Raw genomic sequence first — 57671 nt, 5'->3', positions numbered from 1 at the left:
TGACGGACCAGCCCGAAGCAGCCGCGTGCGCGACTGCCCGCGCCGCATCGTCCGGCGCCATCTCGGTGACGTTGCCTACGATATCGCGATGATCGGCGGGATTGAGCACCGGCCGCGTCGTGCCGCTCAAGCCCTCCGGCGCGGCGGTCCACGGCATTGCCACGCTTCGCGCCAGTGCATCGGACAGGCCCGCCAGCGCCGTCTCGTCGCTCAGATCCAGCCCGGCGCTGTTCTTCCGGTTCGGATAGAGCCCCGGCGGCAGCGCGATCTGCTCATGCTTGGCGCCCGGCACCGGCATCGCCGCCACCGCGTCGACCGGATCGGCGATCAGCGCCTCGATCGGCACCCTGGGATCGGCGATGCGATTGACGAAGCTGGAGTTGGCGCCATTCTCCAGCAACCGCCGCACCAGATAAGCGAGCAGCGTCTCATGCGTTCCCACCGGCGCATAGATGCGGCAGGGTCGACCGAGCTTCCCCGCGCCGACCACTTCCTCGTAGAGCGGCTCGCCCATCCCGTGGAGGCATTGAAATTCGTAGTCGCCCGGCGCGAAGTCCGGCCCGGCCATATGATAGATGGTCGCCAGTGACTGGGCATTGTGCGTCGCGAATTGCGGAAACACCGCATCCTTCGCCGCCAGCAGCCGCGCCGCGCAGGCGACATATGCGACATCGGTATGGATCTTGCGCGTATAGACCGGGAAGTCGGCGAGCCCGTCGACCTGCGCCCGCTTGATCTCCGCGTCCCAATAGGCGCCCTTGACCAGCCGCACCATGATCCGCCGGCCTGCGCGCCGTGCCAGCTCCACGATCCAGTCGATGACGAAGGGGCAGCGCTTGCCATAGGCCTGCACGACGAAGCCGAGCCCGTTCCAGCCCGCCAGCTCCGGATCGAGCGCCAGCGCCTCCAGCAGGTCGAGCGACAGTTCCAGCCGGTCCGCCTCCTCGGCATCGATATTGAAGCCGATGTCGTAGGACTTGGCCAGCGCCGCCAGCGCCTTCACGCGTGGCAGCAACTCGCCCATCACTCGGTCCGCCTGTGCCCGGCCGTAGCGCGGATGCAGCGCCGAGAGCTTGATCGAGATGCCGTTGCCCGCATAAGTCCCGCACCCCTTGGCGGCCTTGCCGATCGCATGGATCGCGCGCTCGTAGCTGTCATGGTAGCGCGCCGCGTCTCGCGCGGTCGCAGCCGCCTCGCCGAGCATGTCGAAGCTGTAGGTGAAGCCCTTCGCCTCCATTCCCCGCGCCCGCTTCAGCGCCTCGGCGATCGTCTCGCCGGTGACGAACTGCTCGCCCATCATCCGCATGGCGAGGTCGACGCCGCGCCGAACGACCGGTTCGCCCGCCCGCGCCAGCAGGCGCGTCAACGCCGCGCCCAGCCCCGTATCATTGACCGGATCGACCAGCTTGCCGGTGACGACCAGCCCCCAGGTCGCGGCATTGACGAACAGCGAGCGCCCGCCGCCCAGATGGGAAGCCCAGTCGCCCGGCGCGATCTTGTCGCGGATCAGCGCGTCGCGCGTCTCCGTGTCGGGAATGCGCAGCAGCGCCTCGGCAAGGCACATCAGCGCCACGCCCTCCTGACTCGAGAGCGCATATTCCTGCACCAGCCCCTCGACGCCGGTGCCCTTGGCCTTGGCGCGCAGCCGCGTGATCAGCGTCCGCGCCGTCTCGCGCGCGTCGGCGCGCAGCCCCTCGGGCAAGGTCGCGGTGGGGAGCAGGGCGGCGATGCACTCCGGCTCCGCCCGGCGATAGGCAGCGGTGATCGCCCGGCGCAGCGGCTTGGGCAGAGAGACGGGCGGGGCGAAGGCGACAAAGGCCGGGGGAGGGAGCGACATGCCCGCAATATGGCCGCGCTTTGCGCCCGCGCCAATCGCCGAGCGGGGCCTGCGCGATATTCGACACATTGCGCGAAAAGCGAAGGCTGGCGCGCTATTTTCGATCGGGAACAGGCGTCTTTACGTAATGAACCTGCCTCAGCACTCCACCACGTTCACCGCCCGCCCGCCCAGGCTCGTTTCCTTGTACTGCGATCGCATGTCCTGGCCGGTCTGGCGCATCGTCTCGATGACGGCGTCGAGGCTGACGACATGGCCGCCGTCGCCGCGCAGGGCGAGATAGGCCGCGTTGATCGCCTTGATCGCACCCATCGTGTTGCGCTCGATGCAGGGGATCTGGACGAGCCCGCCGACCGGATCGCAGGTGAGGCCGAGATTACGCTCCATGCCGATCTCGGCGGCATTCTCGATCTGTGCGTTGCTGCCGCCCAGCGCTGCGGCCAGCCCCGCTGCCGCCATCGAGCAGGCAACGCCGACTTCGCCCTGGCAGCCCATCTCCGCCGCCGAGATCGAGGCGCGCTTCTTGTAGAGCAGGCCGATCGCGGCGGCGGCACACGATCCTTGATCGCGCTCAGCCGACAAGACGCGGCGCACGGGTCGGCGGACGTGTATGTCGTCGAACTGTCATTATTTTGACGTCAAGAATTCACGTTCAAGCAGCAGCGATGCGTTCGCGAGGGCGTGTGACGTGCATTTCCTGATAGTCGAAGATGATCCCGTGATCGCCGAGCACATCGTTGCAGGCCTGCGCAACCGTGGCCACTGCACGACGCTTGCCCAGACGGGTTCGGAGGCGATCCGTTCGCTCGACCAGCGACAGCCAGACGCCGTGATTCTCGACCGACTGCTGCCCGACGTCAACGGCCTGACAGTGATTGGCCATTTGCGGAGCAGGGGCGACCAGGTGCCGTTGCTGATGCTGAGCGCGCTGGGCTCGGTCAAGGATCGCATCGAAGGCCTTCAGGTGGGAGCCGACGACTATCTGGCCAAGCCATTTGACATTGACGAGCTGGAGGCGCGCCTTTCCGCAATTGCCCGGCGAACAAGTGCGCGCTCCGATAGTGCGCATCTGGAGGTCGGCCGGCTCCGCCTCGACCCGAGCAGCCATTGCGCAGTCTATCGCGATGCCTCGGTCGCGCTGAACCGCAAGCAATATTCATTGCTCGCCCATCTGATCCGCAATGCCGATCGCCTTGTGACGCGCTCCATGCTCCTCGAAAGCGTGTGGTCCTATTCCTTCTCGCCCACGACCAACATCGTGGAAAGCAATATGAGCAGGTTGCGCACAGCCCTGCTCGATCTGGGCTGCGATCCCATCGAAACCCAGCGAGGCGCGGGTTACGTTCTCCGCTCCGAGCGCTGCACCTGATGACGGTTCAAACCCATCGCGTCGGACGCCTGGCCATCGAGGTCGGCTTCGCTTTCGCTGTCGCCATGCTGGGGGTGGGCATCATCGGGTTCGGCGTTGCCGATGCCTGGGTCTCTAACCGGATCGACGCTTCGCTACGCCACCACACGGCTAAATATCTCGGGTCCCTCGACGGATCCGGTGCAACCGATCGCGCTGTGGCAGCCAAGATCGTTGACTGGCAGCGCCGCAAAATTCTGAGCGAGCGAACCTACCTCCTTTTTCGCAAGGATGGCACGCCGGTCGCTGGCCGCCTCGATATAGCGCCGCCCGCGCCAGGCTTTTCCAACGTCGAATTCCTCGGAGGAGGCACAAAGTATCAATCCGGTCGAGCCCTTGCGACAAAACTGAGAAGTGGCAGTCTTTTCGTCATCGTCCAGCACAGCGAGGCTGCGGCGAGTCTCAACGCGCTCCTGCCCCAGGTCGTCCTGTCAATATCGATGGTCGCTCTCGTCATGGGTGTTGGGGCGACATTCCTGTTTGCTCATTTGACTGCGAGTCGCCTCGCGGAGACGCAAAGCACTGCCGACGCGATCGCCGCAGGCGACCTCAGTCACCGCATTCCGATGGACCGGTTGGACGGCATATTTGCCGTGCAGGCCGAGAGCCTCAATCGCATGCTTGACCGGATGGAGGAACTCGTGCGCGCGCAGCGCCTCTTTTCCAGCAATCTCGCGCACGATCTGCGCACACCGCTCACGCGCTTGCGGAGTCTGCTCGCGCGCGGTGTCGGCCATCACGATCAGAACTCGTCAAGCCTGTTCGAAAATGCTGATCGCGAATGCCTTGCCATCATCAACATTTTCGATGCCCTGCTGAGGCTCGCAGAGATTGAGACCGGTCGCCATCCTTCGAATATGGCCTCCTTGGCCTTGCGGCCGTTGATCGAAGATGTGGTCGATACCATGGAGCCGGTCATCGCGGACCATGGCAGCCGGCTCGAGCTTGGCAGGCTGGACGACGTGACGATCAGTGGCGACCCCGATCTCATCAATCAGCTGCTGGTCAATCTGCTGGAAAATGTGGCGACGCATACGCCTTCAGGCACGAGCGCTATGCTCTCATTGGCGCGAGATGCCGGAGACGCTGTGATCACCATTTGCGATAATGGGCCGGGCTTGCCCGCTGCCGACCTGGCTCGCGTTACGCAGGCTTTTCAGCGCGGCTCCGCGAGTGCGAAAGTGCGCGGCTCAGGCCTCGGCCTTGCCATCGCGCGCGCCATCGCCCGTTTCCATAAGGGAAGTTTGGATCTCTCGAACCGGTGGCCCGGATTGGAGGTGAGAGTTCACATCCCCGCCAATGACGGGATCATCCTACCCGTCGACGCCGATTCCGCCGCAGCTTGAGCCACATCGAGAGATACATCCAGAAGCCCGAGCCGGCGAAAAAGAGCAACGCCAGACCGCTGATGGCGTTCGCTGCAATGCCGATTGGTCCGAGAGCCTCGCCGGAATGCAGTTTCTTGAACCAATGGTTCCACTCACCGAGTGCGGAGCGCTTCTCACGCTCGACTTTCGAGCGCGTATGTTCCCCGATTCTGGGCGATGTCGCCTGTGTCGGGGGAGGTGTGTCGAGGGTTGAAGTCACCTGCGTCACGACACCCGTAAACGCGACTATGACGAGGATCAGGGCAAACCAGGGGGCGAGGATTTTGTGCCAACGGCGCATCGCTCAAGAGTCCATCAAGAAGGAGGCCGCCAAGGTTTTGGCGGTCACCGGCTTTCACACGCGAGGTGTGACGTGGAGATGATGGCAACATTCTAAGTTTGTAATGTTGGCCGGTGTCGCCAGCCGTAGGCCCCCAGAGTCACAGACCTGTCATAGCCCAGACCTAGCTCGCGGCGAGAAGGACGGGCCTGAGCGCCGCGATCCAAAAGAAGAGGGAACCACAGATGACCGCCATCTCCACGGCGGCACCCGCTTTGGCGGTGTGCCCCGCCTTGCCGTGTGCCGAAGCGATTGCATCGGTGATGTCAGCCGCTGGCGCAGCGCGCCCGTCCACCAGACTTCAGCCAATGAGGATGAATATGAAGACCACCGCTCTTCGCGCCGCGCTTCTTGCCGCGGCCGGTACAATCGCGTTCGCGATTCCTGCCGCCGCGTTCGCCGCCGCCACCGACTCTGTGCCCGACACGGCCGGTGACGAGCAGGCCACCAGCGCGAACCAAGCTGGCCAAGCGAATGACAGATTCTCGCTGACCAGCGCCGACATCATCGTGACGGGATCAAAGACGGCCCAGGACGCACCGATCACCAGCTCGCTGACCACAACGCAGCCGCAGTCCGCGGTCAGCCGAGACTATATCGACAACGCCAACGCCGGCGCGGACTTCTTCACGCTCATTGCGCTCACGCCCAGCGTCAATCTCACCGGCAACAGCAACGGCACCGGCTTCACCGAGACCAAGGCATCGATCCGCGGATTCCAGGACGGCGAATACAACGTCACGTACGATTCGATCCCCTTCTCCGACACGAACAATCCCACACACCACTCGACGGCCTTCTTCCCGTCGAACACGATTGAAACGGTCGTCGTCGACCGAGGTCCGGGCAACGCCAGCCAGCTTGGCCAGGCGACCTATGGCGGCAATATCAATCTCTACTCTCGTGCTGCGGGCGATACGCGCAGCGTCGAATTCCAGGGCCTTTATGGCAGCTTCAACAGCTTCATCGGCCGCGCGACCGTGCAAACCGGCAAGGTCGCGTCGCTGGACGACGCGAAGTTCGTCGTCAGCGCCGAGTATCTGAAATCCGACGGAGCGCAGACCTTTTCGCCCGTCGAGTCAAAGAATATCTATGCCAAGGGCGTGATCCCGATCGGGTCAAGCACGCTCACGGTCATGAGCACGCTCAATCGCAACCACTACTATCAGTCCGACACCCTCAAGGGTGCGACCTGCGGTGCTTATACGACCGCAAATCCCGCACCGGCCGGCACCACGCTGACGCTCGACAACTGCGCTCCAACGTCCAACATCGGGATGCACGGTATTGACTATGGATTGGGCGATGACCCGACCCAGGTCGATTATTGGAAGTACAACCGCACCGACAAGACAACCGACTTCTCCTATGTGCGCCTGCAGAGCGACCTGGGCTCAGGGTTCTCGATGGATAACCGGGTTTATATGTTCGGCTACACCAACCACACGCTGACCGGCAACGGCACCTTTGCGGCAGGCTACGATGCGATCAACAAGGTGACCGTCTTTGCTCAGAAGCCGGTGACGGTGATCACCGGTTTCAGTGGAGCGGGGACGGCTGCCTCGCCCTACAAGGCGATCGCCAAGACGGGCGACGTACCGGGCTATGACAAGCTCAATAAGTACCGCGCTTACGGCTATATCGGCCAACTCAACTACGACTTCAGCATCGGCAAGATCCGTCTGGGCGGCTGGTACGAGCATTCGGATTCCTGGCGCCACACTTACGACTTCGACTGGAACACCGGGCTGCCCAGCTACGATCAGAAGTTTGCCGATGGCACCGCCGCAAACAGCGCCCAGCCTTCGACCGCGCTTGCCAACATCGCGTACGATCAGAACTCGGGCTGGAACCAATTCGAACTCTTCGGCGAGTTCGAACTCCGCCCGACCGAGGGGCTGTCCATCACGCCGGGCGTCAAATACGTCCACTTCGAGCGCTCGATCGACGCGCTGGTCAACCAGAAGTCGCGCACGCCGATCCAGCTTTCGGCGACCTGGACCAAGACCCTGCCATTCCTGACCGCAAACTGGCAGGTCGCGTCGGGCTGGTCGTTCTACGGCGAGTATGCGCAGGGCATGTACATCCCTGACCTGTCGAGCTTCTACTCGCGACCGACAGCGGCACTCACCAACGCGCTGGCGGACCTCAAGCCGCAGACTTCAACCAACTATCAGATCGGCACGGTGTGGCATGGAGCACGCATCTCTATCGATGCCGACGCCTATCTGATCGACGTCAACAACAAGATCGGTACCTGCACCACCGTTGGCTGCGATACCACGCTCCTGATAAACATCGGTGCGGTCCACTACCGCGGCTTCGAGGGCTCGGTCGCCTATATGCCGATCGCCGGGCTGACGCTGTTCGCCAATGCTTCTTATAATTATGCCCAAAGCGTCTCGACTGGCGCTCAGGTCGCCAAGGCCCCATTCAGCACGGCAGCCGCCGGGTTCATCTACCACAAAGACGGTTTGCGGGTCTCCTACAACCAGAAGTTCACAGGCCCGGCCTACGCCACCCAGGCAACGGTTGGCGCCACGGACCCGCGCAACTATCGCATCGCTCCCTACAGCATCGGCGAGTTCGCGATCAGCCAGGAAATCGGCGAAGTCGCGCGCATCGGCCTGACCATATCGAACATATTCGACAAGCGGGTGATCTACGACATCTCGGCGGGCAAGGCCTATGGCGTTGACGATCAGTTCAGTATCATGGCGCCGAGGCAGGTCATGGCCGACCTGCGCGTCAAGTTCTGATCTATCGGGCGAGAACGCCGGTTCTGTGATCCGGAACCGGCGTGCTTTTCCAGCGCAGTCGCTCGCTTTCGCCCTGCACGAGAGAGGGGCGGTCATTTGCGGGCTTTGACGCTTCCTCAGAAACCGCCCCGATAGCTTTCCTTTGGAAGACCACCATCCGCACCGCTCCTGCCCGGCCTCGGGTGCAAACTTGTTCGTCATCTTGCTCATAACGGCCCCACTTGTTCAGAAGTTGGAGCCTCCAGAAAACCCCGGGCGGTTCAAGGTGACGGGACCACCCGATCCATCTCCCCGGCTTCGATCAAACGCTTAAGCGCATTCCATTCCCGCGCGATAACGCTCTCCCCGCCCTGGAAGGCGCGGGACATGAAGGCGCAGTCCGCTTCGCTCGGCCAGACCAACTCGCGCGCAGTGTCGCGACAGGCGGAGAGCGTGGCGATCTGGATCCGGCACGCCCGCTCAAGATAATAGAGTCGGGAGAAGCATTCGGCCACGCTCGCGCCGATCACCAGCGGACCGTGATTGCGCAGCATCAGCACGTCGCCGTCACCGAGCGCCTGCGGCAGGGCGTCGCGCTTGGCTTGGGTGTCGAAGGCGCCGCAATAATCGAGATAGCCCACGCGGCCATAGAAGCGCAGCGCATGCTGGCTGAGCGGCAGCAGCCCGTCGCGGTAATTGCTCACCGCGATGGTCGCCTCCGTGTGCGCATGCATGACGCATGCGGCGCGGGGCGTGCCCATGTGGATCGCGCTGTGGATGCAGAAGCCGCCCAGACTGATGCCGAGTCCGGTCGGGTCGGAGATGATCCCGCCCGCCACGTCGCACTTCACCATGTCGGAGGCACGGGCCTCGCCGAAGAGGTGGCCATAGGGAAGCTGGAGGAAATGGCCCTCCTCGTCCGGCACCCGTACCGAGATATGGGTGTGGATGAGGTCGGTCATGCCGAAATGATCGACCAGCCGGTAGGCGAGCGCGAGGTCTGCGCGGACCTGCCATTCGGCGTCCGAACAGGGGCCCGCCCCGGTCGGGCTCGAAGCCATGATGTTGGTCATAATTTCGGCTCCTCGCCCGCCTGTGTCCGCTTGAGGATCGCCATCGCCTGCAGCCCCTTGGGCAGACCCGCATAGGGAATGACCTGCAGGATGATCTCCTTGAGCTCTTCCGGCGTGAAGCCCAGCGCGTGCGCGTGTTTGAAGTGCAGGGCGACACCTTGGGCGCCGATGGCGATGAGCACCGAGAGGCAGATCAGCTCCCGCTCGCGCAGCGACAGGCCCGGCCGCGACCAGATCGTCCCGAAGTTGGTCTCCGTGATGATCCGCCAGAGATCCTCGTCCAGCTCCCGGACGCCCTCATTCTCGCCCCAGCCGAGCTTGGCCAGAATCGCGAGGCCGGCAGCCTCGCGGGAGTCCTGTTCCTGCGCCATCAGAACTTCACCTGCACGCGCAGGCCGTAGGTGCGGGGCGGCAGCAGACGCACACCGAAGGCCTGGTTGACCGGATAGCTCGTGCTCATCGTGGTCGCGGTGATGCTGGTCATGTCCGTCAGATTGTCGACATAGGCCCGCACGGAGAAAACGTCGTTGGCGGTGTCGTAGCCCAGGCTCAGATTGACCCGCGCCGTCGCATTGGCCAGCGCCTCGGGCAGGTAGGAGACGTCGGTCTGATAGTCGCTCTCGTAGCGGACGTTCACTTCCCCGCTGAGCCGGCTGCCATTGGCGAGCGGGACGGTCTGCTCCACATTGCCGACGAGCGTCCACTTGGGCGAGCGCAGCGTCGTCTGCCCCGAGCAATTGACGGCCGAGTTGGGCGGCGAGCCGGCCGAGACGATGCAGCTCGTGCGCGCAGCCGGGGGCGCGCCCAGGGTCAGGTAGGTGAAGTCGTCATATTTGGAGCGCAGATATTGCGCCTGCAGGCTGAGCCGGGTGGTCGGCGTCACCAGAAACTGACTGTCGAGATCCACGCCATAGGCATGCGACTTCGCCGCATTTTCGGTCACCAGCGTGGACGATCCGTTGATCAGCTTGACGAAGCTCACCTGCTGGTTGGCATAATCGAGATAGAACAGCTCCACGTTGAACTGCAGCCGGTTGTCGAGGAAGCGGTTCTTCGATCCGACGACATAGGAGGTGACCTCCTCTGGCTCGTAGGTGGTGAAGCCGGGCGGGCCGTAATAGAAGCCGCCGGCCTTGAAGCCGGTGCTGGCATTGGCATAGATCAGGCTGCGCGGCCCGGCATCGAGCTCGAAGCCGGCCTTCCAGTTCACCCTGTTCCATTCGCGCGAGCCGATGATGCTGTTGAGCACCGGACCGGTCGGCCCCGGCGGAATGACCGGGTCCGGCCCGACGACCGACAGGCGGTAGCGATTGCTGTTCGAGTTCTTCTTCTCGTAGGTGTAGCGCGCACCACCGACGAGCCGGAGACTGTCGGTCAGGCCGAAGCTCAGCTGCGTGAAGAGCGCGCCGGTCCAGCCGGAAAGATTGGTGAACTGGTCGCTGTAATTGCGTCCCGTCGCGCTCTCGCCATTTGCGCGGGCGTGCATCTCGGTGTCGAGATAATAAGCGCCGAGCACGTAGCCCAGGCGGCTGTTGTCCGGCGATGCGAGGCGCAGCTCCAGCGATTTCTGCTCGGGATGCTGATTCTCGAGGATCTGCCAGCTCGTCGCCGTGCTGTTGTAGCGCACGTCCGCCTTGCGGTAGCCGCCGACCAGTGAAACGGTGCCGATGGCGGTCGTCCAGTCGACGTTGAGCCCCGCGCCATAATAGTCGTTGTCGAGATAGGGATTGCGCGTCTGCACGGCGATGCCGGCCGATGTATAGAAGCTCGGCAGGTCGCCGACATCGGTCCAGGGGTCGGCGACGAAACAGCTCGTGCCTGCCCGCCCCAGCGCCGAGCAGGCCTTGCGCAGCGTCGCGCCCGGCCCTTTGCCGCCCTCATGCGCGAAATCGCCCCAGAGCAGGATGGAGAGATCGGCGCTCGGCTGGATCAGCAGCGATCCACGCACCGCGTCCAGCAGCTCGTCGTTCGTGCCGAGGCTCATATAGCCGCCATGCTCGGCATGCTGCCCGGCGATGCGGATGGCGACGGTCTGCGAGAGCGGAAGGTTGAGTGCTGCGTTGAAATCGACATGGCCGTAATTGCCGGCCGTCATGCCCATCGTGCCGCCGAAGGTGAATTTGGGTCTGGCGGCGATGAGGTTGATCGCGCCGCCGGTCGCGTTGCGGCCGTAGAGCGTGCCTTGTGGACCCTTGAGCACCTCGACCCGGTCGAGATCGTAGAACAGGCCGCGAAAGGTGGTCGGCGTCGCGAGATAGACCCCGTTGATGTTCACCGCGATCGACGGATCGGAGAAGGCGTTGCCGCTGAGGTTGCTGACCGAGCGCACGGTGAAGGTGGTGTAGGGGCCGCCGCTCGGCTGGATCTCGACGCCGGCGGTCTGCCGGGCCAGCGCGTCGATATTGTTGACGCCCCGCGCGCTCAGCGTGTCGCCGGACATGGCGACGATGGAAAGCGCGGCCTTCTGCAGATTTTCCGAGCGGCGCTGCGCGGTGACCACGATGTCGGCAAGACCGGCGTCCGCCCCCGCTGCGTCGCCTGACGGCGGGGCAGCGTCCTGTGCGATCGCCGGTACGGCGAGCAGCGCGGCGAGCGCCGCGACTGAAACGCTCTCAATCCATAGTCTCACGAAACCCTCCCGATATTCTTCTGCGTTGACGCAGCAGCTAGGGAGGGATTCGGCGCGGGTCTGTCCGTCAGCTAGAGGACAGGCGCGCACGGAAGCGCAGCGCCGGGCGCGCGCTCAGTGGCTCACCAGCGAGCAGAGCTGATAGGGGCTGGAGACGCGCAGGCGTTGATAGGCGCGCTGCCGATAGGTCAGCACGGAGGTCTTGGCGATGCCGAGGTCGAGCGCGGTCGCTTCCACCGTCATGCCGATCGCGGCACGGGCACAGACCTGGCGCTCGCGCGGGGTGAGGCTCCCATAGCGCGTAGCGAAGCGCTCCTCGATCTGGCCGACGTTGAGCTGGCGCACGGCGCCATCGGCCTTTTCGCGATTGACCGGCAGCATCGGCAGCGTGAGGCACGCAAGATCGATGAGCGAGCTCAACTCGCCTTCCGAGAAATAGCCGTCGCTGGCATGGCGGGCGATGTTCATGCCGCGCCAGCGCTCCGCGCCTCGCTGCACGATGGAGATGCGCTCGATGATGCCGGGCTCGTCGAAGAAGCGCCGGCGGAAGCCGGCCGAGGCGATATCGGAGGGCAGAATGCGCTGGAAGACGAGATCGCTGCAGGTCGGTGCCGCGCGATAGGCATCCTGTACCGGGTCGAGCGGCAGATAGTTCTTCTCGTAGAGCGGGAAAAGCTCGGCGAGGCCGGGTTCGCAGCAGCTGTAGACCAGACAGTTATCGATCCGGCCCGAGGCCTCGAACAAATAAAGCCGCCGTGCACCGGAGGTGACCGAGAACACCGAATCGCGCACCGTCGACCCGAATTCCTGCGTGCCGATAGCAGCCAGCAGCTTCTCATAGGTTGCGCACATCGTCGTGGGCGCCCGCCAGTCCCTGATCTGCTGGATAGTGGTCAAGATCCCTCCTTGGGCTCCGCGGTGCCCGCGCCAGTGGCCATATCATGCTTTGGTGCCGCGATCATCATCAGGGCGAGGGCCGCGAGCGCGGCCGGCAGCGCGAAGAGCGACATGACCTTGGTTTCCGCCACGCCGGCGGTAAGCGCCAGGCCGATCATGATCGGCGCCAGCACCGTGCCCACCCGTCCGACGCTCTTGGCGACGCCGATGCCGAGCGCCCGGACCGGCGGCGCATAGAAGCCCGCCAGCACCACGTTCACGCCGCCATAGGCACCGAGCGCGAAGAAGCCGCAGGTGACGAGCAGCGCGAGCAGCAGGCCGGTCGAGGCGGTGGCGAGCACCTGGCCGATGGCGAACAGCAACACGGCGGCGAGGGAGAGGAAGCTGCCCAGCACGGGCCGAGCGCCGAAGCGATCGATGAGCAGCCCGACGCCCAGGGCCGCGACGATCCCGCCGAACGAGAAGATGGAGACCGACATTGCGGCCAGCGCGGGATCGCGGCCGACTTGCACGAGCATGATGGGCAGCCAGCTGTTGAGGCAATAGCTCAGCGTCAGCATCGAGATGAACAGCACCCACAGCGCGATCGTGCCGAGGAGATAGGGCGGGCGGAAGATGGCGACCACGCTCTGCTTGGCGCCGCCGGGCGACCTCGCGCTCCCGGCCTGCTCGACGCGCGGTTCGCGCAGCCACACCCATGCCACGGCGGCGAATGCCAGGCACACAAATCCGACCCCCGCCATCGCGACGCGCCAGCCGCCCAGATTGACGAACAGGGCGGGGACGAGGCCCGCCGCCGTCGACCCGATGGCATAGCCGGTGAACAGGATGGTGATGGCGAGGCCGCGCCGGTGAGGGGGTGCGGCGGCCGTGGTCATGGCGAGACAGCTGGGCAGCGAGCCGCCGAGGAAGAATCCGGTCGCGAGCCGCAGCCAGAAGAGCTGGCCCGCGCTCGCCGCGAGCCCGCTCGCCGCCTGGAACAAGCCGAAGCCGATGAGCGTGCCGATAACGATCGGCCGATGCCCGGTGCGCTGGCTGACGAGCGGAAACAGGACGAGGCCGAGGCACTGGCCGATCAGATTGGCCGAGAAGATCGGGCCGAGCTGCGCATTGCTCAGCGACAGCGCCTGCGCGACTTCCGGCGCCATCGGGCCCATCACCGTGAAGACGATCCCGTCGAGCAGATAGGCGAGCGAACAGATGCCGATGACGGCCATGTCCATCGCGTCCTTTTGTTCAGGATCGCTTTTCGTCTGCGCCGCGCTGTGGGATGTTGTCATGGCCCGCCTCTCCGGGGCGAGGGTCTCGCATGTCCGCGCGGACGGCGTCGTCCTCTCGGCAGAGGACAGACAGCTGTCCGGTGTCCAGAGGACAGACGGGCCGGCAGCGAGCCGCCATCGGTCACGGCCACAGCGGAGGATGCGATGCTCGAAGGAAATAAGGTCATCATCACCGTCGCCATCAATGGCGGCATGCAGCAGGATCGCGAGGGCGCGATCGTGCCCAAGCAGCCCGATGAAATCGGCGAGGAAGCGGCGCGTTGCTGGGAGGCGGGCGCTGCGATGGTGCATGTCCATGCCCGCGACAAGGACGGCAAGAACAGCGGCGATCCGGAGATCTATGCGCAGATCATCCGGGAGATCCGCGCCCGCTCGCCAATCCTCGTGCAGACCACCAACGGCATCGGAGTGCGGCGCGATCCCAAGACCGGCCAGCTCTACTGGCCCGACGACCGGGAGCGACTCGGCCTCTTGTCCATCGAGCCGCAGCAGGACCTATTCGGCATTGCCGCCGGATCGGCCGACTTCCACAATCCCGAGGGCGGATATCCGGGCGAAACACCCTATGTGAACTCGCCCGAGTTGCTGCGCGAGACGATCAAGGCGGTCTACGCGAAGGGCTCGGCGCTCGAATATGAAGTGATCGAGACGAGCTCGCTGCACCGGCTGCTGCGCTATGCCGAGGAGGGCCTGTTCGACCGGCACCGCAAGAACATGTGGCTGCTGCATGGTGGCGGCTTCGGTTCGACCCCGCCTTACCCGCGCAACATCATCTTCTCCATCGACGAGGGACAGCGGCTGTTTCCACAGGCGATCGTAGGCGTCACCGGCACCGGGCGGCACATGTTCCCGCTCGTGACGCTCGGCCTGTCGATGAAATGCGATCTGGTGCGGGTCGGTTTCGAGGACGGCATTCACCTGCCCGATGGCAAGGTCGCGACCTATAATCGCGACATGGTCGGCGCCGCCGCGCAGATTGCCGCCTTCTATGGCCTGACCCCGGCGAGCGTCGAGGAAGCGCGCGCGCGCTTCGGCATCGCGCAGCCGGGCGAATGAGCGGGGGCGCCATCCTGATCCATAGCCGGTTCCTTGTGGACCGGCTCGGCCCCATCGACCTCCCGGCACCGGTCTTCACGCCTGATGACGTCGCGGACGGCATCCCGCCGGGCATCGCGGCGCAGGTCGAGGTGCTCGTGACCGGCGGGGCGGTGCCCAACGCGCTCATCGACGCACTGCCGTGCCTGCGTCTCGTCGCCTGTTTCTCGACAGGCTATGAGGGCATCGACCTTGCCCATCTGCACGCACGGGGCATCACACTCACTACGGCGGCAGGGGTCAACGCGCATGATGTAGCGGATCATGCGCTCGCGCTGCTGCTGGCGCTGTGGCACCGCATCCCGACGGCGGACCGTGATGTGCGCGACGGGCGCTGGCGCGAGTCACTGCCGCCGCGTCATTCGCTGCGCGGGCGGTCCGCGGGCGTGGTCGGGCTCGGGCGCATCGGCCTTGCCATCGCCCGGCGTCTCGCGGCGCACGAGCTGCAGGTCGGCTGGTACGGCCCGAGAGAGAAGGCCGGGGTCGAATTCGCGCGGGCGCCAAGCCTGCTGGCGCTGGCTGAGCGGAGCGACATCCTCATCGTCGCGAGCCGGGCCGTGCCGGAGAACATGGGGCAGATCGACGCGGATGTGCTCGCGGCGCTGGGGCCGCAAGGGGTGCTGGTCAATGTCTCGCGCGGCTTCCTGGTCGACGAGCCGGCCTTGCTCGCCGCCCTGCGCTCGGGCGGCATTGCTGGCGCGGCGGTGGACGTGTTCGCGCAAGAGCCGGTCGACGCGGCGATCTGGCGCGCCCTGCCCAATGTGGTCCTGACTCCGCATTTGGGCGGCTTCACGGTCGAAGCGGGCACCGACATGATCGGCCAGCTGCGCGAGAATGTCCGCCGGCATTTCCGCGGGGAGCCGCTTCTGACGCCGGAGGAAATCGACGACCGCACTGTCACGCCGAACGCTTCTGATCGTCAGTACGGCGGTGCCCATGATCGCTAGCGCGGACGGGGCCGAGGGGGCGGGGCCGCCGGCTTTCCGGACCCTGACCTACGCGGTGGAGGGGCCCGTCTGCGTCATCACGCTCAACCGGCCGGAGCGGGACAATCTGATCGACCAGGAGAGTCAGCGCGAGCTGGCCGCCGCCTGGCTCGCGTTCCGGGCCGACGACAGGCTGCGCGTCGCGATCTTCACCGCCACCGGCGACACGGTCTTCTGCGGCGGCGCGGACACGGCGAGCTACCGCCGCGAACCGCCCTCGGCCTATCTGCGACGCGATGAAGGCATCCGCACCTATACCGCCAAGCAGAACCGGTGCTGGAAACCCGTCATCGCCGCCATCAACGGCTTCGTCGTGGGTCCCGGCCTGCACTTCCTGCTTGATGCCGATATCTGCATCTCGGTTCCAGATGCGACCTTTTGCGACATGCACATGCATCGCAGCGGCGCGGTGCCCGTGATCGAGCCGATAGAGATGGCGCGCAAAGTCCCGCAAGAAGCGGTGTCGCGAATGTTCCTTCTTGGCCCGTATGAACCGATCACGGCGCAGCGCGCGCTTGATCTCGGTCTGATCTCCGAGATCATACCCCGAGGTCGCCTAATGGCGCGGGCGCTCGAGTTGGCGGATCACATTGCTCAGGCGGACATGCATCTGACTACGGCCTTCATAGAATCATTCTACAAGGCCCGCGAACTCGGCGTGTCCGAAGCTATCAACCGAGGCCTCATCATTCGCCAGGCTACCGGCTACCAACCCGCCCGGTTCGCAGGCCGGCCGATCCGAGACTTGCTGAAAGCCGGAGGCAAGGAATAAGGATTCTATGTCTGCGTCCTCCTAATTTCTCGCACGGCGCATTATCGCAAATGAGGCCTTGGCTCAGATCCGCCGGCATTGGCATCCTGGAGCCGCCAGCCCGACATGCCGGCCTCAGGCCAGTCGGATCTCCACCAAGGTCGGACCTTGCACTTGGAGCGACCAAAGCAAGGCAGAGTCGAGTTCGTCCGCTTGGACGACGCGACGCGCGGGGACGCCATGCGCAGCCGCGAGGGCGATGAAATCGAGGCCTTCCACCGCGGTTCCAGGGAGCTGATCGAGCCCGAAACGGCGGGCGAAGTTGTTGAGCGCGGCATAGCCGCCATTGTTGAGGATGACGAAGCTCACATTGGCGTGCTGATCGGCGGCGCTCCACAAACCCTGACTCGTGTACATGGATGAACCATCACCGAGAAGGCAGATGACTTTTCGATCGGGCTGGGCGCGCGCGATTCCCACGGCGGCGGGGAGTCCATAGCCGAGCCCGCCAGCGGGCGTCGTGTAGAAACCGCCGGCGTCGGTGATCGGGAGGTGGTCGTGCATGGCCTCTCGCGCAGTCGGGGCCTCTTCGATGACGATGGCGCCGTGCGGGCGCAGCGCGGCGATCCGCGCCATGGCATAGGCCGGCGTCATGGCGGGGGCTGGCGGCGAGGGAGGCAGCCTGGCAGGGGAAGTCGGCGTTTCCCGCACCGAGACCTGCGCGACCAGAGCAGTGAGGCCGGCGCGTACGTCGCCCAGCACCCCAATGCCCCCGCGCAGCGTCGCGAGATGCTGCGGATCCTCGCTCAGCATCGCCAGCGAGAGGTCTGCCGGCCACTCGACGCCCTGGCTCTCTGCGTGCCAGGTGAAGGCGGGGGCGCCGACAACCACCACGGCGTCATAGGCGGCGAGGGTCTGTACGAGGCGCTCCTCATAGCCCGGCAGGAATCCGGCAAAGCGATCGTGATGCTCGGGGAAGACCTCCCGCCCGGTGAGCGGCGCAATCCACACGTCCGCGCCGGTCTTCTCGCACAGCGCGATGCCCTCGTTCCATGCGCCGGATCGTGCGATCCCCGAGCCCAGCACGAGCGCGGGCCGCTTCGCCCGGTCAAGCAGCGCGACGATGTCGGAGATGCCGGCAGGGTCGGGCAGGGTCGTCAGCGAGAGGCGAGGCAGCGCTGGCATGACACACTCGCGGTCCCAGTCGTCGACCGCGATGGAGACGAACACAGGGCCGGTCGGCGGCGTCATGGCGATGTGGAAGGCGCGAACCAGAGCGGCCGGCACATCTTGGGCGCGCAGCGGCTCGGCGGCCCATTTGACATAAGGCCGCGGAAATTCGGTGGCGCGCTCGGCACCCAGGAAAGGGTCCTGCGGGAGGAGAGAACGGGCCTGCTGCCCTGCCGTGATCACGAGCGGGGCGCCGCCGCGATAGGCCGTGAACAGGCTGCCGAGGCCGTTGCCGGTGCCCGCCGCCGAGTGAAGGTTGACGAGGGCCGGCCTGCGCGTAGCCTGCGCGTAACCATCCGCCATCGCCACCACCACCGCTTCGTTCAAACCGAGCACATAAGCGATGTCGTCGGGCATGGCCTGTAGCATCGGCAGCTCGGTCGAGCCGGGATTGCCAAACAGCGCATCGACTCCGAAGTGCCGGAAGATCGCATAGGCCGCGTCGCGTACGGTGGGCATGATATTCGGCTTTCCTGCTCTACAGTTCGAACCAGCGTTCGGCGTTGGTCTGGAAGAATTTCTTCTTCAGCGCCGGTGCGACGTCCATGTTGTCCATCGCCCGCACCTCCTCCTCCAGAACCTGATACGGATAGTCCATCGCATACATGACGCGGTCCTCGCCCACGACCTGCTGGGCGAAACGCACGGCAGGCTCCCACGCGACGCCCGAATTGGTGACGAGCACGTTGGAGCGGAGATAGTCGGCGATCGTCTTCTTGAGCGGCTTGAGGCGCTCGTACCGCTGTGAGCGCACGCCGGCCTGGTGCATGAAGTCCAGGCGGTATAGCCAATAGGGCAGTGCCTCGCCCATATGGCCGACCATGATCTGGAGGTCGGGATAGCGATCGAAGATGCCGGTCGTAATCAGCCGCAGAAGATGCATGCCGGTGTCGACGCCGAAGCCGAAGACGGCGCCGTCCAGCCCCGCCTCAAGCATCGGATCGATCATCGAGTCCGGCGGTGTCGAAGGGTGAATGTATAGCGGCTGGCCCACATCGACGAGGGCGCGGAAGATCGGATCGAACTTGGGATCGTCCAGATATTCGCCCTGGGTATGGCTGTTGATCTGCACGCCCTTGAAATCGAGTTCGCGGGCGCCCCGGCGGATCTCGGCGGCGGACCAGTCCGGATCCTGCGGCGCCACGGCGGTCATGCCGATGAATCGATCTGGATGTGCGGCGCAGCGCTCAGCCAGGAAATCGTTGGCGCGCGTTGCGATGCCCTTGGCCTCGTGCAGATCGAGCATGGGCTGTACGCCAGGCGATGTGAGCGCGAGAATGGCCTTGTCGATGCCATGCGCATCCATGTCGGCGAGGCGGCGCTCGCCCATGTCGAGCAGGCGCTCCAGAACTTGCACCGCGCGCGGCGAAGGCGACTGGCCGTAAAAGCCCCAGAGCGAAGTCATGCCCTTGTCCGCCGTGCCGTCGCGCACCATGCGCAGGTAGACGTCCACCTGCTCCTGTGTCGCGAAAGCTTCTTCCGTGGCGATGCGCAGATAGCCGCGATCGCCGCCCGTCTTCAGTTCATGGCTCATGAGGGGCCGGTATCCTTGTGGTAAAGTCATGTGCGGCGGCGGGGAACGTCACCCGTCCCCCGTCGGTCCTGTGTCAAAAGCTCTTCTTGACCGTGATCGCCCACTCGCGGGGGCGGCCAGGCTGGGCATTGGCGACGCCTGTGGTCACGGAGACCTCCGAAGCGGTGAGGTAGTAATATTCGTCGAAGAGGTTGGTGACCTCCAGCGACGCCTCGATATCCCGCTTGGGGTTGCGCCAGGTCAGGCGGGCATTGGCGAGCGTGTAGGCGTTGATCTGCGTGCGGGGCGAGTTCACCGCCACGCCCCAGATCTTCGACTGGTGGGAGATGTCAAAGCGCGGGGTGACCGAGCCGATACCGCCGGCATCGATCTCATACTGTACGCCGGTGCTCCACTTCCACTTGGGCGTATAGGGCGGTACCATGCCGTACTGCACGCCGTTGGGATTGCCCGCGCCACCGGCCTGCGCCGCGATGCTCTTGTAGGCGAAGTCAGTGTAGCTGACCGAGGCGTCGTACATGAGGCCGCCGAACAGGCGTACCGAGCTTTCCGCTTCGAATCCCTTGATCCGCGCGCTGCCGACGTTGGCCGGCATGGCGCAGGGGACGGTGACGCCGGGAGGGTTGTATTGCGGACAGCTGTTCAGCGTCAGCTGGATGTCCTTATACTCCGAGGTATAGGCGGCGAGATTGAGGCGCACCCGGCGATCGAACAGGTCGCTCTTGACGCCCACTTCCCAGGTCGAGAGCGTCTCGGGATTGAAGGGCACGACCTGCGAGGCCGAATAGGGCCGCGGGTTCACGCCGCCGCCCTTGAAGCCGGTCGACCACTGGACATAGGTGTTGATGCGCGGCGTGATCTGGTAGGAGATGTTGGCGCGATAATCGATATTGTCGCCGCTGTAGTTGCCGGTCTTGCCGTCGAGTGTGGTGTACTGGCCGCCGAGCAGGTTGCCGGCGCGGTCGCGACGGCGGAAGGTGTAGTTCTTCTCTTCCTTCGTGTAGCGGATACCGCCGGTGATCACGAGCTCGTCCGTGAGGTCATAGGCCGCGTGCGCGAACACCGCACGGCTGTTGGCCGGGACCGGATCGCCCGAGACGAAGACCAGCGCCGGGACGGCATAGCGAATGTCCTGGCGGGAGACGTAGAAGCTCTTCTGGTCGATCATGTAGCCGCCGATCGTATAGTGCAGGCGGCGGCCCAGCGCATCGCCAGTCAGGCGTAACTCGTTGCTCCAGGCGTGGAAGTTCACGTTGTTGGGCCCGCCCAGCACGACCGACATCGGCGAGAGATCGTCCTCGTTGGAGAAGGTCTCGTCATATTTTCGGTAGGCGGTGATGCCGACCAGCTGGATATTGTCCGCCAGCTTCCACTCGACCTGACCGGAAAGACCCCAGCCGGTGTAACTGAGGCGGCCCGGGATGCTCGAAGCCCCCAATGCGCCGTCCGCTGGTGAGGTGTAGCTCGAATAGTTGCAGAAGCGGCCGCAGATGAAGCGCGAGTCATAGGGGATGGCGGTCGCGAAGGGGTTCACGTCGCCCGCGCCCTTGTAATTGGCATAGGTGAGGACACCGCCAGCAATCTCGTGCTTCTCGGCCGTGTAGTCGCCGATGATGTTGATCTCGAAATTGCTCGATGGCTCGTAGCGCAGCGCACCGCGCGTCGCCCAGTAGCCGACCTCACCCTGGTGCGAGAGGACGCAATTGGGTGCGTCGCGCAGCGCTGGAATGCCTTGGCCGGGATGGTCGCAACCATAGTCGCGGCGTTCAATATAGCCGTCCTGCGCCCGGGTGACACCGGTCAGGCGGAGGGAGAGATCCTTGGCGAGGCCAAGATCGACGGTCCCGCGCAGATCGAAGCGGTTGCGCGAACCGTAGGTGCCCGAGATGTAGCCGCTATTGTCGCCGGTCGGGCGCTTGGAATAGAGCTTGATCGCGCCGCCAATGGAATTCTTGCCGGCAAGCGTGCCCTGCGGACCGCGCAGCACCTCGACCCGGTCGAGATCGAGCAAATCCAGGACCGAGCCGGTCAGCGTCGAATAATAGACGTCGTCGACATAGACGCCAACGCCCGGCTCGAGCGCGGGATGGAAGTCGAACTGGCCGACGCCACGGATGTTCGCGGCGAGCGAGGAACCATAGTTGGCCGAGTTGGGCTTGAGCGTCACCGACGGGGTCTGCGCCGCAACGTCCGCGATCGACACCTGGCTGCGGGCCTCCATCATCTCGCCGGAGACTGCGGTGATGGCGATCGGTGTGCGCTGCAGGTTCTGGCGGCGGAACTGCGCGGTGACCGTGATTTCCTCGATCTTGCCCTCTTCCGAGGTCGCGGCGGCATCCTTCGGCGCGTCGGCAGCCGCCGCCTGTGCCCAGGCTGCGGGCGCGATCGCCATTGCAACGGCCAGGCATCCCACCGTCTTCAACATGGTGGACGTTGTGGTCTTCATAATTTCCGCTCCCTTTCGAATGTGCTTGAAACTAGCGCGTTTATTCCTCGATCTCTTATGCGGTGCGGTCGCGTGAACCGCCGATCCTTCGCTCTACGACGATGGCCAACAGCAGCACGAGCAGCAGGGCTGCTGCCGGGATCAAAAAGAAATGCTGGCCGTTATCGAGGCCGGCAAGGGCCGCGAACGAACCCACCATCGGGCCCATGATCGCGCCGATACGCGCGACCCCCAATGCCCAGCCAAGGCCGCCCGCCCGGCTGCTTGCCGGATAGAGATCAATAGCGGTGCCGTTCACGCCGTTCTGGATGCCGGTCACGAAGAAGCCGGCGCAGGCGATGAGCAGGATCATAGCGATGCCGCTGGCTGGCGCTAAGGCGAGAGTAAGCATTGTCAGCGCCGCGCCCGCCGCAAAGACGGCTACCGCTCGCCAGCCGGCCCGCCGCAGCACCAGACTCGCGACGATGCCGCCCAGCACGCCGCCTGCATGGAAGCCGGAGGTGACGAGGGCCGCGTCCGCCGCCGAAAGGCCCGAGCCCTTCATCAGCAGAGGAATCCAGCTCGCCAACAGATGGATGCAGAGTGCGATGAACACGAACATCGTCCATACGACCAGCGTCGTTAGCCGGATGGACGGGGCAAGGATGACGGCGAGCGTTCCGCGCGGCGTCGCCTTGGCTCCGGACGTCGGCGAAACATCCTGCAGCGCCACGGCGACAATGGCCGCTATGATCAGTGGCAGGACACCGCCTACGACAAATAGCCCCTGCCAATGATAATGGGGCAGCACGTGCGCAGCCGTCACGCCCGCAACGACCCCGCCCAGCGTGATGCCGATGCCGGCAAATGCCGTCGCGCTCGCATGCCGATGCCCCTCATACATGGCGCCGGCCATCGCCAGCCCGTTCGGCATGACGACGCCGAGGCCGATCCCGATGAGGAAGCGGAGGATCGCGAGTTGCTCGAGCGACCAGGCCGCAGCGGCAGTTAGTGAGAGCAGTCCGTAAGCGGCACTCGCGATCACTACGACCCGCTTCCGGCCGAAGCGGTCGCCGAGAGGCGCCAGCAGGGTCGCGCCGACGAGGATGCCGAAGAGGCTGGCGCTGAGCAGCGGGCCAAGCTGCGCACGGGTGATGCCGAAATCGGTCATGATCGAAGGACCAGCCAGATTGGCTGTTTGGAGATCGAAGCCCTCCACCATGAGCGCAAGGACCACGAGCAATAAGCCTGGCAAAGGCTGGCGGGGCTTTCCGCCCGCTTCCCGCTCCGTCGCCATCCGTCTCTCTCTCCCGAACCTTTCTGGTATCAATCACCAATAATAGATCACAGGGTCTAGTTTTGATGCAAGTGTTAATTCGCTGCCCGCTTGACGGGCCGGAAGAGCGATGGACAATAAGCGCGATGGCATCCACAGCTCTTCCGCAAGCCCCGAAAGCACCTGTCCAGCAGCGCAGCGAGACCAGCCGGCGCCGGATGGTGGAAGGGGCATTACAACTGCTCGATGAGCGGGATATCGATCAGATTTCAGTACGGGACATCGTCCGCGCGGCGGGTACGTCTAACGGCAGCTTCTATCATCGGTTCGGAACAAAAGAACATTTTTTCAATTATTTGATTGACGACATGATTGCGCGTCGCGAGCGCGTCGCGATGATCGAGCTCTCTGACGCTGCCATTCCCTTCGACCGCCTGCCCGACATGCTCAGCCGTAGCGCGATTGCCAATTTCCGGCAGCATGCCGGCCTGTTGCGCTCGGCCGTGCGGCGCCACATCGCCGGTGATGATTGCTGGCTCCGGATCAGCAAGATGTCGCGCCGCGTCGTCAAAAAATATATTGAACGTGTTGCACAAACGCTCGGCCGCGATCTCGATGACGATGAGGCGCAGCGGGTCTATTTTGCCTTCGTGTGGCTTTACGGCCTGCTTGCGTACCGCACGCTCGGGCTAAATTCGATCTATGGGTATACCCTTCCCGACGAGCTCTTCGAGCTGGAGACGATCCGCAATTTCCGGCAGCTCATCGACCAGGCGCTGCCGGCGGGCACACCTCATGAAAAGAGCGTAGGCTGAAAACTTGAGAAGCGGCTGGGCTGATAGTGTGCCCCTGGTGTGACCTTTGGGCAATCCAGCCTGGCCGGTTTGGCAAGATGGGTTGCCAGGAACGACTGCTCGAATTCGTCGCAGCCTTGCGACAATCAATAGCCTCCGCCTCGAAGCAAACGAAGAGGCGATCCTACTGCTCGGCCCGTTCGCCAAGGCGCAGGCGGTCACCGACGGGCCTAAGCCGAGGTGCCACGATCGGCACAGTCAGCATTGTACTTGCCAACGCCATCAGAAGCAGGGCGGTGAACGTCTCGTTCGTGATGATCGCTTTATCGAGCAGAATATTGGCGAAGATGATCATGATGAGCGCCTTGGTCTGAAGTAGCCAGCCGATCGTCGACGCCTGGCCTGTCGGCCAGCGAAGAATCAGCCCAGCCAGATGAACACCTCCGAGCTTGCCGCCGACGGACGCAACGAGCAGCAGCGCTGCGGCGGCAAACACGGTGGCGCCGCCCACATCCCAGTTCGTGCGCAAGCCGGTCGAGAGGAAGAACACCGGCATCACCGCGAGCAGCAGGAAGTTCCGTAAGCGGTCCATGACTTCCTGGTCGAACCACTTCGCATCGAGCACGGCCCCGGCGAGAAATGCACCGACCATGAAGTGCAGGCCGGCCTAGTCGGCAGCGAAACCGCACGCCGCGAGCCAGATCAGGCTCAGATAAATCGCCAGTCACGGCGTCACCTGGACGTGGATCCGTGAATCTTGCGAAGTAGATTGACCAATGTGCTCCGTTCCGTGGTCGTGAGATTCTCTAGCATCCGATCCTCATGACGACGGATCTGCGCGAGTGCCTCGTGTAACATTGCTTCACCCGCCTGGGTCAGGCTCAAGGAGAATGCGCGGCGATCCCGATGATCCGTCGTGCGCGCAATCAGGCCGAGATCGACAAGTTCATTCACGAGCGCCACCATGTTGGCGCGCCGGATGCCGAGCGCCTCAGCCACCTTGCCCTGGCTCAGGCCCGGCATCGCCGAGACAACCGACAGGACGCCGAAAAGCACCTGACGCATGGGTGTTTCAGCGAAGGTCTCCGCAAAATCCATCCTCATCGCGGATGAAGCTCGCCTCAGATGATAGCCGACAAGCTCGTCGAGCGGCCCGAGTGCAATCATGGCGTCGCTGTTCCGAAGGCCGCCCGCTCACCTGTCTGACCCATGCCTATCTCCCAAGACCGTATTTCTTCGCAGGATCAGCCATGCCGCACCGGAAGCCTGCTGGCACATCCTACATTTCATCCCCCGTTTCCATGCCATATTGCCAGAGATTGTTTTATCATATAACTAAATTCATGGCTCACTTGGACGGCCGACCGCAAAGATGTGGCTGTCGTGGTCTTGATCAAAAGGGGAGAGGCGTCATGAAAGTCCGGTTATTGAACAGCGTCGCGTCCTGCGCGCTTCTCGTGCTGTCCTGCGCGATGCCCGCTCAGGCTCAGCAACCGCAGGCGGAGACGGCGCAGAGCGACGAGGGCGCGGGTGAGGCGATCATCGTCACGGCGCGGCGAAGGGCCGAGTCGCTGCAGGATACGCCGGTCGCCATATCCGCCTTCAGTGCCGAGACCCTTCAGGAGCGGCAGATCAATCGCGCGAGCGATCTCGAGCAGGTCACGCCAAGCCTCCAGTTCAAACCGGCTGGCCAGCTTTCGGGCAACAGTTCGGCCGCTGTCGTCTTCATTCGCGGCGTGGGCCAGCTTGACCCCACAGCCGCGGTCGACCCCGGCGTGGGCATCTATATCGACGAGGTCTATGTCGGCCGTGCGGTTGGCGGGGCGATCGACTTCGGCGACATCGCCGGCGTCGAGGTTCTGCGTGGTCCCCAGGGAACACTGTTTGGCCGCAACACGATCGGCGGTGCCATCCTGGTGCGGACCAAGGAGCCGGAGATCGGTCGTTTTGCCGGCGAGGCGCGACTGCGCACGGGGACGGATAATCTCTTCGAGGGCTTCGGCGTCCTCAATCTTCCGCTGGGCGACACCGCCGCAGCCCGTGTGTCCGGCGGTTTTCGCAAGCGCGACGGCTATGTGATCCGTGCATCTGACGGGCTCGATCTCGGTAACGACAACGGCTTCACCCTGAACGGCGCGCTGCTCTGGAAGCCTTCCTCCAGCATCCGCGTGAACCTGCGCGCCGATTACACAAAGCGCGACGAGCATGGCGCCCCGTTCGTGTTCGCCGGGATCAACGAGCAGGCGCCCGTCGCCGCGATCGTCAGCGTGGCAGCCGGCTGCCCCGGTGCCACCATTCCGTTCGCGCCCTTGACGCCGGGTGATCCGCGCTTCGGCGCGCCAAACGTTCCGCTCATCAACGACGCGCGCTGCGCCAATGATTTTCAGGCGCGCGGTCCCTTCGTCAACGGTGGCACCGCGCAGGTGCTGAGCACGTCCGAGGTCTGGGGCGTATCCGGAACTGTCGTCGCCGATCTGATGCCGAGCCTTACGCTCAAGTCGATCAGTGCCTATCGCTCGACCGAATCGCGCGGCATCCGCGACGCGGATAACACGCCGTTCCTGATGATCACCACGGATGTCGGTGCCAAGTCGGATCAGTTCAGCCAGGAACTTCAGCTCCAATATGCCTCGCACGGCGTGGATGCCATTGTGGGCGGCTATTATTTCCACGAGAAGACCAACGAGCGGGCGACCGTGCCGCTGTCCTTCCCGCCGTCCCCGCCGCTGATCGCATCACTGCTGGCGGGCGGTCCTGGGTCTCGTGACCTTCAGATTTCGGACCTCAAGACCAAGTCCTTCGCCGTCTTCGGCGAAGTGTCCGTCAAGCCGCTGGAGAATCTCGAGCTTTCGGGCGGCCTGCGCTACACGCGGGACGAGAAATATTATCGGGGCACGGTGCTCAACCTGTTCCCCGCGACGCTGCCCGATCCCAACCCGTTGCCCACGACGGCCATTCCGCAGGGCGGGCCGCTGTTCATCTATCCTGGTCCCTATGAACGGACTTTCTCGGCGCTTACCGGCTCGGCAAGCATCCGCTATTCCTGGTCGCGTCACATAAGCACCTATGTGTCTTATGCCCGCAGCTTCAAGTCGGGCGGCTTCAACACGCGCTACAATGCCGCGCCTCCAGGCAACGTGCCGACGCCGTTCGATCAGGAGACGGTCGATAGCTACGAGGTGGGCGCGAAGTTCGATCTTGGCGACGTCCGCCTGAGCGCGGCCGCGTTTATCGCGGAATATACGGATATTCAGCTGATCTTCCGCCAGGGCGTCGTTCCGCTGCTGTTCAATGCCGGCAAGGCGCGGATCAAGGGTCTGGAAGGCGAGTTCAACTATCGCTCGCGCAATTCCGGCCTGCAGATCGACCTCTCGGGCAGTGTGCTGGATGATCGCATCCTCAGCATAACGCCGGTGCCCGGCGCCACGGCGACCGTCGCCCCGGGCGACGATCTTCCGTTCACGCCCTCCTTCCAGGGCAGCTTGGGCATCGGCTACGTGATCCCGATCGACCACATGACGCTGACTCCCCGATTCGACGGCACCTACAACACGAAGGTCACCTTCATCACCGGCAGCGTCCCGCAGATCGAGCAGGGCGACTATTTCGTCGGCAATGCCTCGATCACGCTGGCCGACAAGGATCGCGGCTGGAAACTGACCGGCGGCGTCCTCAACCTGTTCGACGAGCGCTACCTGATCCAGGGCAACGCATCGCTCGGCACGCTTGGCTATGCCGAGAAAATCTATGCGCGTCCGAGAAACTGGTACCTGCAGGCTTCCTTCGCTTTCTGAGGGCAGCGCGCAGGGTCATGGCCGACTTGCGGGCCAAGCTCTGACGAAGCGCGAGAATCATATCGCGCGAGATCCGAACCGGATTGCCTGGCCTGGCTCCCCGCCGTGCCAGGCACCCCCGCAAGGTAGGCAAGGATACGTCCTGGATACTAGGCCTCGCGGTTTGAGGCAGCCGCATGGCGGACACGCGGGCGCCGCCGACTGCCGAGAGCGAAACAGCCCGTTCGTGTGTTGGCGTCGCACGTTCGCCGGCTGGGCCGCGTGGACGAATTCTGCTTCCATGATTGTTCGTTTTTGCGCGCCGACAATCGACGCCGAATGGCTGAGAAGTCGTGGATTCCAGTTTTAGCCCTCCTCTTCAGAGGAGGGGTTGGGGTGGTGTTGCAACGGTACAGGTATATCGCTTCGCGAGCGATGCTGCGCATCGCCACCACCCCCTTACCCCCTCCTATGAAGAGGAGGGGCGACGATGTCCGCAATCGTCGTGGCGTCCTGACCACGGAATTCCGGAAGAAAATGCCGGATACTCGTCGTTCGAATTTGGCCACGCCGCCCAGAGCAAGTGTTGAGCCCGGCCCTCAACCAAGGACTTCGACGATGAAATCGACCAGCGCCCGCAAGCGAGGCAAGCGGCGCAGGTCGCGGTGGTAACCCATCCACATCTCGCGCCCCGGCGGCGCGGCGCCCACATCGAGCTGTTCTATCCCCGCAGTGGCATCCCCCAGCCGCTTGGGCAGGACCGCCAACCCAATTCCCTCGGCACATGCGCGCGCCTGCACCTCGCGATTGTTGCTGCGGAACGCGATGGGAGCGGCAGGAAAGCGCGCTCGCAGCCACATCGCGTCCGGTAAATGGCTGAAGGCGGCATCCATTGTGATGAGCCGCGATGGGATTGTCGCGTCCGACCGCTTGTAAACGGCATATTCAAGCCGCAGCAGGCGTCGCTGTATCACATCGACCTCCTCGAACCGGGCGATGCGGAACGAGAGGTCGCACTCGCGTCTCCCCAGCGAATAAAGCCGGCTGTCCGTCACCAGTTCAACGGTAACGTCCGGATGGCGCTCGGCAAACCGCGATAATGCCGGCGTCAGGACGTGAAGTCCGAACCATTCGGAAGAGGTGACGCGCAGGCTCCCTTCCAGGCGTCCATCCCTTCCCGCCAACGAGCGCTCGAGCGCGATCGCTTCATGTTCCATGCGCTCAGCATGGGCCAGCATCGCTGCACCCTCGTCGGTCGGAACCAAGCCGTGGGGCGTGCGCTGGAACAGCGCCTGTCCCACCGCCGTCTCAAGTGCCTTCAGCCGCCTCCCCATGGCGGGCTGTGTCTGGCCCAGAGTTCGTGCGGCAGCGCTCAACGTCCCGTTGCGGGCAATGGCCAGGAAGATCCGAACGTCGTCCCATTCGATATGCATAAATGCATGGCTATCATGCAATGAACTGGAATTCCAAACAACAGTGAATGCTTTATCTCGCTCGGCAGGTCGCGATTGCCCGGCCGGAGGAGATCACCATGTCCAGTTCCATGCGCACCGCCGTTGTCACCGTGGCAAACGGACCGTTCGACGTCGTGGAGTGCGCTTGTCCAACCGCCGCTCCTGGCGAGCTGCTCGTTCGCATCCATGCGAGCGGGGTCAACCCGCTCGACACCAAGATTCGCGCCGGCAGTGCCGCCCACGCTCAACACCCGTGCCCTGCGGTACTCGGCCTCGACATGGCCGGCACGGTCGTCGCAGTAGGGGGAGGGGTGGTCGGCTTCGCAGTCAATGACGAGGTTTTCGGCATGATCGGTGGTGTCGGCGGCCTCCAGGGCTCCCTTGCGCAATATGCCGCGGTTGATGCGCGGCTCGTCGCTCACAAGCCAGCGAGCCTTTCGATGCGTGAGGCGGCCGCGCTGCCGCTGGCCGTAATCACGGCATGGGAGGGGCTGGTTGACCGGGCGCACGTCGCGCGCGGGCAACGCGTGCTGATCCAGGGTGGCGCAGGTGGCGTCGGCCACGTCGCGATTCAAGTGGCGCTCGCGCATGGGGCGGAAGTCTACGCGACCGGCTCGGCGCGGAACGAAGCAGTGATCAGGCAACTTGGCGCAGTCCCGATTGACTATCGGACGGAAGACGTGGCCGACTATGTCGCTCGCTACACCGGCAATGAGGGTTTTGACCTGGTCTACGACACTGTCGGCGGTGCGACACTCGACGCCTCGTTCATCGCCGCGAGCCGCTTTGGCCATGTCGTCAGCGCGCTGGGTTGGGGGACGCATCTGCTGGCGCCGCTATCGTTCAAGGGCGGCACCTACTCAGGCGTGTTCTCGCTTCTGCCGCTGCTCACGGGCACGGGACGGGACCATCACGGCAAAATTCTGCGCGCGGCTGCGGCTCTCGTCGAGGCTGGAAAACTGATGCCGATCCTCGACCCGCGCCGCTTCGCATTCGACACCCTGGCCGAAGCGCATGACATCGTTGCCGGTGGCAGGACGCGTGGCAAGGTGGTGGTTGATATTGATTGAACGGCATCCGGAGGGACTGCCCTGCCACGGTTTTCATGCGCGGGGGCGAAGCGAGGGATGCCGCGCCGCTCCCGGCCATTCCGGCTGGGCGCCGCTATTCCTTCCAGTCTGATGGCGCGGCCTGCTCCGCTCCGAGGATTTGCCGCTTCGCAATCCGCCATTCGCCATTCACTTTGACCAGATTGTCGAACTCCTTGCCCTGCGTGAGGATGCGCGGCGCATCGCCCTGCTTGTCGATGACGATCTCCGTGAAGATCAATCGCGCGGTCGCTGTGGAGCCGTGGACGACGATCAGCGGATTGGTCATGAGAATGTTGAACGAAAACGACTTACGCTGCGGTATATCCGCGGTGGAGAGAGCCTTGTACGCCCCCTCGATTGCGGCGCGTCCCTTATAGCTTGTCGTGCCGAGGATCATCTCGGCATCGTCTGCGTAAAAGGCGCCGAAGTTTCTATCGCCGGCCTTGCCAAAATTATAATAATAGCGCGTGAGCAAGTCCTCGATCTGGGCGCGATCGACCATCGAAGGAGCGGTTACCGTTTGCGCTATGCTGGGCGTTGCCGGCCCGAGAGCCAAGCCCAAGGCGACAAGCGCGCTTGCCCGGCGCGCCACCATTCGATTGCTCAGAATGCCAATCACGTCATTCTCTCCCCGTTGTTTGTTCTCAAACTACGATCGCCACGCGTATCGGCAAGCAAAATCCGCCCTTGAAGTCGTTCGCCATGGGTTGCCGGACGTTGAGGGGAAGAAGGGGAAGAAGTCACCCTCGCAGCTGCGGTGGCGAGAACGGCCTGTCGCGGGCGGGCAGGCAATGTCGCGTCCGGAAAATGCGGCGTTGCATTGACATCGATGGTGATGATCGCGCCGTGGGAAGGGTAGCGACTGCTTTTGGGCAGCAGGGGCGTCTCGCGCCTCACAGCCTGAAGGGAACTGGGCCGGGAAACATCTTGGGAGATGTTCCCGGCCCATCGGATATTCCTCAGAACTTCTTCTTGACGCTGACGGCCCACTCGCGGGGTCGTCCCGGCTGACCGCTGGCATAGCCCTGGCCACCGACGGTCTGGTCGTAGATCGTCAGGAGGTAATATTTGTCGAACAGGTTGCTGACCTCGAGCGAGACGTCGAGATCCTCGCCCTCATTGCGCCAGGTGAGCCGGGCGTTGGCCAACAGGTAAGCGTCGATGCGGTTGCTCGAGCGATTGGCCGAGACGGTATAGACCTTGCTCTGATAGGCCGCATCGAAGCGCGGCGTGAGCGATCCGATATTGCCAAGCGGAATCTCGTACTGCGCGCCGACACTCCACTTCCACTTGGGCGTATAAGGTGCATAATCGCCATATTGCGGACCATTGAGGTTGGTCGGTCCGCCCACGGCAACCGTCGTGGTGCCCACCGTGTAGGTGCCAAAGCGCTTATACTCGAAGTCGATGTAGCTGAGCGACGTATCGATCGTCATACCCTCGATCAGACGGTATGTGGCCTCGATTTCGATGCCCTTGATATCCGCATCGCCCGCATTGACCGGCAGGGCGCAAGGAGCACCGAAGCCGGCACCGGTGATCGCGGTGCAGTTGCCGAGCGAGAGCTGGATGCCCTTATACTTGCTCAGGAACGCCGCGATGTTGATGCGCACCTTGCGATCGAACAGGTCGGACTTCAGGCCCAGTTCGTATGACTGGAGCGTCTCGGGCCCGAACGACAGCGCCTGCTGGACGAAGAAGGGGCGCGGATTGACGCCGCCACCCTTGAAGCCCGTCGAGAACTGCGCATAGGCCATCACGTCGGACGTCACCGCATATTGGACGTTCGCGCGATAATCGACCCGCTCGCCGCTATAGGTGCCGATCGTGCCGTTGAGCGGCAGCACGCCGGCTGCCCCCGTCGCGGTCGGATCATTATACGGACGCTGGCGGATATACTGGTAGGTCTTCGATTCCTTGGTGTAGCGGATGCCGCCGGTCAGCGTCAGCGGCTCGATCGGGTTCCAGGCGACATGCGCGAACAGTGCCTTGCTGTCCGCATCGACCGGATCGCTCTGCTGGAACTGCAGCCCCGACGAGCGCAGATCCTGGAACGAGGTATAGACCGACTTCTGATCGCTGTAATAGCCGCCGACCGTATAGTCGATCGTGTCGCCGATCGACCCGTTGAGGCGCAGTTCCTGGCTGAAGAAGCGGAACGTCAGCGGACCATAGCCAAGGCTGTGCGCCATCGGCGACACGTCGTTGTCGTTGGAGAAGTTCGACGTGTATTTGCGGAACGCCGTGATCGAGTTGAGCTGCAGCTTGTCGGCCAGTTCCCACTCGACCTGACCCGAGACGCCCCAACCCTGGAACTTCACACGGCCATCCGCGGACGAAGCCAGGAAACTGCCGTCGGCGGGCATGTCGTAGCTCGCATAGTTGCAATAATTCCCGCAGATGAACCGATTGTCGTAGGACAGCAAACTGCTGGGCGCGGCAAACGGGTTGATGTCGCGCGTCGGAGGCGATGCCGTCGCATAATTCTGGGCCGGCGAAGAGCCGGTCGCCGGGATCAGCGGCAGCGGATAGCGCGGGCTGGCCACCTCGCCATTGGGATAGCTGCGCAGCAGCAGAACCGAGCCGGCCGCCGTGCGATCGTCATCGGTATAGTCGCCGATGATGTTGATATCGATCGTGTCGGTCGGGCGGAAGCGCAACTGGCCACGCAGCGCGATATAGTTGACCTCGCCTTCCTTTCCGATCACGCAGTCGGCGCGATTGGTCTTGGCCGGAACGCCGCCCACCGGGTTCACCAGCATCGGCGCGCGCGTGGGATTGGACGCCGTGGCGAAGGCTGGGGTGAAGGTGGCCGAACCACCGGCCGGATAGACGCAGCCAAAGTCGAGCCGGTTGACATAGCCGCCCTGTTTCTTGGCAACGCCCGAAATGCGTGCATCGACGCCCTGCGCAATGTTGAAGTCTCCGCTGGCGCGCAGGTCGATGCGATTGCGGCTGCCATAGGTCGCCGTGATCGTGCCGGTGTTGGTGCCTTCCGGCTTCTTCGAGAAGAGCTTCACCGCGCCGCCGATGGAGTTGCGACCCGACAGCGTGCCCTGCGGGCCGCGCAGCAGCTCGACCCGGTCGAGATCGAGCAAGTCGAGGATCGAGCCGGTCAGCGTCGCATAATAGACGTCATCGACATAGAAGCCCACGCCCGGTTCCAATGCCGGGTTGAAGTCGAACTGACCAACGCCGCGGATGTTCGCGCCCAGCGAGGGGCCATAAGCGGCACCCTGCGGCTTCAGGGTAACCGACGGTGCCTGGTTCGCAACGTCCTGAATGCTTGTCTGGCTGCGCGCTTCCATCATGGCGGCATTCACCGCCGTGATCGCGATCGGCGTGTCTTGTAGATTCTGCTCACGGAACTGCGCCGTGACCACAATCTCCTCGGTGCCGGCCTCAGCCGCCTGGGGCGCGGACTGTTCTGCTGCTTGTCCGAACACTGCGGCCGGCAAAAACAACGCTAGCCCCGAAGAACATAGGATTAGCCCCCTAACTTTCATCATCTCTCTCCTTCATTGGTCGATTTGCTCAAATAGATATAGATATTGCTTATATTCACGACGCCATAGAGGCTGGTCGTCTCGCCGACAAAGTTTTCGTGTCGGCACCGATGAAGCGCCCTGCCAGCGCGAATGCCAGGCCACCGAGCAAAGCCGTCACCGCGATGATCAGCATCGAATAGCGGATGGATTGGGCGCCTTGGGTGGGCTCAAGAACGTCGTTCAGAATGCCGACAAGCAGCGGCCCCGCAGCCTGGCCGAACATGGCGGAGCAAAACAGCAGGATCGAGGTCGCCACGGCGCGCACGCGGATGTCCGCCACGGCGACGACGCCCGCGAACACCGGCCCCTGGTGAATCAATAGAAGGAAGCCGCTCACCGCATAGGCGCCGAGCCACATCGCGCGATCATCGGCGAGGGCGAACACCACTTCGGCGGGCGCAACGAGCATGCAGGCGACGGCGGGGATCGTCATGCGCCAGTGCGGCGCCCGCCGCCCGAGCCGGTCGATCACCAGCCCGCCCAGCAGAACGCCCGCGACGCCGCAGATGCCTCTGATCGGGCCGATCGTCGCCGCGATCTGCGCGAGCGGCAGCTGATGCGTGCGCGAGAGGAAGGTCGGCGTCCACACCGAGGACGCGAAGATGTTGAGGCCCATCATCGTCGCGCCCGCGAGCAGGCAGAGATAGGCGCGCGAGCGAAGCAGGCAGCGCACGCCCTCCCAGAACGGCACCTGCGCCGCCAGGGGCTTGGGCCTCGCCGCCACCGGATCCGAGGCGCCGCGGCGGGGCTCGCGCACCGTGAAGAGGAACAGCAGCGCCAGGACGAGCCCCGGCACGCCGGCAACGACGAACATCTGCCGCCAGCCATGATGCTGGCCGACCCAGCCCGCGATCGGGAAGAACAGCATGGAGGAGATGGACGCGGCAGTCGCGAATATCGAATAAGCGAGCGGCCTGCGCTCGGCCCGGAACAGATCCGCGATGATCGAGTTGGACGGCGCGATGCCGCAGGCCTCGCCGGCGCCCATCAGGAACCGCGCCACGGTGAGTTGCCACAGGTTCGCCGCCCAGCCTGTCGCGATGGTCATGAGGCTCCAGAAGGCGAAGCCCGCCGCGATGATGTTGCGCCGGCTCCAGCGATCCGCTGCCCAGGCGATCGGCACGCTCATGATCGAATAGAAGAGCACGAAGGCGAGGCCGGAGACCAGCCCCAGCACGGTGTCGGACAGCTGCATCTCGACCTTGATCTGCGGGAGCGCGAGCCCGAGCAGCGAACGGTCAAGATAGTTGAACGACGAGATAAGCGTCAGGAAGCCGAGGCCGTAGGCGGCCGGCAGCAGGCCGGCGCCGTCCTGCGCTGCCTTTTCCTCGCGCGGAGCAGGCGCCAGAGCGAGACCCCCGGCATCAACGGCGCCGCTATTTCGCATCATAAGCGCAAGGCCCTCTACCCTGATCGCCGGCAAGACCGGCCGGTCCCGTTCGGATGCGGCGCCTCTCCAGGCGCGCGCATCCCAATTCTCAGGCGCTCGCGCCCCGCCGCGATCGCCTGCGGATTCATGCCTTCAGATCGAGCGGCCCCAGCGGCCGCTCGCCCATCACCGTGGTGCGGATGAGGTGCCGGCGCTCATGCTTGAAATCATGCACGCCGCGATGAAGCGTGAAGCGATTATCCCAGATGATGAGCGTGTCCTTCTTCCACTTCACGCGGCAGTGATAATGAAGATGCTGGGCGAGCGACTGCAGATAGTTGAGCAGCGCGCGGCTCTCCGCCTCGCTCCAACCCACGAAATGCTTGAAATAGGCCGTGGTCGCGAACAGCGCCTTGCGTCCCGTCTCGGGATGCACGCGCACCGCGGGATGGATGTTGGTCAGCTCGTCCTCGCGGAAGTCGTGGCTCTCGCGCAGGCGCAGTCGCTTCTCGGGCGGCAGCTTCTCGTTCTTCGCCCAGATGTCGGCGCCGGAATAGACCACCTGCAGCCCGTCGAGCAGTTCCTTCATGCCGTCGGAGAGATGCTCATAGACGAGATAGGCGTTGGAAAAGGCCGTGTCGCCGCCCCAGAGCGGCACCTCCAACGCGCGCATGACGATGCACTTGGGCGGCTGGAGGAGGAAGGGGCTGTCCGTGTGGAAATGTTCGAAGGACGGAACGACGTTCTCGGGCTCATAGGCCTCACGGCGCACCTCCTGCATGTCCCGGTGCTCGCCATAGGTCGGCGCCTGGGGGAGCTCGGTGATCTCGCCGAAGTGACGCGAGAAGGCCTTGTGCTGCTCGGGCGTCAGATCCTGATCGCGGAAGACGATCACGGTGAAGTGCTCGAAGGCTTTCATGATCTCCGCAATGGTCTCCGGATCGAGCGGCTCGCGCAGGTCGACGCCGGAAATCTCGCAACCGCACGCGCCGCTGATGGGCTCGACGCCGATGCGGTTGAACGAGGGCATCGGCAGGCCCGCGACGATGGGCGCGGGGAGAACGGTTGCTTCGCTGAATGAGGCAGAGGCCATGGGGAGAAACTCCGATGAGGCGCCGTCAACCGGGCCGGTGGTTGCGGGAGCGGAACGATTGCAAGAGATTTGCTGCGGCCGGGGTGGCGGGGCGCCCGGCGGGTGATGGGCGCGCGCGGGCCGAAAGCGCGCCGGGTCTTCCGGCGCCCAAGCGATTGGGCGGTGACAGGACACGGGCCAACGGCGGCGAAGCCGCGTCATCAGCCGAGAACGGGGTGGGAAACCCGATCATTTATGTACCTCTCCATTCAAGCGGTCTGGCCGCGAATAAGACGGCGATGATTAGGCTCTCATGGCGTGGCGGTCAACAACAATTCCGATATAGAGAATAGTCATTCCATTATACGGAATCGTTCTTTACGAACGCTAGGGCACGCGATAGTTGAGAGACGTCCCGCCTCGTGTATGAAAGCGGGCGCGCGGAGGTCTCCCCGCAATTTTCGAGGAACGGCGTGAAAGAGGATCGTGATCGCGGCTCGGGCATGCGGACCGTCGCGCTGCTCAAACTCATCGCAGAAGGGAAGAGCAGCTTCACGCTGAGCGATCTTGCCGACCGGGCCGGGTTGCCCCGCAGCAGCGTTCACCGGCTGCTGCAGCCCTTGCTTGCGGGCGGGCTCGTCGAGCGGGCGGGTGGACAGGCCTATCGCGTCGGCGCGCAATTCCTCCGGATCTCGGCGCTGGTCATGCGACAGGCGGATGTCGCCCGGCTCGCGCGCCCGATCCTTCAGCAATTATGGGCGCAGTGGGAGGAAACCTGCTCCCTGTGCGTCTACAGCCCGGCGGGGCACATCGCCATCGTCGCCGAGACGCTGCAGACGCCGCACCCGCTGCGATTCGTCATCGAGCCGCTCCAGGAATTGTCGCTCGTCTGGGGATCGCTCGGCCGTGCGATCCTCGCCTTCCTGCCCGAAACGGAGGCGGCCGCCGCTCTTGGCCGCCCTGGCATCGCGCCGCTGAGCGGCCTGCCGAACCCATCGGCGGAGGAACTGGCGGATATCCTCTCCGGCATCCGCTCGTCCGGGGTCGCCTGCTATCGCAACGAAGTCGTCGACGCAGCCGGCGTGGCGGCGCCGGTCTTTCGAGACGATGGCAGCGTGCTCGGCAGCCTCGGTATCACGGCGCCGGCGCGGCGGCTCAAGGCGGAGATGGTGGATGGGATTGCGGAGTCGGTGAAGGCGGGCGCGCAACGGCTGTCCGCCTTGCTTGGCTATACCGCGGGGAGTGACGGGGGGCTTCGGGGATAGGGCGGGGGCGAAGCGGGCGCGGGAGTGGGCGAAGAGCCGCCGTCGGATAACGCTCGTCGCCCGGCTGGCCTTGGGCCGCCTTTCGGATACGTGCGGCACAACGCCGTCGATCGGATACAAACTTGGGAGAGTGAGCGGATGCGTATCGCGGTTTTCACAGTCATGGCGGCCCTGTCGGCCGCGCAGGCCACGGCTCAGTCATCGGGTCCTCCGGCGCCGCGTCTCGAATTCGCCTTCGAGGAGGTCGTCCTGCTTGGCGAGGCGGTGGCGCCGGGCGAGACGCCCTTTGGCCGGCGCAACATCATCCCCATCATCGGCGGCTCATTCGAAGGACCGGGCATCAAGGGGGCGATCGTCCCGGGCGGCTGGGACTGGCAACTGGTCCGTGCCGACGGCTGCGTCGACGTCAAGGCCGACTATATGCTCAGGACGGACGACGGCGTGACCATCAACGTCGTCAACACCGGTGCGCTGTGCATGCCGAAGCCAGGTGAGGCGCCCGTCGCGGCGCGCACCTCGCCCCGCTTCGAGGCGCCGCTCGGCAAATATGCCTGGCTGAACAGGACCGCCTTCATCGGAACGCTGGAGCGCGCGACGGGACCGAAGGGCGAGCCGGCGGTCAGGATCAGGTTCTACAAGGCGGTCTGACGGGGCTCCCCGACCACTATCGCAGAACGCTCGCCATGACGTCGCTCATCGACGTGGTGGGGCGACCGATCAGCTTCTCCAGCGTCCGGCTCTCGTCGAACAGGCCGCCCTCGCGCGCGCCCATGTCCGATTTCGCGATCATCGCGGCGACGAACGCCGGCGTACCGATCGCGACCAGCGCCGCCTCGAACTCCGGCTTGGGCAATTGCACGCACTTGACCGGACGGCCGCTCTGGCGCTCCGCTTCGGCGGCGAGGTCGGCGAAGGTGAAGCTGCTGCTGCCGGCCAGTTCATAGACCTTGCCCGCCTGATCGTCGGGAGCGGTGAGCACCGCCACCGCCGCTTCCGCGAAATCCTCGCGCGAGGCCGCCGAGATCAGGCCGTCGCCCGCGCAGGTGGGAAGCGTCCCGCTGTCCACCGCCGCCTCGATCCGGAACAGGTAATTCTCGCAATACCAGCCGTGCCGCAGCAGCACATGGGGGACGCCGACCTCCTTCAGGACGGTTTCCGTCGCCTTGTGCTCCGCGGCGATCGGCAGCGCGGTTTCGGACGCGCGCAAAACGCTCGTATAGGCGATGAGGCGGACGCCAGCCTCCCTGGCCGCCTCGATGACGGCGCGATGCTGCCGCTCCCGTTCGCCGACCGCATTGCCGGAAATGAGCAACAGCTTGTCGATGCCCGCGAGGGCAGGCGCAAGCGTCTCGGGCGCGTCATAATCGAAGCGCCGAAGCTCGGCGCCGAGCGCGGCGAGCGGCGCTCCCTTGTCGAGATCGCGAACCAGCGCCACGACGGGAACGTCCGGATGATGCTCGCGGAGCTTGCGGACAATGATTTCCCCGAGCCTCCCGGTCGCTCCGGAAATGCCGATCACCTCTTGCTCACCCGTCATGCTCATCTCTCCCTTGCCTCTCCTTCGCGGCGGCCGGGAGAGAACAGCCGGATCGGGCGCGGCGGTCAATCCTTTCCGGCGAACTTTCCGCTTCGTCCCGATGGTCGAGGCGTCTCACCCCGGCAATATTCCTGTATGTAGGAAAAACATTGCGGTGCCAGTTCAATTCCTTATTCTGTGAAATAGGAATTGATTCGAACACAGAATCAAAACGGGAGAGAATGATGAAGGGGATGCTGCTGTCCTCCGCGGCTGCGGGGATGTTCTTGTGCGCGGCGCCGGCGCTGGCGCAATCCGATGTCGCGGCGCCTCGAGCGGCCGGTGATGACCAGGGCCTTGAGGAAATCATCGTGACCGCCCAGCGCGTGCAGGAGAGCAGCCAGCGCGCGCCGCTGGCGCTGGACGTCATCAACCCGGCCGAGCTGATCCGGCAGAATGTCGTGCGCGCCGAGGATCTCTCGCGGACCTCGCCTGCGCTGGCGTCCAGCGGCGGCGGCGGGCCGACCACGGTCTTCTTCGTGCGCGGCGTCGGCAACGCGACCGTCAACGCCTATTCGGACCCCGCCATCGCGTTCAACTATGACGGCGTCTATATCGGCCGGCCCTCGTCCACGTCGGGCATGTTCTACGATCTCCAGCGCGTCGAGGTGCTCAAAGGGCCGCAGGGCACGCTCTATGGTCGCAATGCGACCGGCGGCGCCATCAACGTGATCCCGAACCGCCCCAGGCTCGGCGAGCGCGCGGGCCAGGTGACGCTCGGCTATGGCAATTATGATTGGCTGACGGGCCAGGCCGCGCTCAATCTGCCGGTCGGCGACGCCGCGGCCGTCCGCGTCGCGGGCATGATGTCGAACCGCGACGGCTTCCTCAGCGACGGCAGCGGCAAGCAGCGCGAATATGCGCTTCGCGGCCAGCTCCTTGTCGAGGCGACGCAGGCGCTGACGCTGCGCCTCGGCGTCGACTACGCGCATCAGGGCGGCAGCGGCGCCACGGGCTTCTATCTGGGGGCGGTCGACCCCATCTTCGGCGCGACCGGCTTTGCCGGCTACAGCTTCACGTCCACCGGTTTCGACCGCACTCAGGGCCTGCGCGATCCGCGTTCGAACGCCCTGCAGAGCAGCCGCTTCGTCGGGCAAGTCGGCCGCACCGGCGCCGTCGTCGACGGCGTTCCCCATAACGACAACAATTATTGGGGTGTCACCGCCGAGCTCGATTATGTGACGGACGCCGGCACGCTCACCGTTCAGCCCGCCTATCGCGAGGGGAAGCTGGACTATGCCTTCAACGGGGTCTTCCGCACCGGCGCTGTGAAGGAGACGGACAAGCAGACCAGCGTCGAGGCGCGCTGGGCCGGCAATGTCGGCCCGGCGATCGATTATCTCGTCGGCGGCATGTATTTCGACGAGGATATTGACGTCCCCTTCGCCGTCTACAATCAGTCGACCCTGACGCCATATCAGAACTTCAAGACCGCGACAGAGAGCTGGGCCGGCTTCGGCAAGCTGACCGTCCGCCCGGTCGAGAAGCTCAGCCTCACCGCAGCCGGGCGCTACACATCGGACAAGAAGCGGTTCGATGGCCTCTCACAGGTCTATATCCTGTTCTGCGGCAACCCCGCGCCGCCGCAAGATTTCTGCCCGACGCTCCCGTTCACCCCGCTCGCCAGCAGCGCTGCGGAACTGGAGAGCTTCTACACTTCGCGCGGCATTCCGGTGACCCCGGTGCCGCTCTACGTGCTGCCGCCGGTTGCGGGCGGTTCGCAGACCGCGCCCTTCGTGCTGCGCTCGCCGATCGCGATCAACGCGGGCCTCAAGAACGAGAAGTTCACCTATCGCCTCGCCGCGCAATATGACGTGACGCCGCGCAACATGGTCTATGCGAGCTTCGAGACCGGCTATCATGCCGGTGGCTTCTCGTTCGCGCGCGGCGTGGAGAGCTATGCACCCGAGATGATCAACGCCTACACGATCGGCAGCAAGAACCGCTTCCTGGGCAACAGGCTGCAGGTCAACGTCGAGGGCTTCGTCTGGAAGTACAAGAACCAGCAGTACAGCCAGTTCGGCTATGATCTCGGCAACCCGCCCTCGACCGTCTTCCTGACCCGCAACATCGGCGACAGCACCATCCGGGGCATCGACCTTGACGTCGAATTCAAGGCCACGCGTAACACCTTGCTGTCGGCGAACGTGCAATATCTCGACACCAAATATGACAGCTTCGTCTATTTCGCGCCGAACCAGGGCTTGCCGCCCAACACGACCTGCGCCTTCGCACCGACCACGCAGACGACGCCGGCCGGCGCGGTGCTCAACCTGTTCCGCGTCGACTGCTCGGGCAAACGGGCGTTCAACTCGCCCGAATGGTCGTTCAACCTCGACGCGCAGCAGACCATCCCGCTCGGCACGTACAAGCTGATGCTGCAGGCCGGCACGCGCTACCGCGGCGAGAGCGATTCCTCGGCGGACTATCTCCCCTATCTCCGCTCCGAAGCGACCTTCGTCAGCAATGCCTCGGTCACCCTGTCGAGCGCCGACGATCGCTGGTTCGCCAGCCTCTATGTCTTCAATATCGAGAACAATCAGCGGCTGGTCGGCGGCACGACCAATTCGGCGGGGCTCATCTCGGCGTCGGCTGAGCAGCCGCGTACCTGGGGTGTGCGCATCGGCGGCAAATTCTAGCGCAGCATCCGCTTTCCAAACCATCCAAACCCCATTATTCCCGGTATCGGGAATTTAGAGTCGGAGGAATTATGTCGGTGTCGGTCAACGATCTTCATTATGTCGCGCTGGCCGTGCCAGATCTGGCGGCCGAGCGGGCGTTCTTCGGCGAGACCTGGGGTCTCACGGAAGTGGGTGAGCAGGATGGCAAGGTCTATTTCGCGGCGGAGGGATCGCCGTATCCCTTCGTTATCCGCCTGCGCCAGGACGACGAGCGCAAGACCGACCTGATCGGCTTTTCGGCCGGCTCGCGCGCCGAGGTCGATGCGCTGTTCGCGCAGGTGCAGGCAGCGCAGTGCAAGATCATCTCGAAACCCGGTGAGGCGGAAGGTCCGGCAGGAGGCTACGCCTTTCGCTTCTTCGATCCGGATGGCCGCGCGATCGAAGTGATCTGCGACACCACACGGCGCACGCCCCGCGTGCTCGCCAAGGGCGAGGCGATCCCGACCGGCCTCAGCCATATCGTGCTGCACACGCCCGATCCGGCCAAGCTCGTCGCCTTCTACGAGACGGTGCTGGGCTTCCGGCTGACCGACTGGATCGGCAGTTTCATGGCCTTCCTGCGCTGCAACCCGGCCCATCACCGGCTCGCCATCCTGCCCGGACCGCCGGCGCTTAACCATGTCGCCTTCGATGTCGCCTCGGTCGATGAGATGATGCGGGGCCTCGCGCGCCTGCACGAGAAGGGCGTGACGCTGTCCTGGGGGCCGGGCCGCCACACGGCGGGCAACAACACCTTCACTTATTATCTGACGCCCAACGGCAACGCCGTCGAATATACCTCGGATCTGGAGGAGGTGGACGAGGCGAGCTGGCAACCCACCGTCTATGAATTCAGCCCCGGCATTACCGATCAATGGGGGACCGGCCGCATCATTCCGGGCAATGTGCCCCATGCCGAGATGACGCCCGACAAGGGTCTGTGGCAGGTGCCCGCATGATCCGCAGCGCGCTTGTCGTCGGCGGCGGCGTCGGCGGCATGACAGCGGCGATCTCGCTCAAGCGCATCGGCGTCGATGTGGTGCTGATCGACGCGGATCCGCAATGGCGGGTCTATGGCGCCGGCATCAGCGTCACCGGCATCTCCCTGCGCGCCTTCGATGCGCTGGGCATCCTCGATCAGGTCCGCGCGCGCGGGCATGTCGGCGCCGGAATGCGCGGCAAGACTGCCGCCGGGCAGACGGTGATGGAGCCGCCCGTCCCGGAAAACCCCACGCCGATCCAGCAGAGCGGCGGCATCTTGCGCCCCGTGCTGCACGATATCCTCTCCGCGACGGTGCGGGCGGAGGGCATCGACGTGCGTCTCGGCCTCAAGGTGGAGACGCTCGCGCAGGACGCGCAGGGTGTCGACGTGACCTTCGACGACGGCAGCGCCGGCCGTTACGATCTCGTGGTCGGCGCGGACGGCATCTATTCCCAGATCCGCGGGCTGATCTTCCCCGATGCGCCAAGGCCGAGATTCACGGGGCAGGGCTGCTGGCGCGTCGTCGCGCCGCGCCCGCCCGAGGTCGACCGGGCGGAGATGTATTTCGGCGGCCCGGTCAAGCTCGGCATCAATCCCGTCTCGGCTGACCAGATGTACATGTTCATCCTGGAGCATGTGCCGGACAATCCGTTCTTCGCCGAGGCGGAGATGGTCGATCACGTCCGCGCCCTCATGGCCCCGTTCGGCGGCGCCGTGCCGGGGGTGCGGGAGAGCATCACCGATCCCGCGCAGATCAACTATCGGCCGCTCGAATGGCTGCTGCTGCCCAAGCCCTGGTATGTTGGCCGCGTGGTGCTGATCGGCGATGCGGCGCATGCCACCACGCCGCACATGGCGAGCGGCGCCGGCATCGCGGCCGAGGACGGACTCGTCCTCGCCGAGGAAGTGAAGCGCCACGATGCGATCACCGATGCATTGCATGCCTTCATGGAGCGTCGGTTCGAGCGGGCGCGCCTGGTTGTGGAGAACAGCGTGATGATCGGTGACATGGAGATTGCGGGCGATCTCTCCAACAAAGGGCCCGCGATGCTGGGCGCCACCATGGGGCAGCTCCAGGCGCCTTACTGATACGGGAGAGAATGGAAGATGACATTCGGTCTGGCGAAGCTGCGGAATGGCGGCGCGGTGCTGGTGGCGGGCGACAGGATGGTCCCCGTCGCGGGGTCTGGCGACCTGCTCGCCCTGCTCGACGATTGGGAGGCGACGCTGCCTCGGCTGGAGGCGATTGCCGCCGCCGGGGAAGGAGCCGTCCCGCTCGACGGGGGCGCGCTGGCCGCGCCGTATGTGCCGCGCCAGATTTTCTGCACCGGCGCAAATTACCGCAAGCATGTGATCGGGCTCATCATGGGCGATCCCTCCATGCGCACCGCCGCGGACGAGGGTGAGACGGACGAGGAGCGTCTGGCCCGCGTCGAGAAGATGATGGACGAGCGCGCCAATGCGGCGCTGCCTTACTGCTTCATCAAGCTGCCGTCCTGCGTGGTCGGGCCGAATGACCAGGTCGTGCTACCGCGCAACGTGCAGAAGCCCGACTGGGAGCTGGAGCTCGGCGTGGTGATCGGCAAGCGCGCCCGCCATGTGACGCCCGAGCAGGCGATGGACCATGTTGCGGGCTTCGTCGTGGTGAACGACGTCACCGCCCGCGAGCATATCTTCCGCCGGGACAACAGCGCCATCGGGGCGGACTGGCTATCGGGCAAATGCTTCCCGACCTTCCTGCCGTTCGGCCCGATGATCGTGCCCCGCCAGTTCGTGGCGGATCCTTATGACCTGACCATCCGCCTCGCGGTCAACGGCAAGGTCTATCAGGACGAGTCCACGCGCGACATGATGATCAGCATCGAGCGCCAGCTGGCCTATCTGTCCGATCGGGTGGAGCTCACGCCCGGCGACGTCATCTGCACCGGTTCGCCTTACGGCAACGGATCGGCGTTCGGCGTGTTCCTCCAGCCGGGCGATAGGATGGAAGGCTCGATCACCGGCCTCGGCACGCAGCGCAATCCCTGCGTCGCGGAAGGCTGAATTGTGCCGGTCGCGCTACCGCTTGCGCAGGCCGTTGAGCAGCAGGTCGACGACGAAATCCTCGAACTGGACGGCGAGGGCATCCATGTCGGTGTCTTCCGGCACGAGGTTGCGCACCACCGGCTGCGCGGAGACGAAGAAGTCGAACAGGCCGACAAGCGCCAGGTGAAGGAACAGCGGATTGACCGATCGCAGGTCCTGGCCGCCGTCCTGCGCCATCATCTGCGCAAGGCGCTCGACCGCGCCCATGTTCATCTCGCCCTGCAGCTTGCGCACTTCGGCCGACTTGGCGTCCGCAAGCTCGTCGACCATCAGGCGGTGGACATGCTTGGTCGAGCGGGTGAAGTGCGCGGTGTGGCGGATGGTGCGCTCCAGCCGCGCCACGGCATCGGCGAGCGTCGCCTCCTCCGTCGGCGCGTCGGCGATCAGCTGCTTGACCACTTCGAGCAACAGCTTTTCCCGGTCGCCGAAATAATAGCGGATCAGCGCCGGATCGACCCCGGCCTCGCGCGCGATCAGCGAGGTCGTCACGCGCGCCGGGGGCAGTTCCTGCAGCAGCTCGGTGGCCTTGCTCAGCACCGCGTCCTTGCCCACCGCGTCCGCCGGCCGGCCCTGGCCGCGTTTTCTCGTCGAAATTCTCGTCATGCGTCCCGCTATTCCGCTTTTTTCCCCGCTCGGCAAGCGGACTGAGGAAATTCCCGAAAATAGGAATTGCACAGGCGGCGCGGATCGATAAGGTCGAGGTCATAGGGAGAGGCAAATGGCGAACTGGCCGTTCACGCAGGGCATTCATGATATTGGCAACGGCCTCTATGGCTATGTCCAGCCCGACGGCACCTGGGGCTGGTCCAATGCGGGGCTGATCGCGAGCGGCGGCGAGACGCTGCTGGTCGATACGCTGATGAGCGTGCCGCTCACCCGCGAGATGCTGGACCGGTTCAAGGCCAGGGTGCCGGAGGCGGCGAAGATCGACCGCCTGGTCAACACGCATGCCAATCCCGACCATTTCTTCGGCAACGGCCTGGTGGCGGATGCGGAAATCATCAGCACCGTCGAGGCGAAGAAGGAGATGGCCGGGTTCAACCCGAAGGCACTGGCCGCGCTGCGCGACAATTACCGGAACATGGGCGACGCGGGCGCGTTCCTCTACGAGACGATGGGCCGCAAGTTCGACTTTTCCGGCGTCGACGAAGTCACGCTGCCGAACCGTACGTTCGAGAGGCATCTGACGCTCACCGTCGGCGACAAGCAAATCGAGCTGACCGATCTCGGTCCGGCGCATACCGAGTCCGACACGATCGTCTGGGTGCCGGAGGACCGGGTGGTGTTCACCGGCGATCTGCTCTTCAACGAGGGGCATCCGATCATGTGGGCCGGGCCGATCGAGAACTGGATCGCCGCGTGCCAGCACATCATCGATCTCGATCCGCAGGTGGTCGTGCCCGGCCACGGGCCCATCACCGAGAGGACAGCCGTCGCCGCCATGAAGGGCTATTTCGACTATGTCCGGGACGAGGCGCGGGCGCGCTTCGATGCCGGCATGGGGTTCGATGAGGCCGCGCGCGACATCAACATGCAGGAATATCGGACCTGGAGCGATCCCGAGCGGATCGTCGCCAATGTCTTCTCCCTTTACCGCCAGTGGGGTGCGCAGTTCACGCCCGAGCAGCAGCGCGACCTGTTCGGCGCCATGGGCCGCTACCACAAGGAACTGGCCGCACATCAAGAGGCTTGCGACCATGAGCATTGAAATCAACGCCACCCACGATCCGGCGCGCCGCAGCTGGGTCGAGAGCGCCAACGCGCCGGACACCGATTTTCCGATCCAGAACCTGCCCTTCGGCCTGTTCCGCACCGGCGATCATGTCCGCGGCGGCGTCGCGATCGGGGACCGCATCGTCGATCTGGCGGCCTTGCTGGAGACCGGCCTGCTGGGTGGGGCAGCGGCCGAGGCTGCGCAGGCGGCAGCGGGAGTGGATCTGGGGCCGCTGCTCGCCTGCGCGCCGACTGCCGTCAGCGCCCTGCGCGCCGAGCTGTCCGAGCTGCTGCGCGAGGGCGGGCGCGGAGATCGCGCGGTGCTCGAGCCGTTGCTCGTGCCGATGGCCTCGGCGGAGCTGCTGCTGCCGCTCAAGCCGACCGCCTTCACCGATTTCTGCACCTCTATCGACCATATCAGGCGCATGGCCCAGGGCGCCGCGCCGCTCGCCGCGATGGCGCTGCCGGTCGCTTATAATGGCCGCGCCAGCTCGGTGATGGTCAGCGGCACGCCCGTGGTGCGCCCGAGCGGCCAGTTCGCGGCGCCGCCGGGCAGCAGCGACATCCGGTTCGGGCCGGAGCCGATGCTGGACTTCGAGCTCGAATTCGGCGTGTGGCTGCGCGCGGGCAATGCGCTTGGCCAGCCGATCGGCATGGCCGGCGCGGAGCGCGCGCTGTTCGGCTGCTGCCTCGTCAACGACTGGTCGGCGCGCGGCATCCAGTTCTTCGAGTCCATCCTCGGCCCCCATCTGGGCAAGAGCTTCGCCACCACGATCAGTCCGTGGATCGTGACGATGGAGGCGCTGGCGCCGTTCCGCGTCGCCGCTCGCGGACGCGACGAGGGCGAGCCGGACGTGCCCGGCTACCTGCTCGATCCCGTGGATCGCAGCCATGGCGGCATCGACATCGAGCTCACCGCCGATCTTGCCGGTCAGCGGATCGTTCGCACCAACCTGAGCGAGCTGTTCTGGACGCTGGCGCAGATGGTCGCGCATCAGGCCTCCAACGGGGCGCCGCTGGAGCGCGGCGATCTCGTCGCGACTGGCACCGTCTCCGGCGCGGCGGATGAGGCAAAGGCCTGCCTCGCCGAGATCACCTTCCGCGGCGGCGCCACCATTACCCTGCCGGATGGGTCGACCCGCACGTGGCTGGAGGATGGCGACACGCTCACCTTGCGCGGCCGCGCGCAGGCCGATGGCTATGTCCCCATCGGCTTCGGCGCGTGCGCCGGGACCATCGCGCCCGCGCGCGCAGGGGCGGCGGCATGACGATCACCACCTGTGGCGATCGCAAGCCCATCCCGGTCGAGGCGCGCGGCAAGCATCTCGTCGTCGACATCCATTGCCATCTCGGCATCCCCGCCGCCGACGCGGTCGTGCAGGTGAAGCATCCGGGGCCACCGCCCGGCATCAACGATTTCACCAGCGCGAAGTCGACCGAGGTCAACCGCGCCCAGTTCGCCACGATGGGACGCACGCTCAACACACTCGACCAGCGCCTTGAGGATATGGACCGGCTCGGCATCGACGTGCAGGCACTCTCGCCGAGCCCGGGCCAATATTTCTACTTTGCCGATGCCGAGGTGGGGCGCGACGCCGCGCGCATCGTCAACGACGGGATGGCTGCGGCGGTGGCGCAGCATCCGGACCGGTTCGTCGGCATGGGCACCGTGCCGCTCCAGAATGTCGGGATGGCCGTCGCCGAGATGACCCGCTGCGTGCGCGAGCTGGACCTGCGCGGCATCGAGATCAGCTCGAACGTCAACGGCAAGGATTTCCACGCCGAGGAGTTTCGCCCCTTCTTCGCGGCGGCCGAGGAACTCGGCATCCTGCTCTTCATCCATCCGCTCGGCTTCACCCATGCGCAGCGGATGAGCGACTATTATTTCAACAATCTCATCGGCAATCCGCTCGAATCCACGCTCGCCGTCGGGCATCTGATCTTCGGCGGCGTGCTGGATCGCTATCCGGGCCTGAAGATCTGCGTCGCCCATGGCGGCGGCTATATCCCTGGCTATTGGGGCCGCATGGATCATGGCTGGCGCGCCCGCGCCGATTGCTCCGAGCACTGCGCGCATCCGCCGTCCAGCTATTTGCGCAAGCTCTGGCTGGACACATTGGTGTTCGACCGGGAGGAGCTCGACAGCCTCGTGCGGACCCATGGCGCGGACCGGCTCTGCCTCGGCACCGATTATCCGTTCGACATGTCGGAGCCCGATCCCGTCGGCTTCCACGCGCGGCTGGAAGAGGCCGCCAGGGCGAAGATCCTGGGCCTCAACGCGGCCGACCTCCTGGGGATCGCCGTGCGAGCCTGACAAGATAATCGAGATAACGGGGCAGGGGAGAGGAAGATGGCGAGCATTGCGGAGAGGCAGGAGGCGGTCGGCCCATCTGCGCGGGGCGCGGGCTACACGCTGTTCCTGCTGTTCATGGCGAACTTCCTGAACGTCGCCGATCGTGCCCTGCTCGGCATCGTCGTCGATCCCGTGAAGGCGGACCTCGGCCTCACCGACACGCAGATGAGCATCGTCTCGGGCACCGCCTTCGTGCTGTTCAACCTGCTCGTCGGCATCTTCATCGCCCGCTGGGTGGATCATGGCAATCGCAAGCGCATTCTGATCCTGGGCATTGCCCTCTGGTCCGGCGCGACCGCGCTCACCGGTCTTGCGGAGGGCTTCTGGTCGCTCGGTCTCACCCGCATCCTGGTTGGCGTCGGTGAGGCGACGGCCTTCCCGGTCGCCATCTCGATGATCTCGGATCTGTTCGCCGCGCCGCGCCGCCCGCGGTCGATCTCGATCTTTCAGGCGAGCACCTTCGTCGGGCTCGTCGTCGGCTCCATCCTTGCGGGGGTGCTGGCCGCCGCGCATGGCTGGCGGGCCATGTTCCTGATCTGCGGCCTGTCCGGCTTCGCGCTGGTGGCGCTGATGATGGCGAGCATGCGCGAGCCCGATCGGGTCCACGAGCCGGCGGACGACGCGGCACAGGAGGGCAATCTCCTGCGCGCCATCGGCCATCTTGTCCGGCTGCCGGGTTTTGTCGCGCTCTCCCTCGGCATGGCATTTGCGGGCATGGCGGTCGCCGTGCTGCCCACCTGGGCGCCGGCTTTCCTGCTGCGCAGTCATGGCGTGCCGCTCGCTGCCGTGGGGGCGCTCATCGGCCCGGCGGTGGGCCTGGGCGGCATTTCGGGAACGATCGCCTCGGGCATGCTCGCCAGCCACTTGGTGCGCAAGCGCGGCGCGGATGTTCACGGCCTGCTCGTGCCGATGATCGCCATCCCGCTCGCCGCCCCCTTCTTCCTCATCTTCATCTTCGCGCCCTCGCTCATGCTCGCCATGTCCTCCGCCGCCGTCATGAACTTCCTGCTGTCGAGCGCGGTTGGCCCCTGCATTGCCGTCGCCATCGGCATCGCGCCGAGCCGGATGCGGGCGGTATCCTCCACGCTCATGCTGCTGGCCTCGGGTATTATCGGCGGAGCGGTCGCGCCGCTGATCGTCGGCTGGGTGAGCGATGCGCTTGCGCCGCAGTTGCAGAGCGACTCCCTGCGTTACGCGCTCGCCACCATGGCGCCCACGCCGCTTGTCGCCGGTGCGTTGATCTGGCTCGCCCTCGTGCGCATCCGGACGCGCGCTGTGTCATGAGGCCGCGCGGCGCCCTCTTTCGAGGGGTCAAGAGGGGCGGCATGTCCGTGTCAGAGAGGATCGCCAGGAGAGGAGGATCGGGAGCGTCAGCCGGCTCGATTTGCTCTCCGCGGGGTGGCGTTTCTGTTTCGAGCTGCTGACTGGGCAGGAGGTCAGCGGGCGGCACCGCGGTTTGGATAGCCTTGCAAGCGCGGTGCGCTGGTCGCAGCACCAACGCCGGACGGGTGGGGCGCACCTATCGTTCAGCGTCGATACGCTCCCGGTAGATCGCTCCGTAGGGCTTGAGCGACTTCCAGATCATGTACACCGCCAGGGGGCCAAACAGGATCTTCAGGGCGACCAGCACATAGCGCAGGTCGCCTTCCGACCGTGCGACGAAGTCGCTCAAGAGCCCGACGAGCGTCGGCCCGAGTGTGCCGCCTATGGCCGTGATACTGGCCGCATACATGACGTTCACCTGGGCGCGCATTTCGTTGGGCGTCGTGATTTGCAGGGCCGCGCTGAACCCCGGGGCGCCCATCACGCTGATGACGCCGGCGAGCCCCCCGCACGCCAGCGCCAGCCATGGACTGGGCATGAGCGGCATGATGATCAGCAGCGGCTGGGAGATCAGGTGCGCGAGGAAGCCCACGCGCAGATTGGCGTCATTCCTGCGCTTGCCGAGCCACTCCGCCAGTCGCGCCCCGGCCAGCAGGCCGGTGATCGAGGTCACCAGCGAAATGGCTCCGAGCAACGGGCCGACCTTCTCCGGACCCCACCCATAGGTCCGCTCATAAAAGGCCGGCATCCATGCGCTGAAGCCGCTGGTCATGACCGCGAGCAACAGCATGCCGGAGAGGAGCGGCCAGTGCAGCGATCGCAGCGTGACCACGAAATGGAACACTTCGCGCAGCGTATAGCCGCCCGGCTTGGTGCCACCCTTGCGATGTGGCTCCGGCACGGTGAGCGCCATCAGCAGCGCGGCCATGAGGCCCGGTATGCCGACGATCATGAAGACGAGCTGCCAGTTGTGAATGACGCCGATCACCGGCACACGCGTCGGGGGAATGTCGGCGAGCAGGCCATAGAGCACGCCGCCGATCAGCAAGGAGAGGGCTGCGCCGCCCGCAACGCCGGCTGACTGGATCGCGAAGGCGCGGGGCATTTTCTCGCGCGGGACGCAATCGGCGATCATGGACAGCGAGCCGGACGTGTTCACCGATTCCGCGCCGCCCGTCACGAAGCGGCAGACGAACAGGGTCCAGTAGTTTTGCGCCACGCCGCAGATGGCGGTCGCGAAACTCCATACGGCGAGGCAGCCGGCGATCAGGCTGCGCCGGTTGCCCCGATCGATGAAGCGGGCCATCGGAAAGCCCACCACGACATAGGGGAGGGTGAAGGCCAGCCCGAGCAGCAGGCTGACCTCCGTGTCCGAGAGGTGGAAATCGCGCTTCATCGGCTGGACGAACAGCGCCATGACGCCTCGGTCCACGAAGGACAGCATCGAGACGACGCCCAGCAGAATGACCGTGTACCATCCGCGCGGGCTCGCCCGGTCCGATGGCACGGCTGGCGCGGGCGATGCGTCGCCCGATGTCCGCTCGGCGTTCGCGTTCACGCTCTTCCCTTCCGGCTCGGATGCTCGACCTTAGCTGATGCTTCCACGCGGCACCGGGACACCCGGGATGCCCAGCCGGATTCGGTTGATCGTATAGGCCCCCGCGAAATAGAGCGTGCGCAGGTCGTCATCGCCCCAGTTCATGTTCACAGGGATGTTCGCGTTGATGATCGTCCCGATGTGAACCTCCGCCGGATTCACCACCCATATCCCCCCGGGGCCAGTGCAGTAGACATTGCCCTCGATGTCGCACTTCATGCCGTCGGGAATGCCGCGGCGATCGTCGCCCCGCATGTCGCAGAACAGGCGCTCGCTGCCGAGGTCCACCATGCCGTTGGTCTCGACGGTGTAGGCCTTGATCAGTTTGCGATTGATATGGCTGTCATTGACGTAGAGCGTCTTCTCGTCCGGCGAAAAACACAGTCCATTGGGGTTGGCGAAATCATGAACGATGCGGTTTATCCGCTGACCATCCGGCGACACGCGATAGACACCGGCACAGTCCTGTTCCGGATAATGATCGGGCGGCGTCAGTGGGATGCGCGGCGGGGGGTCGGTGAAATAGACGGCGCCGTCCGACTTCACGACCACGTCATTGGGCCGGTTGAGCTTTAGACCGCGATACTTGTCGGCAATGACCGTCACCTCGCCGGTCTCGAGGTCCTCGGCATCGACGCAGCGGGTGAAATGATGGCACGAGATAAGGCGGCCCCGCGGATCGCGGGTCATACCGTTGGCTTTGCCCGTGCCCTGCTTGTCGACGGTGACGCCCTGGCCCGGCGTCCAGCGCATCCGTCGGTCGCCATGGATGTCGCTGAACAGCAGATAGCCCTTTTCGGCGATCCAGACCGGTCCCTCCGTCGGGCCGGTCGGGCCGCCATAACCTTCGCCCAACTGCTCGGCTTCCAGATCCTCTGACGCGATCCGCCTCATGCTCTCGTGCAAGATTTCGACTGGCATTGTCCGTTCCCCCCGTTCAGCCCCACAACGCCTTGGTCGCGAGCGCAGCGCCATCGGCCAGTGCCTTGAGCTTTGCCCATTGCACCTCCTCGTGGACGCGCTGCATGGTCCACCCCTGCGAGAAGCCGCAATCGGTCCCTGCTACGACACGCTCGCGGCCGACGACGCTGGCATAATTCTGGATCCGCCAGGAGACGAGCTCGGGATGTTCCACGACATTGGTCTGGTGACTGACCATGCCCGGCACCAACACCTTGTCGTCGGGGAGTTTCACGTCCTTCCAGACCATCCACTCATGCTCGTGACGAGGATTGGCGCCTTCCAGCACGTAATATTTCGCGTTGATCTTGAGGATCATCTCCACGAACTCGGTGAGCGGCACGTCGGTCGTGTGGGGCGTGTTCATGCTGCCCCAGCACAGATGGTAACGAACCCGATCGGTCGGAATGTCCCGCAGGGCGTGGTTATAGGCCTCGACATGCATTTCGGAAGCGCGGCGCAGATCCTCGATGCTCGGGTTCGTCTTGCCGTGAAGCACCTGGTTGCGTGAGGGCAGGCCGAGGTCGAGCTGGACCAGATAGCCCGCATCGACGATCGCCTTATATTCCACCGCCATCGCATCCGCGAGGGCATAGAGATATTGCTCCTCCGAGGAATAGACCTCATCGGAAAAGCTGTCAGATCGGGAAGGCGTCGCAGCAGGGACGAATGCGTCGGCAAAGTCATGCGGCGCGAGCGCGGCGGCAAAATTGTCGAGATCGCGTTTCAGTTCGTCTTGCCCTTCATAGGTGATCGGCCGGGTGACAGTGGTGAGCGGGACCGCCACTTTCAGGGCCTGTGCGATCTTCTCGCGCGAAAGCTCCTCCGGGAGCCACATTGTTCGATACATGTCGCCATATTGCTGCATGAAACCGGGGAATTCTTCAGCCAGCTTGGGATAGTACATGCCCGTCGCGCCGATGCTGCGGCGCTGGGTAGTTTGTACCTCCAGTCCGCCCAGGCGCTTGACGACGTAATTGTGGAAGTCCGGCTTCGAGAACTCGCCGTCGCTTGGAATATCGATGCCAACCTCGGCCTGCCTGGCGACCACGTCCTTGACGCAGCGCGCGACCAGAGCATCGAACGCCTCCCGATCCAGGGGTATGCCGACGAGGTCATCGATGATCATTTCAAGGATCGCGGCCGGGCGGACCAGGCTCCCTACATGCGTCGTCAATATTCGTTCGCCTAAGCCCTTCATGGGTGATCTCCAGTTTTCCAATTGATGGTCAAATTCGGCTGCGTGGTCGGATTGGGATCGGGCGATGGCCCACTCAGCGGCTCGCTGTTCCAAAAAAAAGACCCACGGCGCGATCAGGGGCGATAGCGCTGTGGGCCGAGGAGTAGCCGCGGAATATCGCTAGAACTCGTGCCGCACGGTGAGTTTGAACTCGCGTGGCGGCGCCACGCGGGTGTAGCCGTTGATCGTGCCGATCAGCACCTGATAGTGATACCATTTGTCGGCCAGATTGGTGACCTGGAGCACGGCGCTCCAATCGCCGCCCGGGGCCTTGTAGGCAATCTGCCCGTTGAAGATGGAATATGGCGCGATCACATAAGCCGGGTCGGGCAGGCCCGTCTGCGGCGTCGGGTCATAATCCTGCTGCGACTGCCAGTTCCAGTCTAGCCGCGGCGTGAATGTGCCGAAACCAGTCTCGATGTCATACGAGATATTGGCGTGCATGTTCCATTCCGGCTGGCGGTGATTGCCTGGCGCAAGATAGCCGGGGGCATTGGCCGTCGTGACGCCGGACGTGAACTTGTTGTAGCCGCCCGCCCAGTCGATGCGCAGTCCGTCCGTCGGGATCGCCGTGATGTCCCACTCGAACCCCTTCACCTTGGCAGGTTTGCCGATGTTGATGACATAGGCGATCGGGTCGGGAGCGCCCGGGAACTGCGCGCATGTCGTAATCGAGGCCGGATCGGTCTGGTCGACATTGAACCATGTCGCGACCGGGCCGGGCTGGTTGCGGCATTCGATGCCGCGCACGCCGGTCGATAGCTTGCGATAGTCCATATAGAAGGCGGTCAGATTGGTCCGCAGGCGCCGATCGAGCAGATCGGCCTTCAAGCCCAGTTCATAGGAAATCAGGTCTTCGTCCGACGTGGGCGAGAGCTGACGGGGCGTGGTCACGATGGTGGTGAGGCCGGGTGGGCGTGAACCGGATGAGGCGCTCGCATAGGCCAGGATGTCGTCGGTGATCTTGAAGTCGGTCGAGATCAGCCAGTCGATCCGCGTCTGGGCTGAACTGATGGGCGCCAACACGGAGACGGCCTGCGGATTGTCGATCGTGATCGCGATCTTGGTGTCGGAATAGCGCGCGCCGCCCGAGACGCGCCATCTGTCGGACAGGTTATAATCCAGATGGAAAAAGGCCGATTGAGACTCATTTTTGCCTTTGACTTTCGAGAGCTGGTAGATGTTCGAGAAGCTGATCATGTTGTTCTGCTGGCCGTTGAGCCGCATGATGAAGCCGCCAGCGACCCATTCCAGCTTGTCGAACAGCTTGCCGTTGAAGCGCAGCTCACCGGTCCATTGATCGTCGAGATTGTGGAAGTGCGAGATCACCGGCGCGAGCGGCGACTGGTCGCCATGCGCGGTGAACTCGTTGGCATAATCGGTGTACCCGACGATCGCCGTCATCGCGAGATTTTCGGAGAATTGGGCGTTCAGCTTGCCCGAAAGCAAGGTGTGGTGGGCGGTCTTGCCCTGATCGTAACAAAAACCATCGGCATAAGGTGTCGGAAAGCCTCCACCGGACTTGTCGAGCGTCGGGCGGCAGTTGGTTGCATAGGTGTCGTAAATGCCCCCCGAACGCTGGGGCGTCACGAATTGCGGCCCGATGACAACGCCAAACGTCTTGAACGTGGCTCTATGATAAGCCTGCGCGCCGGCGCTGGCGCCACAACCCGGTGTGTCGAAGCATGCGGTGCGATAAAGAAGCGAGACCTCCGGCGTTTCCTCCAGATCCTCTTCGCGGTGCCGGGCCGTCACCAGCAGACTGATATCGGATGTCGGTTTCCACAACAGCTTGACCTGGCCGACCGCCGTCGTGCCGCCGCCGAGATGGCCGATGACGCAGCCACGATTGGCCGAGTCCGGCTGAAAATAGGGAATGCGGCCCTTCAGCGCGGGGGTTCCGAGCTTGTCCATCATGCACGAGAAATCGAGCCGATTGCCGAAGCCCTGCTGGCGATCGAAATGCCCCGAGGCGCGAATGGCCAGCGTGTCGGTGATCCCGAGATCGATCGCGCCTGCCGCTTCCATGTGCTTGCGCGATCCGCCGCCCAAGCTGATGTAGCCTGTGCCGTCCCCGCGGGGATCCTTGGTGTAGAGCTTGATTGATCCCGCGATCGAGGCGTTGCCCGACAGGGTGCTCTGCGGACCGCGATTGACCTCGACATGATCGATGTCGGTGAAATCGAGCTCGGAGCCGGCGGCCGTGCCATGATAGATATCGTCGGTGTAGATCGCGACCGCTGGCGGCACGGCGAGGCTCGACGTGAGCCCTTGCAGCACCCCGCGCATGCCGATGACGGGCGTGCCGGCCGATTGCGCGTCTCCGGGCATCGTCAGCAGGTTCGGCACGACGGCGCCCAGCGTGCCGATGTTGGTCACGTTGGCCGCTTCCAGCTGCGTGCTGGTCTGCGCGGTGATCGCGATGGGCGTATCCTGTATATTCTCCGAGACATATCGCGCGGTGACGACGATGTCCTCGATGCCGCCATTCGTGCTTGCGCTCTCTGCATCGGCGGCCTTTTGATCCTGGGCCATCGCCGGCTGGGCCAACACAGCCAGACCGGCCAGACAGCTTCCCGCCAGCAACCATCCAGCCGTTCTCGCGCTGAGGCGGCATCCTACGCTCTTGCGATTCATAGCTAATCCCCTTCCATCGGCATGCCCGTCTAGGAGACCACGAAAGGGGACTCGCGAGCATTGCTCCGTGCGGACTTCCGCACCGGCTCGATGGTTCACATGATAAATTTATTCAAGCAACGGTGCTGGAGCCTATTCCTGTCATAGGCGAAAGCCTATAATGTCCCCGAAATACTGAAAAAATGGGATGGAGAGGCAATGGCTGACGAAGTCACTTTCGTACAATTACGGACGTTTGCAATCGCCGCCAGGGCCGGCAGTTTCGCGCAAGCCGCCGAGCAGCTCGTCATCTCCCAGCCATCGGTCAGCGAACAGATCATGATGCTGGAGCAACGCCTGGGATATCGCCTCTTCCGCCGCCGCAGGGGGACCACGCCCGTCCTGACGACCGAGGGCGTGGCCGCGCTCGAAGAGATCGACACGATCCTCAAATCCCGGAACAACCTGTCCGACATCGGGCGAAAGCCCGCTGCCAAAATCCTGTTGCGGATCAGCGTTGGCCGATACATTCGCGAGAATTATCTCAGGCAGGTTTTTTCCCGACTGTTCCGGGAGTATCCGGACGTGGAAATCGACCTGCAGCCGCTGTTCCCGCCGGCTGAAATAACGCGCCTTCTGGAAGATGGGGAGCTTGAGATGGCGATCTATGGCGAGTCGGTCGCGGACGAGCTTCAGCCCTATTCCAGGATTATCTGCGAGACATCAACCGTCGCCATCGCACCGCCTGGCACGCAGGCGCGCGTCGCTGCCGGCGAGTGCTCGCTCGACGACTTCCAGTTCATATGCCCCGGCCGCCGCGATCTCGCGGCTCGCAACGCCAAGCAATGTCTGCGCGAATTGGGGCTGACGCCGCGCCTTCCGACCATGTTCGTCGATTTCGTCGACGCGCTTGCTCAGCTGGTCGAGGATGGCAAGGGCATCGGCGTTGCGATTGGCTATGCCGTGGCGGACAGGATTGCGGCCGGCCGTGTCGAAGCGTTGGATATACCACTGCTGCCGCATCGCCGTCTTATCGCACGCGGTCCCCATGCGCCAAAGGTGGCGCGCGCGATCGAGGATATATTGTGCGAGGAATTGGCGGTCTGACGCTGCTGGGCTTCGGTGTTCGCGAAATCTGCTCGGCCAGTGAAATCAGGTGGCGAGTTTCGAGTTTCGCGGGAAGAAGCCGGGATGTGACTTGCATGATCTAGGCCGGATCGACATTCAGGATTTCCAAAAGGTCTGATCGCTGATTCATAGGGCTCCGTGTTGGAACGCGGAGCGGACGATGGGTAACAAGCGTTACGAGTTGAACGATGCGCAGTGGGCGAAGA

General features: G+C 64.5%; 43 protein-coding genes and 2 pseudogenes (1 of these 45 running past the window's edge). 20 read left to right on the top strand and 25 right to left on the bottom strand.

The genetic code is table 11. From position 1 onward, the window contains the following. Both putA and KK488_RS15190 read right to left on the bottom strand, forming a co-directional pair. Window positions 1–1837, bottom strand: partial view of a trifunctional transcriptional regulator/proline dehydrogenase/L-glutamate gamma-semialdehyde dehydrogenase gene (gene putA / locus KK488_RS15195; protein ID WP_214624552.1) — the 5' portion only. 1781 nt of this gene lie to the left of the window's left edge; only the first 1837 of its 3618 coding nucleotides appear in the window; its start codon is at window positions 1835–1837; its stop codon lies off the left edge, out of view. Window positions 1838–1975: 138 nt separating this feature from the next. Beyond that, window positions 1976–2386, bottom strand: a pseudogene (locus KK488_RS15190) (L-serine ammonia-lyase, iron-sulfur-dependent, subunit alpha); the annotation flags it as partial. 139 nt (window positions 2387–2525) lie between these two features. On the opposite strand from KK488_RS15190, the gene KK488_RS15185 reads away from it, so the two are divergent. Both KK488_RS15185 and KK488_RS15180 read left to right on the top strand, forming a co-directional pair. Beyond that, on the top strand, window positions 2526–3206 hold the full coding sequence (locus KK488_RS15185) for a response regulator transcription factor (protein WP_214624680.1): 681 nt from the start codon (window positions 2526–2528) through the stop codon (window positions 3204–3206). Continuing rightward, complete coding sequence (locus tag KK488_RS15180; protein WP_214624551.1) at window positions 3206–4591, top strand: HAMP domain-containing sensor histidine kinase; 1386 nt, start codon at window positions 3206–3208, stop codon at window positions 4589–4591. Before KK488_RS15185 ends, KK488_RS15180 begins: the two co-directional genes overlap by 1 nt. On the opposite strand, the gene KK488_RS15175 is transcribed toward KK488_RS15180, so the two are convergent. Next, window positions 4554–4913 carry a PepSY domain-containing protein gene (locus KK488_RS15175; RefSeq protein WP_214624550.1) on the bottom strand — a complete coding sequence of 120 codons (360 nt, stop codon included), beginning with the start codon at window positions 4911–4913 and terminating at the stop codon, window positions 4554–4556. The genes KK488_RS15180 and KK488_RS15175 overlap by 38 nt on opposite strands. A gap of 359 nt (window positions 4914–5272) precedes the next feature. Here KK488_RS15175 and KK488_RS15170 point away from each other — a divergent pair, with 359 nt between their 5' ends. Then, window positions 5273–7711 (top strand): TonB-dependent receptor, encoded by a 2439-nt coding sequence (locus tag KK488_RS15170; RefSeq protein ID WP_214624549.1) that lies wholly within the window; start codon window positions 5273–5275, stop codon window positions 7709–7711. A 260-nt stretch (window positions 7712–7971) separates the two neighbouring features. On the opposite strand, the gene KK488_RS15165 is transcribed toward KK488_RS15170, so the two are convergent. The 5 genes from KK488_RS15165 to KK488_RS15145 all read right to left on the bottom strand — a co-directional run bounded on the left by KK488_RS15165 (window position 7972) and on the right by KK488_RS15145 (window position 13569). Next, window positions 7972–8763, bottom strand: coding sequence for a class II aldolase/adducin family protein (locus tag KK488_RS15165; protein ID WP_214624548.1), 792 nt, complete (start codon window positions 8761–8763; stop codon window positions 7972–7974). Next, window positions 8760–9134 (bottom strand): carboxymuconolactone decarboxylase family protein, encoded by a 375-nt coding sequence (locus KK488_RS15160; RefSeq protein ID WP_214624547.1) that lies wholly within the window; start codon window positions 9132–9134, stop codon window positions 8760–8762. The genes KK488_RS15165 and KK488_RS15160 overlap by 4 nt, the downstream gene beginning before the upstream one ends. Continuing rightward, the gene (locus KK488_RS15155) at window positions 9134–11392 is read right to left on the bottom strand and encodes a TonB-dependent receptor (RefSeq protein ID WP_214624546.1); all 2259 of its coding nucleotides are present in this window, start codon (window positions 11390–11392) and stop codon (window positions 9134–9136) included. The genes KK488_RS15160 and KK488_RS15155 overlap by 1 nt, the downstream gene beginning before the upstream one ends. 114 nt (window positions 11393–11506) lie before the next feature. Then, complete coding sequence (locus tag KK488_RS15150) at window positions 11507–12289, bottom strand: helix-turn-helix transcriptional regulator (RefSeq protein ID WP_214624545.1); 783 nt, start codon at window positions 12287–12289, stop codon at window positions 11507–11509. Continuing rightward, a complete protein-coding gene (locus KK488_RS15145) occupies window positions 12286–13569 on the bottom strand; it encodes an MFS transporter (protein ID WP_214624544.1) in 1284 nt (427 codons plus the stop codon). The genes KK488_RS15150 and KK488_RS15145 overlap by 4 nt, the downstream gene beginning before the upstream one ends. 144 nt (window positions 13570–13713) lie before the next feature. Between KK488_RS15145 and KK488_RS15140 the strand changes: the two genes are divergently transcribed. Genes KK488_RS15140 through KK488_RS15130 form a run of 3 tightly spaced genes read left to right on the top strand, consistent with a single transcriptional unit; the run spans window position 13714 to window position 16422 of the window. Next, window positions 13714–14625: a beta-keto acid cleavage family enzyme gene (locus tag KK488_RS15140; RefSeq protein ID WP_214624543.1), complete on the top strand. Its 912-nt coding sequence runs from the start codon at window positions 13714–13716 to the stop codon at window positions 14623–14625. Continuing rightward, complete coding sequence (locus KK488_RS15135; protein WP_214624542.1) at window positions 14622–15611, top strand: NAD(P)-dependent oxidoreductase; 990 nt, start codon at window positions 14622–14624, stop codon at window positions 15609–15611. Before KK488_RS15140 ends, KK488_RS15135 begins: the two co-directional genes overlap by 4 nt. Window positions 15612–15666: 55 nt before the next feature. After that, on the top strand, window positions 15667–16422 hold the full coding sequence (locus KK488_RS15130; RefSeq protein WP_214624541.1) for an enoyl-CoA hydratase/isomerase family protein: 756 nt from the start codon (window positions 15667–15669) through the stop codon (window positions 16420–16422). Window positions 16423–16536: 114 nt separating this feature from the next. Here the strand turns inward: KK488_RS15130 and mdlC are convergent, their stop codons facing one another. From mdlC to KK488_RS15110, 4 genes are all read right to left on the bottom strand, one after another. After that, window positions 16537–18090: a benzoylformate decarboxylase gene (mdlC, locus tag KK488_RS15125; protein WP_214624540.1), complete on the bottom strand. Its 1554-nt coding sequence runs from the start codon at window positions 18088–18090 to the stop codon at window positions 16537–16539. Window positions 18091–18109: 19 nt separating this feature from the next. Continuing rightward, entirely contained in the window at window positions 18110–19165 is a 1056-nt protein-coding gene (locus KK488_RS15120; RefSeq protein ID WP_214624539.1) for an amidohydrolase family protein, read from the bottom strand. A gap of 73 nt (window positions 19166–19238) precedes the next feature. Further along, complete coding sequence (locus KK488_RS15115; RefSeq protein WP_214624538.1) at window positions 19239–21611, bottom strand: TonB-dependent receptor; 2373 nt, start codon at window positions 21609–21611, stop codon at window positions 19239–19241. A gap of 55 nt (window positions 21612–21666) precedes the next feature. Then, window positions 21667–22827: an MFS transporter gene (locus KK488_RS15110; protein WP_214624537.1), complete on the bottom strand. Its 1161-nt coding sequence runs from the start codon at window positions 22825–22827 to the stop codon at window positions 21667–21669. Window positions 22828–23012: 185 nt separating this feature from the next. Here KK488_RS15110 and KK488_RS15105 point away from each other — a divergent pair, with 185 nt between their 5' ends. Further along, window positions 23013–23681, top strand: a complete 669-nt coding sequence (locus tag KK488_RS15105) for a TetR/AcrR family transcriptional regulator (RefSeq protein WP_214624536.1) — start codon at window positions 23013–23015, stop codon at window positions 23679–23681. Between the two features lie 163 nt (window positions 23682–23844). On the opposite strand, the pseudogene KK488_RS15100 reads toward KK488_RS15105, so the two are convergent. Together KK488_RS15100 and KK488_RS15095 are read right to left on the bottom strand one after the other, a co-directional pair. Then, window positions 23845–24375, bottom strand: a pseudogene (locus KK488_RS15100) (cation:proton antiporter); the annotation flags it as partial. A 17-nt stretch (window positions 24376–24392) separates the two neighbouring features. Beyond that, the gene (locus KK488_RS15095; protein ID WP_214624534.1) at window positions 24393–24827 is read right to left on the bottom strand and encodes a MarR family winged helix-turn-helix transcriptional regulator; all 435 of its coding nucleotides are present in this window, start codon (window positions 24825–24827) and stop codon (window positions 24393–24395) included. 245 nt (window positions 24828–25072) lie between these two features. On the opposite strand from KK488_RS15095, the gene KK488_RS15090 reads away from it, so the two are divergent. Beyond that, the gene (locus KK488_RS15090) at window positions 25073–27454 is read left to right on the top strand and encodes a TonB-dependent receptor (RefSeq protein ID WP_214624533.1); all 2382 of its coding nucleotides are present in this window, start codon (window positions 25073–25075) and stop codon (window positions 27452–27454) included. Window positions 27455–28032: 578 nt separating this feature from the next. Here KK488_RS15090 and KK488_RS15085 read toward each other — a convergent pair. Then, window positions 28033–28866, bottom strand: coding sequence for a LysR family transcriptional regulator (locus KK488_RS15085; RefSeq protein WP_250890499.1), 834 nt, complete (start codon window positions 28864–28866; stop codon window positions 28033–28035). A 47-nt stretch (window positions 28867–28913) separates the two neighbouring features. Here KK488_RS15085 and KK488_RS15080 point away from each other — a divergent pair, with 47 nt between their 5' ends. Continuing rightward, window positions 28914–29957, top strand: a complete 1044-nt coding sequence (locus tag KK488_RS15080; RefSeq protein ID WP_250890497.1) for a zinc-dependent alcohol dehydrogenase family protein — start codon at window positions 28914–28916, stop codon at window positions 29955–29957. A 94-nt stretch (window positions 29958–30051) separates the two neighbouring features. Here KK488_RS15080 and KK488_RS15075 read toward each other — a convergent pair whose 3' ends face one another. The 4 genes from KK488_RS15075 to KK488_RS15060 form a co-directional block, all read right to left on the bottom strand. Beyond that, complete coding sequence (locus KK488_RS15075; RefSeq protein ID WP_214624532.1) at window positions 30052–30480, bottom strand: nuclear transport factor 2 family protein; 429 nt, start codon at window positions 30478–30480, stop codon at window positions 30052–30054. A 457-nt stretch (window positions 30481–30937) separates the two neighbouring features. Next, the gene (locus KK488_RS15070) at window positions 30938–33424 is read right to left on the bottom strand and encodes a TonB-dependent receptor (RefSeq protein ID WP_349356903.1); all 2487 of its coding nucleotides are present in this window, start codon (window positions 33422–33424) and stop codon (window positions 30938–30940) included. Window positions 33425–33539: 115 nt separating this feature from the next. Further along, entirely contained in the window at window positions 33540–34913 is a 1374-nt protein-coding gene (locus KK488_RS15065; protein WP_214624530.1) for a spinster family MFS transporter, read from the bottom strand. 127 nt (window positions 34914–35040) lie between these two features. Beyond that, window positions 35041–35988, bottom strand: a complete 948-nt coding sequence (locus tag KK488_RS15060) for a TauD/TfdA dioxygenase family protein (protein ID WP_214624529.1) — start codon at window positions 35986–35988, stop codon at window positions 35041–35043. 452 nt (window positions 35989–36440) lie between these two features. Between KK488_RS15060 and KK488_RS15055 the strand changes: the two genes are divergently transcribed. Next, the gene (locus tag KK488_RS15055) at window positions 36441–37232 is read left to right on the top strand and encodes an IclR family transcriptional regulator (RefSeq protein WP_214624528.1); all 792 of its coding nucleotides are present in this window, start codon (window positions 36441–36443) and stop codon (window positions 37230–37232) included. A gap of 138 nt (window positions 37233–37370) precedes the next feature. Then, window positions 37371–37880, top strand: a complete 510-nt coding sequence (locus KK488_RS15050; protein ID WP_214624527.1) for a DUF3237 domain-containing protein — start codon at window positions 37371–37373, stop codon at window positions 37878–37880. 16 nt (window positions 37881–37896) lie between these two features. On the opposite strand, the gene KK488_RS15045 is transcribed toward KK488_RS15050, so the two are convergent. Then, window positions 37897–38769 carry an SDR family oxidoreductase gene (locus tag KK488_RS15045; protein WP_214624526.1) on the bottom strand — a complete coding sequence of 291 codons (873 nt, stop codon included), beginning with the start codon at window positions 38767–38769 and terminating at the stop codon, window positions 37897–37899. Window positions 38770–38993: 224 nt separating this feature from the next. On the opposite strand from KK488_RS15045, the gene KK488_RS15040 reads away from it, so the two are divergent. The 4 genes from KK488_RS15040 to KK488_RS15025 all read left to right on the top strand — a co-directional run bounded on the left by KK488_RS15040 (window position 38994) and on the right by KK488_RS15025 (window position 44493). After that, window positions 38994–41447 (top strand): TonB-dependent receptor, encoded by a 2454-nt coding sequence (locus tag KK488_RS15040; RefSeq protein WP_214624525.1) that lies wholly within the window; start codon window positions 38994–38996, stop codon window positions 41445–41447. A gap of 71 nt (window positions 41448–41518) precedes the next feature. Then, window positions 41519–42427, top strand: a complete 909-nt coding sequence (locus KK488_RS15035) for a VOC family protein (protein ID WP_214624524.1) — start codon at window positions 41519–41521, stop codon at window positions 42425–42427. Further along, on the top strand, window positions 42424–43539 hold the full coding sequence (locus tag KK488_RS15030; RefSeq protein ID WP_214624523.1) for an FAD-dependent oxidoreductase: 1116 nt from the start codon (window positions 42424–42426) through the stop codon (window positions 43537–43539). Before KK488_RS15035 ends, KK488_RS15030 begins: the two co-directional genes overlap by 4 nt. A gap of 18 nt (window positions 43540–43557) precedes the next feature. After that, the gene (locus KK488_RS15025; RefSeq protein ID WP_214624522.1) at window positions 43558–44493 is read left to right on the top strand and encodes a fumarylacetoacetate hydrolase family protein; all 936 of its coding nucleotides are present in this window, start codon (window positions 43558–43560) and stop codon (window positions 44491–44493) included. Window positions 44494–44508: 15 nt separating this feature from the next. On the opposite strand, the gene KK488_RS15020 is transcribed toward KK488_RS15025, so the two are convergent. Next, window positions 44509–45138 carry a TetR/AcrR family transcriptional regulator gene (locus KK488_RS15020; RefSeq protein WP_214624521.1) on the bottom strand — a complete coding sequence of 210 codons (630 nt, stop codon included), beginning with the start codon at window positions 45136–45138 and terminating at the stop codon, window positions 44509–44511. A 115-nt stretch (window positions 45139–45253) separates the two neighbouring features. Here KK488_RS15020 and KK488_RS15015 point away from each other — a divergent pair, with 115 nt between their 5' ends. Genes KK488_RS15015 through KK488_RS15000 form a run of 4 tightly spaced genes read left to right on the top strand, consistent with a single transcriptional unit; the run spans window position 45254 to window position 49885 of the window. Beyond that, window positions 45254–46243, top strand: coding sequence for an MBL fold metallo-hydrolase (locus KK488_RS15015; RefSeq protein WP_214624520.1), 990 nt, complete (start codon window positions 45254–45256; stop codon window positions 46241–46243). Then, the gene (locus tag KK488_RS15010) at window positions 46233–47516 is read left to right on the top strand and encodes a fumarylacetoacetate hydrolase family protein (protein WP_214624519.1); all 1284 of its coding nucleotides are present in this window, start codon (window positions 46233–46235) and stop codon (window positions 47514–47516) included. Before KK488_RS15015 ends, KK488_RS15010 begins: the two co-directional genes overlap by 11 nt. Next, on the top strand, window positions 47513–48562 hold the full coding sequence (locus KK488_RS15005) for an amidohydrolase family protein (protein ID WP_214624518.1): 1050 nt from the start codon (window positions 47513–47515) through the stop codon (window positions 48560–48562). The genes KK488_RS15010 and KK488_RS15005 overlap by 4 nt, the downstream gene beginning before the upstream one ends. A 36-nt stretch (window positions 48563–48598) precedes the next feature. After that, complete coding sequence (locus KK488_RS15000; protein ID WP_214624517.1) at window positions 48599–49885, top strand: spinster family MFS transporter; 1287 nt, start codon at window positions 48599–48601, stop codon at window positions 49883–49885. A 235-nt stretch (window positions 49886–50120) separates the two neighbouring features. Here KK488_RS15000 and KK488_RS14995 read toward each other — a convergent pair whose 3' ends face one another. From KK488_RS14995 to KK488_RS14980, 4 genes are all read right to left on the bottom strand, one after another. Further along, a complete protein-coding gene (locus KK488_RS14995) occupies window positions 50121–51482 on the bottom strand; it encodes an MFS transporter (RefSeq protein WP_214624516.1) in 1362 nt (453 codons plus the stop codon). A gap of 30 nt (window positions 51483–51512) precedes the next feature. Then, window positions 51513–52442, bottom strand: coding sequence for an SMP-30/gluconolactonase/LRE family protein (locus KK488_RS14990; protein ID WP_214624515.1), 930 nt, complete (start codon window positions 52440–52442; stop codon window positions 51513–51515). A gap of 16 nt (window positions 52443–52458) precedes the next feature. Next, window positions 52459–53610 carry a hypothetical protein gene (locus KK488_RS14985; protein ID WP_214624514.1) on the bottom strand — a complete coding sequence of 384 codons (1152 nt, stop codon included), beginning with the start codon at window positions 53608–53610 and terminating at the stop codon, window positions 52459–52461. Window positions 53611–53841: 231 nt separating this feature from the next. Then, complete coding sequence (locus tag KK488_RS14980) at window positions 53842–56256, bottom strand: TonB-dependent receptor (RefSeq protein WP_214624513.1); 2415 nt, start codon at window positions 56254–56256, stop codon at window positions 53842–53844. 300 nt (window positions 56257–56556) lie between these two features. On the opposite strand from KK488_RS14980, the gene KK488_RS14975 reads away from it, so the two are divergent. Next, on the top strand, window positions 56557–57444 hold the full coding sequence (locus KK488_RS14975) for a LysR family transcriptional regulator (protein WP_214624512.1): 888 nt from the start codon (window positions 56557–56559) through the stop codon (window positions 57442–57444). The last annotated feature ends 227 nt before the right edge of the window (window positions 57445–57671 follow it).

This window comes from Sphingobium nicotianae, assembly GCF_018603885.1.
In the GTDB taxonomy this organism is placed as follows: Bacteria; Pseudomonadota; Alphaproteobacteria; order Sphingomonadales; family Sphingomonadaceae; genus Sphingobium; species Sphingobium nicotianae.
Note: the sequence above shows the minus strand (reverse complement) of the source record. Positions and strands in the feature narration are given on the sequence as shown.

Excerpts from the sequence above, each read along its gene's own strand:
- KK488_RS15180 (WP_214624551.1), top strand. The coding sequence starts at position 3,206 with ATGACGGTTCAAACCCATCGCGTCGGACGCCTGGCCATCGAGGTCGGC.
- KK488_RS15175 (WP_214624550.1), bottom strand. The coding sequence starts at position 4,913 with ATGCGCCGTTGGCACAAAATCCTCGCCCCCTGGTTTGCCCTGATCCTC.
- KK488_RS15170 (WP_214624549.1), top strand. The coding sequence starts at position 5,273 with ATGAAGACCACCGCTCTTCGCGCCGCGCTTCTTGCCGCGGCCGGTACA.
- KK488_RS15165 (WP_214624548.1), bottom strand. The coding sequence starts at position 8,763 with ATGACCAACATCATGGCTTCGAGCCCGACCGGGGCGGGCCCCTGTTCG.
- KK488_RS15160 (WP_214624547.1), bottom strand. The coding sequence starts at position 9,134 with ATGGCGCAGGAACAGGACTCCCGCGAGGCTGCCGGCCTCGCGATTCTG.
- KK488_RS15145 (WP_214624544.1), bottom strand. The coding sequence starts at position 13,569 with ATGACAACATCCCACAGCGCGGCGCAGACGAAAAGCGATCCTGAACAA.
- KK488_RS15140 (WP_214624543.1), top strand. The coding sequence starts at position 13,714 with ATGCTCGAAGGAAATAAGGTCATCATCACCGTCGCCATCAATGGCGGC.
- KK488_RS15135 (WP_214624542.1), top strand. The coding sequence starts at position 14,622 with ATGAGCGGGGGCGCCATCCTGATCCATAGCCGGTTCCTTGTGGACCGG.
- mdlC (WP_214624540.1), bottom strand. The coding sequence starts at position 18,090 with ATGCCCACCGTACGCGACGCGGCCTATGCGATCTTCCGGCACTTCGGA.
- KK488_RS15120 (WP_214624539.1), bottom strand. The coding sequence starts at position 19,165 with ATGAGCCATGAACTGAAGACGGGCGGCGATCGCGGCTATCTGCGCATC.
- KK488_RS15115 (WP_214624538.1), bottom strand. The coding sequence starts at position 21,611 with ATGAAGACCACAACGTCCACCATGTTGAAGACGGTGGGATGCCTGGCC.
- KK488_RS15105 (WP_214624536.1), top strand. The coding sequence starts at position 23,013 with ATGGCATCCACAGCTCTTCCGCAAGCCCCGAAAGCACCTGTCCAGCAG.
- KK488_RS15095 (WP_214624534.1), bottom strand. The coding sequence starts at position 24,827 with ATGATTGCACTCGGGCCGCTCGACGAGCTTGTCGGCTATCATCTGAGG.
- KK488_RS15090 (WP_214624533.1), top strand. The coding sequence starts at position 25,073 with ATGAAAGTCCGGTTATTGAACAGCGTCGCGTCCTGCGCGCTTCTCGTG.
- KK488_RS15085 (WP_250890499.1), bottom strand. The coding sequence starts at position 28,866 with ATGCATATCGAATGGGACGACGTTCGGATCTTCCTGGCCATTGCCCGC.
- KK488_RS15080 (WP_250890497.1), top strand. The coding sequence starts at position 28,914 with ATGCTTTATCTCGCTCGGCAGGTCGCGATTGCCCGGCCGGAGGAGATC.
- KK488_RS15075 (WP_214624532.1), bottom strand. The coding sequence starts at position 30,480 with ATGGTCGATCGCGCCCAGATCGAGGACTTGCTCACGCGCTATTATTAT.
- KK488_RS15065 (WP_214624530.1), bottom strand. The coding sequence starts at position 34,913 with ATGCGAAATAGCGGCGCCGTTGATGCCGGGGGTCTCGCTCTGGCGCCT.
- KK488_RS15060 (WP_214624529.1), bottom strand. The coding sequence starts at position 35,988 with ATGGCCTCTGCCTCATTCAGCGAAGCAACCGTTCTCCCCGCGCCCATC.
- KK488_RS15050 (WP_214624527.1), top strand. The coding sequence starts at position 37,371 with ATGCGTATCGCGGTTTTCACAGTCATGGCGGCCCTGTCGGCCGCGCAG.
- KK488_RS15045 (WP_214624526.1), bottom strand. The coding sequence starts at position 38,769 with ATGACGGGTGAGCAAGAGGTGATCGGCATTTCCGGAGCGACCGGGAGG.
- KK488_RS15040 (WP_214624525.1), top strand. The coding sequence starts at position 38,994 with ATGAAGGGGATGCTGCTGTCCTCCGCGGCTGCGGGGATGTTCTTGTGC.
- KK488_RS15035 (WP_214624524.1), top strand. The coding sequence starts at position 41,519 with ATGTCGGTGTCGGTCAACGATCTTCATTATGTCGCGCTGGCCGTGCCA.
- KK488_RS15030 (WP_214624523.1), top strand. The coding sequence starts at position 42,424 with ATGATCCGCAGCGCGCTTGTCGTCGGCGGCGGCGTCGGCGGCATGACA.
- KK488_RS15025 (WP_214624522.1), top strand. The coding sequence starts at position 43,558 with ATGACATTCGGTCTGGCGAAGCTGCGGAATGGCGGCGCGGTGCTGGTG.
- KK488_RS15020 (WP_214624521.1), bottom strand. The coding sequence starts at position 45,138 with ATGACGAGAATTTCGACGAGAAAACGCGGCCAGGGCCGGCCGGCGGAC.
- KK488_RS15015 (WP_214624520.1), top strand. The coding sequence starts at position 45,254 with ATGGCGAACTGGCCGTTCACGCAGGGCATTCATGATATTGGCAACGGC.
- KK488_RS15010 (WP_214624519.1), top strand. The coding sequence starts at position 46,233 with ATGAGCATTGAAATCAACGCCACCCACGATCCGGCGCGCCGCAGCTGG.
- KK488_RS15005 (WP_214624518.1), top strand. The coding sequence starts at position 47,513 with ATGACGATCACCACCTGTGGCGATCGCAAGCCCATCCCGGTCGAGGCG.
- KK488_RS15000 (WP_214624517.1), top strand. The coding sequence starts at position 48,599 with ATGGCGAGCATTGCGGAGAGGCAGGAGGCGGTCGGCCCATCTGCGCGG.
- KK488_RS14990 (WP_214624515.1), bottom strand. The coding sequence starts at position 52,442 with ATGCCAGTCGAAATCTTGCACGAGAGCATGAGGCGGATCGCGTCAGAG.
- KK488_RS14985 (WP_214624514.1), bottom strand. The coding sequence starts at position 53,610 with ATGATCATCGATGACCTCGTCGGCATACCCCTGGATCGGGAGGCGTTC.
- KK488_RS14980 (WP_214624513.1), bottom strand. The coding sequence starts at position 56,256 with ATGGCCCAGGATCAAAAGGCCGCCGATGCAGAGAGCGCAAGCACGAAT.
- KK488_RS14975 (WP_214624512.1), top strand. The coding sequence starts at position 56,557 with ATGGCTGACGAAGTCACTTTCGTACAATTACGGACGTTTGCAATCGCC.